The sequence below is a fragment of the Stenotrophomonas sp. Marseille-Q5258 genome, assembly GCF_946900935.1.
Lineage (GTDB): Bacteria > Pseudomonadota > Gammaproteobacteria > Xanthomonadales > Xanthomonadaceae > Stenotrophomonas > Stenotrophomonas nematodicola.
In genome coordinates, this window is sequence record NZ_CAMPPN010000010.1 from 110876 (window position 1) to 166651 (window position 55776).

At 68.1% G+C, this 55776-nt stretch carries 54 protein-coding genes and 4 tRNA genes (2 of these 58 only partly in view); 27 read left to right on the plus strand and 31 right to left on the minus strand.

Annotation, left to right across the window (positions count from 1 at the left end; translation table 11 throughout):
* The 6 genes from tuf to OC534_RS08320 all read right to left on the minus strand — a co-directional run.
* A protein-coding gene (gene tuf, locus OC534_RS08295) for an elongation factor Tu (RefSeq protein WP_136005519.1) crosses the window boundary here: on the minus strand, positions 1 to 939 show its 5' portion. It extends 252 nt beyond the left edge of the window; the window shows 939 of its 1191 coding nt (coding positions 1-939); the start codon lies at positions 937 to 939; its stop codon lies beyond the left edge, outside the window.
* Positions 940 to 979: 40 nt separating this feature from the next.
* Positions 980 to 1055: transfer RNA gene (locus tag OC534_RS08300), tRNA-Thr, on the minus strand.
* A gap of 47 nt (positions 1056 to 1102) precedes the next feature.
* Positions 1103 to 1176 (minus strand) — tRNA-Gly (locus OC534_RS08305).
* A 28-nt stretch (positions 1177 to 1204) separates the two neighbouring features.
* Positions 1205 to 1290, minus strand: a tRNA-Tyr gene (locus OC534_RS08310).
* A gap of 138 nt (positions 1291 to 1428) precedes the next feature.
* Positions 1429 to 2439 carry an isoaspartyl peptidase/L-asparaginase gene (locus OC534_RS08315; RefSeq protein WP_136007190.1) on the minus strand — a complete coding sequence of 337 codons (1011 nt, stop codon included), beginning with the start codon at positions 2437 to 2439 and terminating at the stop codon, positions 1429 to 1431.
* A 37-nt stretch (positions 2440 to 2476) separates the two neighbouring features.
* Positions 2477 to 3496 carry a cyanophycinase gene (locus OC534_RS08320; RefSeq protein WP_166472641.1) on the minus strand — a complete coding sequence of 340 codons (1020 nt, stop codon included), beginning with the start codon at positions 3494 to 3496 and terminating at the stop codon, positions 2477 to 2479.
* A gap of 168 nt (positions 3497 to 3664) precedes the next feature.
* Between OC534_RS08320 and OC534_RS08325 the strand changes: the two genes are divergently transcribed.
* The gene (locus OC534_RS08325; protein WP_262071657.1) at positions 3665 to 6412 is read left to right on the plus strand and encodes a TonB-dependent receptor; all 2748 of its coding nucleotides are present in this window, start codon (positions 3665 to 3667) and stop codon (positions 6410 to 6412) included.
* A gap of 611 nt (positions 6413 to 7023) precedes the next feature.
* On the opposite strand, the gene ychF is transcribed toward OC534_RS08325, so the two are convergent.
* From ychF to OC534_RS08365, 8 genes are all read right to left on the minus strand, one after another.
* Positions 7024 to 8115 (minus strand): redox-regulated ATPase YchF, encoded by a 1092-nt coding sequence (ychF, locus tag OC534_RS08330; RefSeq protein WP_017356357.1) that lies wholly within the window; start codon positions 8113 to 8115, stop codon positions 7024 to 7026.
* A gap of 123 nt (positions 8116 to 8238) precedes the next feature.
* Positions 8239 to 8817, minus strand: a complete 579-nt coding sequence (pth, locus tag OC534_RS08335; RefSeq protein ID WP_017356356.1) for an aminoacyl-tRNA hydrolase — start codon at positions 8815 to 8817, stop codon at positions 8239 to 8241.
* An 80-nt stretch (positions 8818 to 8897) separates the two neighbouring features.
* On the minus strand, positions 8898 to 9512 hold the full coding sequence (locus tag OC534_RS08340; protein ID WP_017356355.1) for a 50S ribosomal protein L25/general stress protein Ctc: 615 nt from the start codon (positions 9510 to 9512) through the stop codon (positions 8898 to 8900).
* A gap of 119 nt (positions 9513 to 9631) precedes the next feature.
* Positions 9632 to 10591, minus strand: coding sequence for a ribose-phosphate diphosphokinase (locus OC534_RS08345; RefSeq protein WP_026070818.1), 960 nt, complete (start codon positions 10589 to 10591; stop codon positions 9632 to 9634).
* Between the two features lie 142 nt (positions 10592 to 10733).
* Positions 10734 to 10810 (minus strand) — tRNA-Gln (locus OC534_RS08350).
* Positions 10811 to 10820: 10 nt separating this feature from the next.
* Entirely contained in the window at positions 10821 to 11690 is an 870-nt protein-coding gene (gene ispE / locus OC534_RS08355; protein WP_017356353.1) for a 4-(cytidine 5'-diphospho)-2-C-methyl-D-erythritol kinase, read from the minus strand.
* On the minus strand, positions 11687 to 12349 hold the full coding sequence (lolB, locus tag OC534_RS08360; RefSeq protein WP_136007184.1) for a lipoprotein insertase outer membrane protein LolB: 663 nt from the start codon (positions 12347 to 12349) through the stop codon (positions 11687 to 11689). The genes ispE and lolB overlap by 4 nt, the downstream gene beginning before the upstream one ends.
* Positions 12346 to 14034: a tetratricopeptide repeat protein gene (locus OC534_RS08365; RefSeq protein ID WP_206147340.1), complete on the minus strand. Its 1689-nt coding sequence runs from the start codon at positions 14032 to 14034 to the stop codon at positions 12346 to 12348. Before OC534_RS08365 ends, lolB begins: the two co-directional genes overlap by 4 nt.
* A gap of 65 nt (positions 14035 to 14099) precedes the next feature.
* Between OC534_RS08365 and hemA the strand changes: the two genes are divergently transcribed.
* The 4 genes from hemA to ppk2 are packed head-to-tail and all read left to right on the plus strand — an operon-like array spanning position 14100 to position 18990.
* Positions 14100 to 15383 carry a glutamyl-tRNA reductase gene (gene hemA / locus OC534_RS08370; protein WP_017356350.1) on the plus strand — a complete coding sequence of 428 codons (1284 nt, stop codon included), beginning with the start codon at positions 14100 to 14102 and terminating at the stop codon, positions 15381 to 15383.
* On the plus strand, positions 15361 to 16446 hold the full coding sequence (prfA, locus tag OC534_RS08375; protein WP_017356349.1) for a peptide chain release factor 1: 1086 nt from the start codon (positions 15361 to 15363) through the stop codon (positions 16444 to 16446). Before hemA ends, prfA begins: the two co-directional genes overlap by 23 nt.
* A 2-nt stretch (positions 16447 to 16448) precedes the next feature.
* A complete protein-coding gene (locus OC534_RS08380) occupies positions 16449 to 18161 on the plus strand; it encodes a tetratricopeptide repeat protein (protein ID WP_262071658.1) in 1713 nt (570 codons plus the stop codon).
* Between the two features lie 49 nt (positions 18162 to 18210).
* Positions 18211 to 18990, plus strand: coding sequence for a polyphosphate kinase 2 (gene ppk2 / locus OC534_RS08385; RefSeq protein ID WP_017356347.1), 780 nt, complete (start codon positions 18211 to 18213; stop codon positions 18988 to 18990).
* Positions 18991 to 19753: 763 nt separating this feature from the next.
* Here ppk2 and OC534_RS08390 read toward each other — a convergent pair.
* Both OC534_RS08390 and OC534_RS08395 read right to left on the minus strand, forming a co-directional pair.
* Entirely contained in the window at positions 19754 to 20311 is a 558-nt protein-coding gene (locus OC534_RS08390) for a TlpA disulfide reductase family protein (RefSeq protein WP_262071659.1), read from the minus strand.
* Entirely contained in the window at positions 20308 to 21582 is a 1275-nt protein-coding gene (locus tag OC534_RS08395; protein WP_026071033.1) for a YihY family inner membrane protein, read from the minus strand. The genes OC534_RS08390 and OC534_RS08395 overlap by 4 nt, the downstream gene beginning before the upstream one ends.
* A gap of 109 nt (positions 21583 to 21691) precedes the next feature.
* Between OC534_RS08395 and wrbA the strand changes: the two genes are divergently transcribed.
* From wrbA to OC534_RS08410, 3 genes are all read left to right on the plus strand, one after another.
* Positions 21692 to 22282 carry an NAD(P)H:quinone oxidoreductase gene (gene wrbA, locus OC534_RS08400; protein WP_262071660.1) on the plus strand — a complete coding sequence of 197 codons (591 nt, stop codon included), beginning with the start codon at positions 21692 to 21694 and terminating at the stop codon, positions 22280 to 22282.
* The gene (locus tag OC534_RS08405; protein WP_017357594.1) at positions 22279 to 22617 is read left to right on the plus strand and encodes a DUF2069 domain-containing protein; all 339 of its coding nucleotides are present in this window, start codon (positions 22279 to 22281) and stop codon (positions 22615 to 22617) included. Before wrbA ends, OC534_RS08405 begins: the two co-directional genes overlap by 4 nt.
* Positions 22618 to 22716: 99 nt before the next feature.
* Positions 22717 to 23202: an asparaginase domain-containing protein gene (locus tag OC534_RS08410; protein ID WP_017357593.1), complete on the plus strand. Its 486-nt coding sequence runs from the start codon at positions 22717 to 22719 to the stop codon at positions 23200 to 23202.
* Positions 23203 to 23268: 66 nt separating this feature from the next.
* On the opposite strand, the gene OC534_RS08415 is transcribed toward OC534_RS08410, so the two are convergent.
* The 3 genes from OC534_RS08415 to sufT all read right to left on the minus strand — a co-directional run bounded on the left by OC534_RS08415 (position 23269) and on the right by sufT (position 27137).
* A complete protein-coding gene (locus tag OC534_RS08415) occupies positions 23269 to 25014 on the minus strand; it encodes a S8 family peptidase (protein WP_136003756.1) in 1746 nt (581 codons plus the stop codon).
* Between the two features lie 413 nt (positions 25015 to 25427).
* Entirely contained in the window at positions 25428 to 26525 is a 1098-nt protein-coding gene (locus tag OC534_RS08420; protein WP_017357591.1) for a branched-chain amino acid aminotransferase, read from the minus strand.
* Between the two features lie 60 nt (positions 26526 to 26585).
* Positions 26586 to 27137, minus strand: coding sequence for a putative Fe-S cluster assembly protein SufT (gene sufT / locus OC534_RS08425; RefSeq protein ID WP_017357590.1), 552 nt, complete (start codon positions 27135 to 27137; stop codon positions 26586 to 26588).
* Positions 27138 to 27254: 117 nt separating this feature from the next.
* Between sufT and OC534_RS08430 the strand changes: the two genes are divergently transcribed.
* Positions 27255 to 27674 carry a hypothetical protein gene (locus OC534_RS08430; protein ID WP_017357589.1) on the plus strand — a complete coding sequence of 140 codons (420 nt, stop codon included), beginning with the start codon at positions 27255 to 27257 and terminating at the stop codon, positions 27672 to 27674.
* Between the two features lie 42 nt (positions 27675 to 27716).
* Here the strand turns inward: OC534_RS08430 and OC534_RS08435 are convergent, their stop codons facing one another.
* Both OC534_RS08435 and OC534_RS08440 read right to left on the minus strand, forming a co-directional pair.
* Positions 27717 to 29171 carry an NAD(P)(+) transhydrogenase (Re/Si-specific) subunit beta gene (locus OC534_RS08435; protein WP_136003752.1) on the minus strand — a complete coding sequence of 485 codons (1455 nt, stop codon included), beginning with the start codon at positions 29169 to 29171 and terminating at the stop codon, positions 27717 to 27719.
* On the minus strand, positions 29168 to 29476 hold the full coding sequence (locus OC534_RS08440; RefSeq protein ID WP_017357587.1) for an NAD(P) transhydrogenase subunit alpha: 309 nt from the start codon (positions 29474 to 29476) through the stop codon (positions 29168 to 29170). The genes OC534_RS08435 and OC534_RS08440 overlap by 4 nt, the downstream gene beginning before the upstream one ends.
* A 129-nt stretch (positions 29477 to 29605) precedes the next feature.
* Between OC534_RS08440 and OC534_RS08445 the strand changes: the two genes are divergently transcribed.
* From OC534_RS08445 to OC534_RS08455, 3 genes are read left to right on the plus strand one after another with little or no spacing between them, the layout of a single operon-like run.
* The gene (locus tag OC534_RS08445) at positions 29606 to 30169 is read left to right on the plus strand and encodes an RNA polymerase sigma factor (protein ID WP_136003789.1); all 564 of its coding nucleotides are present in this window, start codon (positions 29606 to 29608) and stop codon (positions 30167 to 30169) included.
* Complete coding sequence (locus OC534_RS08450; RefSeq protein WP_136003748.1) at positions 30166 to 30492, plus strand: hypothetical protein; 327 nt, start codon at positions 30166 to 30168, stop codon at positions 30490 to 30492. The genes OC534_RS08445 and OC534_RS08450 overlap by 4 nt, the downstream gene beginning before the upstream one ends.
* A gap of 19 nt (positions 30493 to 30511) precedes the next feature.
* On the plus strand, positions 30512 to 30928 hold the full coding sequence (locus OC534_RS08455) for a DUF3106 domain-containing protein (protein WP_229296520.1): 417 nt from the start codon (positions 30512 to 30514) through the stop codon (positions 30926 to 30928).
* A 22-nt stretch (positions 30929 to 30950) separates the two neighbouring features.
* On the opposite strand, the gene OC534_RS08460 is transcribed toward OC534_RS08455, so the two are convergent.
* Together OC534_RS08460 and OC534_RS08465 are read right to left on the minus strand one after the other, a co-directional pair.
* Complete coding sequence (locus OC534_RS08460) at positions 30951 to 32045, minus strand: NAD(P) transhydrogenase subunit alpha (RefSeq protein ID WP_017356620.1); 1095 nt, start codon at positions 32043 to 32045, stop codon at positions 30951 to 30953.
* Between the two features lie 65 nt (positions 32046 to 32110).
* The gene (locus OC534_RS08465; RefSeq protein ID WP_017356619.1) at positions 32111 to 34426 is read right to left on the minus strand and encodes a DUF1631 domain-containing protein; all 2316 of its coding nucleotides are present in this window, start codon (positions 34424 to 34426) and stop codon (positions 32111 to 32113) included.
* Between the two features lie 331 nt (positions 34427 to 34757).
* On the opposite strand from OC534_RS08465, the gene OC534_RS08470 reads away from it, so the two are divergent.
* From OC534_RS08470 to OC534_RS08485, 4 genes are read left to right on the plus strand one after another with little or no spacing between them, the layout of a single operon-like run.
* Positions 34758 to 35333, plus strand: a complete 576-nt coding sequence (locus OC534_RS08470) for a nitroreductase (RefSeq protein ID WP_017356618.1) — start codon at positions 34758 to 34760, stop codon at positions 35331 to 35333.
* A gap of 1 nt (position 35334) precedes the next feature.
* The gene (locus OC534_RS08475; protein ID WP_136003744.1) at positions 35335 to 36285 is read left to right on the plus strand and encodes a 5'-3' exonuclease H3TH domain-containing protein; all 951 of its coding nucleotides are present in this window, start codon (positions 35335 to 35337) and stop codon (positions 36283 to 36285) included.
* A complete protein-coding gene (locus tag OC534_RS08480) occupies positions 36282 to 36833 on the plus strand; it encodes an NUDIX hydrolase (RefSeq protein WP_136003742.1) in 552 nt (183 codons plus the stop codon). The genes OC534_RS08475 and OC534_RS08480 overlap by 4 nt, the downstream gene beginning before the upstream one ends.
* Positions 36826 to 37620 (plus strand): N-formylglutamate amidohydrolase, encoded by a 795-nt coding sequence (locus tag OC534_RS08485; RefSeq protein ID WP_136003740.1) that lies wholly within the window; start codon positions 36826 to 36828, stop codon positions 37618 to 37620. The genes OC534_RS08480 and OC534_RS08485 overlap by 8 nt, the downstream gene beginning before the upstream one ends.
* 206 nt (positions 37621 to 37826) lie before the next feature.
* On the opposite strand, the gene OC534_RS08490 is transcribed toward OC534_RS08485, so the two are convergent.
* Positions 37827 to 39245 carry an MFS transporter gene (locus tag OC534_RS08490; RefSeq protein WP_017356614.1) on the minus strand — a complete coding sequence of 473 codons (1419 nt, stop codon included), beginning with the start codon at positions 39243 to 39245 and terminating at the stop codon, positions 37827 to 37829.
* A gap of 107 nt (positions 39246 to 39352) precedes the next feature.
* Here OC534_RS08490 and OC534_RS08495 point away from each other — a divergent pair, with 107 nt between their 5' ends.
* Positions 39353 to 40237 (plus strand): LysR family transcriptional regulator, encoded by an 885-nt coding sequence (locus OC534_RS08495; RefSeq protein WP_017356613.1) that lies wholly within the window; start codon positions 39353 to 39355, stop codon positions 40235 to 40237.
* A 57-nt stretch (positions 40238 to 40294) separates the two neighbouring features.
* Here the strand turns inward: OC534_RS08495 and pip are convergent, their stop codons facing one another.
* From pip to prmC, 3 genes are read right to left on the minus strand one after another with little or no spacing between them, the layout of a single operon-like run.
* Complete coding sequence (pip, locus tag OC534_RS08500) at positions 40295 to 41239, minus strand: prolyl aminopeptidase (RefSeq protein ID WP_017356612.1); 945 nt, start codon at positions 41237 to 41239, stop codon at positions 40295 to 40297.
* Between the two features lie 41 nt (positions 41240 to 41280).
* Entirely contained in the window at positions 41281 to 41619 is a 339-nt protein-coding gene (locus tag OC534_RS08505; RefSeq protein ID WP_136003738.1) for a DUF5713 family protein, read from the minus strand.
* A 55-nt stretch (positions 41620 to 41674) separates the two neighbouring features.
* A complete protein-coding gene (gene prmC, locus OC534_RS08510; protein WP_017356610.1) occupies positions 41675 to 42529 on the minus strand; it encodes a peptide chain release factor N(5)-glutamine methyltransferase in 855 nt (284 codons plus the stop codon).
* Between the two features lie 352 nt (positions 42530 to 42881).
* Between prmC and ahpC the strand changes: the two genes are divergently transcribed.
* From ahpC to OC534_RS08535, 5 genes are all read left to right on the plus strand, one after another.
* Entirely contained in the window at positions 42882 to 43445 is a 564-nt protein-coding gene (ahpC, locus tag OC534_RS08515) for an alkyl hydroperoxide reductase subunit C (RefSeq protein WP_017356609.1), read from the plus strand.
* Positions 43446 to 43599: 154 nt separating this feature from the next.
* On the plus strand, positions 43600 to 45192 hold the full coding sequence (gene ahpF, locus OC534_RS08520) for an alkyl hydroperoxide reductase subunit F (RefSeq protein ID WP_017356608.1): 1593 nt from the start codon (positions 43600 to 43602) through the stop codon (positions 45190 to 45192).
* Positions 45193 to 45281: 89 nt separating this feature from the next.
* Positions 45282 to 46238 carry a LysR substrate-binding domain-containing protein gene (locus OC534_RS08525; protein ID WP_262071661.1) on the plus strand — a complete coding sequence of 319 codons (957 nt, stop codon included), beginning with the start codon at positions 45282 to 45284 and terminating at the stop codon, positions 46236 to 46238.
* 139 nt (positions 46239 to 46377) lie between these two features.
* Entirely contained in the window at positions 46378 to 46782 is a 405-nt protein-coding gene (gene rnk, locus OC534_RS08530) for a nucleoside diphosphate kinase regulator (RefSeq protein ID WP_017356606.1), read from the plus strand.
* Positions 46783 to 46830: 48 nt separating this feature from the next.
* Positions 46831 to 47793 (plus strand): transaldolase, encoded by a 963-nt coding sequence (locus OC534_RS08535; protein ID WP_136003735.1) that lies wholly within the window; start codon positions 46831 to 46833, stop codon positions 47791 to 47793.
* A 75-nt stretch (positions 47794 to 47868) separates the two neighbouring features.
* Here OC534_RS08535 and msrA read toward each other — a convergent pair whose 3' ends face one another.
* The gene (msrA, locus tag OC534_RS08540; protein WP_262071667.1) at positions 47869 to 48519 is read right to left on the minus strand and encodes a peptide-methionine (S)-S-oxide reductase MsrA; all 651 of its coding nucleotides are present in this window, start codon (positions 48517 to 48519) and stop codon (positions 47869 to 47871) included.
* Positions 48520 to 48549: 30 nt separating this feature from the next.
* Positions 48550 to 48816: a DUF2007 domain-containing protein gene (locus OC534_RS08545; protein WP_017356603.1), complete on the minus strand. Its 267-nt coding sequence runs from the start codon at positions 48814 to 48816 to the stop codon at positions 48550 to 48552.
* 144 nt (positions 48817 to 48960) lie between these two features.
* On the opposite strand from OC534_RS08545, the gene OC534_RS08550 reads away from it, so the two are divergent.
* From OC534_RS08550 to OC534_RS08565, 4 genes are all read left to right on the plus strand, one after another.
* Positions 48961 to 50709 carry a glutamine--tRNA ligase/YqeY domain fusion protein gene (locus tag OC534_RS08550; RefSeq protein WP_017356602.1) on the plus strand — a complete coding sequence of 583 codons (1749 nt, stop codon included), beginning with the start codon at positions 48961 to 48963 and terminating at the stop codon, positions 50707 to 50709.
* 196 nt (positions 50710 to 50905) lie between these two features.
* A complete protein-coding gene (locus OC534_RS08555; protein WP_017356601.1) occupies positions 50906 to 51466 on the plus strand; it encodes a nucleoside deaminase in 561 nt (186 codons plus the stop codon).
* Positions 51467 to 51490: 24 nt separating this feature from the next.
* Positions 51491 to 52537 carry a 23S rRNA (cytidine(2498)-2'-O)-methyltransferase RlmM gene (rlmM, locus tag OC534_RS08560; RefSeq protein ID WP_017356600.1) on the plus strand — a complete coding sequence of 349 codons (1047 nt, stop codon included), beginning with the start codon at positions 51491 to 51493 and terminating at the stop codon, positions 52535 to 52537.
* 34 nt (positions 52538 to 52571) lie between these two features.
* Positions 52572 to 52964 carry a hypothetical protein gene (locus tag OC534_RS08565; protein ID WP_026070852.1) on the plus strand — a complete coding sequence of 131 codons (393 nt, stop codon included), beginning with the start codon at positions 52572 to 52574 and terminating at the stop codon, positions 52962 to 52964.
* A 22-nt stretch (positions 52965 to 52986) separates the two neighbouring features.
* On the opposite strand, the gene OC534_RS08570 is transcribed toward OC534_RS08565, so the two are convergent.
* Both OC534_RS08570 and ubiH read right to left on the minus strand, forming a co-directional pair.
* Entirely contained in the window at positions 52987 to 54162 is a 1176-nt protein-coding gene (locus OC534_RS08570; RefSeq protein ID WP_262071662.1) for a UbiH/UbiF family hydroxylase, read from the minus strand.
* A complete protein-coding gene (ubiH, locus tag OC534_RS08575) occupies positions 54159 to 55364 on the minus strand; it encodes a 2-octaprenyl-6-methoxyphenyl hydroxylase (RefSeq protein WP_166472629.1) in 1206 nt (401 codons plus the stop codon). The genes OC534_RS08570 and ubiH overlap by 4 nt, the downstream gene beginning before the upstream one ends.
* A gap of 122 nt (positions 55365 to 55486) precedes the next feature.
* On the opposite strand from ubiH, the gene OC534_RS08580 reads away from it, so the two are divergent.
* Positions 55487 to 55776, plus strand: the 5' end (the start) of a protein-coding gene (locus tag OC534_RS08580) for a hypothetical protein (protein ID WP_262071663.1). Its footprint extends 295 nt past the window's final position; 290 of the gene's 585 nt are visible here — the first part of the coding sequence; it begins with the start codon at positions 55487 to 55489; the stop codon falls past the right edge of the window.

Consider the following 55776-nt stretch of genomic DNA (forward strand, 5'->3'; position numbering starts at 1 on the left):
GACGTAGACTTCGGCGTCGAACTTGGTGTGCGGCTTGATCGAACCCGGCTTGGCCAGGACCTGGCCACGCTCGACGTCGTCACGCTTGGTGCCGCGCAGCAGCAGACCGGCGTTGTCGCCTGCCTGACCCTGGTCGAGCAGCTTGCGGAACATTTCCACGCCGGTGACGGTGGTCTTCTGGACCGGACGGATACCGACGATTTCGATTTCTTCGCCGACCTTGATCACGCCGCGCTCGATACGACCGGTCACCACGGTGCCGCGGCCCGAGATCGAGAACACGTCTTCCACCGGCATCAGGAACGGCTTGTCGATGTCGCGTTCCGGGGTCGGAATCCAGCTGTCGAGCGCCTCGACCAGCTTGATCACGGCCGGCACGCCGATGTCGCTCTGGTCGCCTTCCAGCGCCAGACGGGCCGAACCGGCGATGATCGGGGTGTCGTCGCCCGGGAAGTCGTACTTGCTCAGCAGCTCGCGGACTTCCATTTCGACCAGTTCCAGCAGCTCGGCGTCGTCCACCATGTCGGCCTTGTTCAGGAACACGACGATGTACGGCACGCCGACCTGACGCGACAGCAGGATGTGCTCGCGGGTCTGCGGCATCGGGCCGTCAGCGGCCGAGCACACCAGGATCGCGCCGTCCATCTGGGCAGCACCGGTGATCATGTTCTTGACGTAGTCGGCGTGGCCCGGGCAATCCACGTGGGCGTAATGACGCTCGGTGGATTCATATTCGACGTGCGCGGTCGAGATCGTGATGCCACGTGCCTTTTCTTCCGGCGCGGCGTCGATCGCGGAGTAATCCTTGAACTCGCCACCGAAGCGCTCGGCGCCGATCTTGGTCAGTGCGGCGGTCAGCGTGGTCTTGCCGTGGTCGACGTGACCGATGGTGCCGACGTTGACGTGCGGCTTGGTGCGCTCGAACTTACCCTTGGCCATGGCTGCTTATCTCGAATCGTCTGAAGTGTGGTGCACTAGATGGTGCTCACGAAAGGAATCGAACCTTCGACCTCCTCCTTACCAAGGAGGTGCTCTACCGACTGAGCTACGTGAGCGAGTTTTGTATTATGGCACGAATTTGAATATATTCAAACTCATTCAATGGAGCGGGAGACGGGGATCGAACCCGCACCATCAGCTTGGAAGGCTGAGGTTCTACCATTGAACTACTCCCGCATCGGAAGCTCTTGCCACAACATGAAACTGGTGGAGGGAGGTGGATTCGAACCACCGAAGGCGTAAGCCAGCAGATTTACAGTCTGCCCCCGTTGGCCGCTTGGGTATCCCTCCTTACCACCCTGTCCCGTTGCGCCGAAGCGTTTTCGGTGTGGGGTGGAAGAGCCGTGAATTTTGGGGGTGAACGAGGGTTCTGTCAACAACCTTTTTGAATTTTTTCACACGAATTTCGAATTGCCCTGCGATTGCAGGCTATTGGCCTGGCAGCGGCAGTGGTTCGTCGGCAAAGATCGCCACGTGCGGCACGCCGTCGGCGCCGATCCAGCCCCGGTACATGCCCTGCGTATTGAACGGCGTCGCGGCACGACCGTCGGCCGAGAGCACGATCGCGCCACCATCGCCGCCGAGCGCGGGAATGCGCTCATTGATCACCGCGCGCCCTGCTTCGTCCGGACCCTGCTTTAGGTACTGCATGCGCGCACAGATGTCGTGGGCCGCCGCCGTACGGATGTAGAACTCGCCCCAGCCCGTACCCGACACCGCGCAGGTCGCGTTGGCGTATGTGCCGGCACCGATGATCGGCGAATCGCCGACCCGGCCATAGCGCTTGTTGGTCATGCCGCCGGTGGACGTGCCCGCCGCCAGCCTGCCCTGGGCGTCCAGCGCCACGGCGCCGACGGTACCGAAGTGACGTGCGGTCTCCAGATCGGCATGCGCCTGGCCGGCCGCGTCCTCGCGGAGTGCCTTCTGCAGCTGCTGCCAGCGTTTTTCAGTGCGGAAGTACGACGGATCGACCAGCGCGATGTGCTGGGTGGCGGCGAAGGTCTCGGCGCCCTCGCCCACCATCATCACGTGCGGGGAATGCTGCATCACCGCGTTGGCCAGCAGGATCGGATTGCGTACCCGGTGCACGCCCGCGACGGCGCCGGCCTTGAGGGTGGCGCCGTCCATCAGCGAGGCGTCCAGCTCGTTGCGCCCGTCATGGGTGAACACGGCGCCCTTGCCGGCATTGAAGGTGGGGTCATCCTCCAGCACCGTGATCGCGGCGGTGACCGCCTCCAGCGCCGGGCGACCCGCCGCGAGTGCCTGGTGTCCCTTCACAAGCGCCTGGCGCAGCGCCGTGCGCGCCGCCGCTTCCTCGGTGGGCGACAGATCCCCGCGCTCGACCCCTGCGCCACCGTGGATCACCAGGACAGGCTCGGCCGCCGATGCAAGCGGGCTCGACAGGCACAACGACAGCAGCAACGCGGTTCGGCGGGTCATGACAGGGTCTCCGGCAGGCAAGACCCCCATCATGGCGTCAGCGGGGCTGCAGTTCCAAGGCCCCGTCGCGGATATCGGCGGTGATCTGGAACGCCGGATCGTCGACCCGGAACCCGTCCAGGTGCAGACGGCTGGCACTGCCCACACCGGTGACGGGGATCGCGTGGAAGTCCAGCGGCTCGCCATCGCGCAGGCGGTCGGCGGTGTGGCGCGGCATGACCAGCCAGGCGTACCCGTCGTCGTTGCTGAACACACGGCCGCGACCATCGGCCTCGACGCACAGGGCGGTGTCTTCGTCCACGCCGATGCCGACCATGTCCGGCCGCCCGCTCTGCCGCGCGGCACGAGCGACGAAGACGATCAGGCGACCGAGCCGGTCACGCTTGCCGAAATGGGTGTCGGTGACCACGTTCGACAGGTACGGCATGGTCAGGAAATCGTTGTCCAGCGTCACCGCACTGCCCATCGGGTCCTGCAGCGCCCGGTCCGAAGTGATGCTGCCGCCATCCAGTGCGCCGTAGCTGTAGCCGCCGAGAATGGCCAGACCGGCACTGGTGCCGGCGATGGGACGGCCGGCGCGCACATGGGCGTTGAGGGCGTCATTGAGGGCGGTGCCCTTCCAGAAGCGGATGTAGCGCGACTGGTCGCCACCGGCGATGAAGATCGCATCGGCCGCGGCCACCACCTGCAGGACATTGGGGTCATCGGCGGCGCGGCGGCTGTCGAAGACCAGGGTCTGGACGGTGCTCACACCGCCGATGTCGCGGTAGAGGCGCTCCTGGAGCTCATCGCCGCCCGACGCGCGCAGGATCACCACCCGACCGTGGCCGGCGCGCTCCAGCCACCACGCGAAGGCGGCCGGCACCCACTCGCCGCCACCCATGAGCATCATCGCCGGCTCGGTCCGGGCGGCCCGCGGCGCGTCCAGGTCACCGATCTCGTAGTAGCGGTAGCCCGGCTCCTGCAGGCTGCGCGACGACTGGCCCTGGGCCGGCAGCGCCAGGACAGCCAGCAGCAGCCAGAGGAGCGGTCTGAAACGGCGGAAAGCCTTGTGCACGTTGATCTCCCTGAACAGATCGGGGGTGTAAGCGCTTTCACTCTTTGCCAGAGAACATGGCAGTGGTCAACCCCATGAAAAAGGCGTTAAATGCGCGCCGTCCATTCGCGAAATGTGAATGGGGGACAGGCCTCCCTCGAGGCCGACACTTTCTTCTCGAGAATTCTCATGCGTAAACAGGCGATGGCGTGGTCGATCCAGCTGGCGTTGATGGGTGTGGCCGCGACTGCGGCGGCCCAGTCGGCCGCCCCCGGAGTGCAGCAACTGGACACGGTGCAGGTCACCGGCTCGCGCATTCCGCGCGCGCAGGTGGAAGGACCCGCACCGGTCACGGTGATCACCGCCGAGCAGATCCAGGCCAGCGGCTTCACCAGCGTGCCGGACGTGCTCCGTTCCATGACCCAGAACGGCGGTGAGACCCAGAGCCAGCAGTCCTCCAGCGGCGCGGACTTCTCGCCGGGTGCGCAGCAGGTCGACCTGCGCGGCCTCGGCCCCAACCACACCCTGGTGCTGGTCAACGGCCGCCGCATCGCCGACTTCCCGATGCCCTTCCAGGGCCGCAGCAACTTCACCGACGTCTCCAACATTCCGATCGGGATGATCGAGCGGATCGAAGTACTGACCGGCAGCGCCTCGGCGATCTACGGGTCGGACGCGATCGCCGGCGTGGTCAACTTCATCCTCAAGAAGCGGGTGGATGGCACCACGGTGGACGTGCGCATGGGCACGACCAGCGAAGGCGGCGGCGAGTCGTTCGACATGAGCATTGCCAGCGGCTTCGACGCCGGTCGCTTCAGCGCGGTGTACAGCCTGGAACTGCAGTCGCAGACACCGCTGTGGGCCTATGAGCGCGAGCAGCAGGACTCCACCCTGGACGCGCCGACCGACAGCGCCCGCGCCGCGCGCCGTGCCTACCTGCGCACCGACTGGAACGACGACTACCTGGACCCGGGCCAGGCCACCTGCGATGCACTGGCCGGCCAGAACAACGGCAGCACCCACTACGCCGAACGCGCGCGCTACGGCTTCTACTGCGGCAGCGACCGCTCGATCGGCTACGGCACGATCCTGAGCAAGCGTCGCGGCGCCAATGGCTACGCGTCGCTGAACTACGCCTTCGACAATGGCGCCAGCTGGTTTGCCGACGTGCAGATGGGCTACCACGACATCGCGCTGATGCGCGATGTGACCCAGTGGGGCCGCATGGCCGCCGACGGCAATGAGGACGGCTACTTCTACAACCAGGCCACCGACCAGGTCGAGTTCTGGCAGCGCCAGTTCTCGCCCGAAGAAATGGGCGGGCTGCGCAACGGCATGATCCGCAGCACGCAGAAGACCTTCAGCGTCACCACCGGCTTCAAAGGCAGCCTGAACGGGGCGTGGGACTACGAGGCCTCGTTGAGCCATTCGCAGTACCAGTCGTCGATCCGCTGGCCGCAGATCGTTGCGGCCAAGGCCAACGCGCTGTTCCTTGGCGAGCAGCTCGGCGAGTACACCGACGATGACGACAACGTCTTTCCGATCTTCAACGCCGACCCGGCACGTCTTTACCGCCCGCTGAGCCGCGCCGAATACGATTCGATTGCCGCGCGCACGACCTATACGCCGAAGTCGCGCACCGACACCGTCGCCCTGACGCTGACCAACGGCGAACTGTTCGAGCTGCCGGGCGGCAAGGCCGGTTTTGCGGCCACCGCGGAGTTCGGCAACCAGTCCTACGCCCTCAACCCCGATCCGCTGGCCACGCAGTACTACTACTACAGCTGGAAGGACTCCGACGGCCACGGCAGCCGCAACCGCTGGGCCACCGCCGCCGAACTGCGCCTGCCGCTGCACGACACGCTCAATGTGAGCGTGGCCGGTCGCTACGACCAGTACCGCTACTCGGGCAACAGCATCGGCAAGGCGACCTGGAGTGGCGGCATCGAGTGGCGCCCGATCGATACGCTGCTGGTGCGCGGCTCCTACGGCACGGCGTTCCGCGCGCCGGACCTGCACTACGTGTACGCCGGGCCGGGCAACGACGAGACCAGCAACAACGACTACTACACATGCCAGCTGGACCAGGCCGACGACTGCTCGGACTACGAGGAAGACCTGATCCGCACGCGCGAGGGCAATCGCAGGCTCGACCCGGAAACCAGCACGTCGTGGAGTGCCGGCTTCGTGTGGTCGCCGGCCATCGGGCTGGATCTGTCGGTGGACTGGTTTGACATCGATATGCGCGACCAGGTGCAGGACATGGACGTGGGCACCATCCTGCGCGACGAGGCGGCCTGCCGTCTGGGCGGCGCGGACCCGACCTCGCCGACCTGCGTGGATGCGATCGCCCGGGTCACCCGCACCAGCGACGGCCGCCTGTACGGCGTGCACGTCAACCCGATCAACATCGCCCGCGAAACCACCCGCGGCATCGATGTGGGCCTGCGCTACCGCCTGCCGACGTCCATCGGCGACTTCACCCTCAGTGGCAACCACACCTGGGTGAAGACGCACGATTTCCAGCAGTTCGACGGCGACGTGGTCGAAGACCAGTTCGCGGTCAACAGCGGCTTCGACATCCCGCGCACCAAGACCAGCGCCAGCATCACCTGGGAAAAGGACGCCTGGTCGGCCACCGTGTACGGCTCGCGCCTGGGCAGGCTGCCCACCTACGACAGCTACGATCAGAGCTTCGATCCGGACAGCGGCGACAGCCCGTGGATCGGCGCGACCTACCGCTACAACGTGTCGGTGCAGTACCGCTTCGACGACCACGCACGCCTGTCGCTGTCGGTGGTCAACGTGGGCAACAAGATGCCGCCCAAGGACGCGACCTACACCCCGTACCCGTATTACGACGTGTCCTGGTTCGACACCGTCGGCCGCACGATCAACCTGCAGTACACCCACAAGTTCGGCGGTACGCCGCTGTAAGGCGCCTGCCAGGGGACGCAGCAGGAAGGACGGAGGCACTGCCTCCGTCCTTTTTTTTTGGGGGCGCTGGCCCCGAGTGGAGAACGTGCGCGGGTTTTCCACATGACACGTGGAGAGCCGTGGGGGTTTGCTGTGGACAAGCCGGTGCGAGCGTTGCGCCGCGGGCGTTTCCGCGGGTGGTCAATTATTGTCCAGCGCTGGCGCGACGTGATCGCCGTCCGGTCGAACACGTTTTCCACACGCGGCGTGGAAAGCCGTGGGAGTTTGTTGTGGACAACCCTGTGTGAGCGTTGCAGCGCAGCGGTTCTGGAGGGTGATCAATTATTGTCCAGGCCGGGCTCCGTGCCGACCAGCGGCCGGCGCCCGCCGGTTTGCCACGTCCAGCGCATCACCGAACGGGGTTCTCCACATGGCACGTGGAAAGCCGTGGGGGTTTGCTGTGGACAAGCTGGTGCGAGCGTTGCGCCGCAGGCGTTTCCACGGATGGTCAATTATTGTCCAGCACAGGAAGCGTGCCGGCCAATGGTCGGCACCTGCTGCTCCGGCACCACCTGCAAACGCAAACGCCCCGCACAAGGCGGGGCGTTTGCGGGCGTACAACGCAGATGCGATCAGACGTTGAAGCGGAAGTGCAGGATGTCGCCTTCCTGGACGCGGTATTCCTTGCCTTCCAGACGCAGGCGGCCGGCTTCCTTCGCACCGGCCTCGCCCTTGTACTTGATGAAGTCGTCATACGCGATGGTTTCGGCGCGGATGAAGCCCTTCTCGAAGTCGGTGTGGATGACGGCAGCCGCCTGCGGTGCGGTGGCGCCCTTGCGCACGGTCCACGCGCGGACTTCCTTCACGCCTGCGGTGAAATAGGTCTGCAGGCCGAGCAGGTTGTAGGCGGCGTTGATGACGCGGTTCAAGCCCGGCTCGGACAGGCCCAGGTCGGCCAGGAAGGTGTCGCGGTCGTCGTCGTCGAGCTGGGACAGCTCTTCTTCGATGGCGGCCGAGACCGGCACCACCTGTGCGCCTTCTTCGGCAGCGCGGGCGCGCACGGCGTCCAGGTGCGGGTTGTTCTCGAAGCCGTCTTCCAGCACGTTGGCGATGTACATCACCGGCTTGAGGGTGAGCAGGAACAGATCGCGGACCAGCGCCTTCTCTTCCTCGTCCAGGCCGGCAGTGCGGCCGGCCTTGCCGTCGGACAGCGCGGCCTGCAGCTTGGCCAGCACCGGCTTGCGGGCAGCCGCGTCCTTGTCGCCGCCCTTGGCCGCGCGCTCGGCACGGTTCAACGCCTTCTCGACGCTGTCCAGATCGGCCAGGGCCAGCTCGGTGTCGATGGTGTCGATGTCCGAGATCGGGTCGACCTTGTTGTTGACGTGGATGACGTCGGCGTTCTCGAAGCAGCGCACGACGTGGGTGATCGCATCCACTTCGCGGATGTGGGCCAGGAACTTGTTGCCCAGGCCTTCGCCACTGGCGGCACCGGCGACCAGGCCGGCGATGTCGACGAACTCCACGGCGGTCGGGATGACCTTCTGCGGGTTGATGATCGCCGCCAGTTCGTTCAGGCGCGGATCGGGCACCGGCACGATGCCGACGTTCGGTTCGATCGTGCAGAACGGGAAGTTGGCCGCCGCGATGCCCGCCTTGGTCAGCGCATTGAACAGGGTCGATTTGCCGACGTTGGGCAGACCGACGATGCCGCATTTGATACCCATCTTTGACAACCTCTGGGGTGAAAGTGATTGGTAAAAGGGCGCGCTGCCGGGCACCGTTTTACCGATCATTTTCCGTACCGACCAACGGTCGGTACCTACCGGATTGCTGTGCCTACCGGGCGATCATTTCGGGGTATGCAGGCGTTTCATGGCCTCGCTGTAGTCGCCCTTTACGGCCAGCGGCAGCACGTCGATGGCGTCGTTGATGGCATGGCCGATCAACACGTCGTCATCCTTGCCGGCGCGGCCGAGCACCCACGGAACCACGCGGTCCTTGTGACCGGGATGGCCGATGCCGATACGCAGGCGGTGGAATCTGCCATGCCCCAGCAGACGGATGGTGTCGCGCAGTCCGTTCTGGCCGCCGTGACCGCCATCGAACTTGAGCCGTGCCACGCCGGGCGGGAGGTCCAGCTCATCGTGCGCCAGCAGGGTTTCTTCGGGCTCGATCTTCCAGAAGCGCTGCGCGGCGGTAACCGACTTGCCGCTGAGGTTCATGAAGGTGGCGGGCTTGAGCAGCCACACCGGTTGCCCGGCGATGTCGACCTTGGCGGTCTCGCCGAACAGCTTGCTGTCCACGCTCCAGCGCGCGCCGGCCTGTTCGACCAGGGCGTCAATGAAACGAAACCCGGCGTTGTGCCGGGTCTGGGCGTGCTCGGGTCCGGGGTTGCCCAGACCAACGATCAATCGCAATCCTGTCATCACTCTTCTTCGTCGGTACCGACCCTGTGCCGGCACATACAGAAACGGCGCCTGCCCCGAAGGACAGGCGCCGCAACCACTTACTCTGCGGCCGGCGCTTCGTCGGCAACGTCTTCCTTGCCGTGCTTGGCGGTGACGATCGCGTCGTCGTGGTCCTTGCCCTGGGCCAGGGCCGGGATCTCGACGCCCTTCGGCAGCTTGATGTCCGACAGGTAGATCACGTCACCGGCCTTCAGGTCGGCCAGGTCGACGTCGATCGATTCCGGCAGGTCCTTCGGCAGGCAGGAGATGGTCACTTCCTTCAGTTCGTGGGTGACCACGACGTCGGCAGCCTTGCCAGCCGGCGAGGTGTCTTCGTTGATGAAGTGCAGCGGGACGTTGGCGGTCAGGGCCTCGTTCTCGTTCACGCGCAGGAAATCCAGGTGGATGATCAGCTGCTTGAACGGGTGGCGCTGCATGTCACGCAGCAGCACCTTGGTGACCTGGCCGTCCAGGTTCAGGTCCAGGATCGAGGAGTAGAACCACTCGTTCTGCTGGGCCAGCCAGATCTGGTTGTGGTCCAGGTTGATGTTGATCGGAGCGGCGCCGCCGCCGTACACAACGGCCGGGATCACGCCGGCGTGACGCAGGCGGCGGCTCGCACCCTTGCCCTGCACGTCACGAGCGGTGACCTTGATTTCATGAGTCTTCGACATGTTTGCACTACCAGTAGTTGCCTTGCCCGAAGGCGTGGCGGTTGAAGGTACGTCCGCGACCAGACGTACCCAGGACCCGACTGCCGTTGCCGGCAGCCGGAGATTTCATTGCGACAGCATCAATCCACGTACAGCGAGCTGACGGACTCGCCGAAGGCGATGCGGCGCATCGTTTCGGCCAGCATCTCCGCCACGCTGAGCTGACGGATCTTGCTGCACACCCGCGCCGCTTCATTGAGCGGAATGGTGTCGGTCACCACCAGCTCATCGAGCTGGGAGTTGTTGATGTTGTCCACCGCCGGGCCCGAAAGCACGGCGTGGGTGCAGTACGCGGCGACCTTGAGGGCGCCGCGCGCCTTCAGGGCAGCAGCGGCCGCACACAGGGTGCCGGCGGTATCGACGATGTCATCGACCATCACGCAGGTCTTGCCTTCGACGTCACCGATGATGTTCATCACGGTGGAGACGTTGGCGCGCGGACGGCGCTTGTCGATGATCGCCAGGTCGGCATCGTCCAGGCGCTTGGCGACGGCGCGCGCACGCACCACACCGCCCACGTCCGGGGACACCACGATCAGGTTTTCAGTGCCGTAGGCACGCCAGATATCGGCGAGCAGCAGCGGCGAGGCATACACGTTGTCGACCGGCATGTCGAAGAAACCCTGGATCTGGTCGGCATGCAGGTCCACCGTCAGGACCCGGTCGGCCCCCACGGCGCTGAACATCTTGGCGGCGACCTTGGCCGTGATCGGCACGCGCGAGGAGCGCATGCGGCGATCCTGGCGCGAGTAGCCGAAGTACGGCACCACCGCAGTGACGCTGTTGACCGAGGCGCGCTTGAGCGCATCGATCAGGACCAGCAGCTCCATCAGGTTCTCGGCGCTGGGGGCACAGGTCGGCTGGATCACGAAGACGTCCTGCTTGCGGACGTTCTCTTCGATTTCCACCTGCACTTCACCATCGGAGAAGCGCGAGACCAGTGCCTTGCCCGGTCGCACCCCCAGTTCCTTGCAGATGCTCTGCGCAAGGCGCTTGTTGGCGTTGCCGGAAAAGACCAGCAGGTTGGGGGATTCTTGCATCATGGGACGGTCTCGGGCGGGAGCGATTGGCGGAGAACTCTGCCGCAGGCACCCGGAGGCGTCGGCGGTGACGACACTGCGGAGGTTCGACCGCGCCCGCGCAGATCGCGTGCGCAAGGGTTCGCGGCAAAACATCCGCAAGTGGCAGGGGCGGGAGGATTCGAACCTCCGAATGCCAGGATCAAAACCTGGTGCCTTGGGCCTCTTGGCGACGCCCCTGCATCAAAAATCAATAACGCTCGAGTACATCAAGCAGTGGCGAGCGCTCCACGCCCGCAGCCACCCATGCCCGCAGTCCTTCCGGCAACTCCGCCAACGCCTGCTCGGCGGCAGCGCGCGTGGTGAACTCGACGAAACAACCGCTTCCCGACCCGGTGAGTCGTGCCCGGCCGATACTGCTCAACGCCACCAGCGCCGCCTCTACGGCAGGCTCGTGACGGCGCAGGACCGGCTCGAACGCATTCCCGAGCAAAGACCCGGAAGCGAAGTCCTCTATTTTCGCCACTGGGGCATCGCGCGTCAAATCTGGTGATGCAAAAAGCGCAGCCGTCGGGACGTGAACGCCCGGATCGGCAAGCACATACCAGGCCGGCGGCAGGTCCATCGGGGTCAACTGCTCCCCCACTCCCTCCGCCCAGGCATTGTGGCCGCGCACAAACACCGGCACATCCGCACCAAGCTGCAGGCCCAGCGCGGCCAGCGCATCCACGTCCAGACCCGCCCTCCACAAGCGGTTCAGGGCCACCAGCACGGTGGCCGCGTCGGACGAACCGCCGCCGAAGCCACCGCCTGCCGGAATGCGCTTTTCGATGCCGATATCCGCACCTTGAGAGCTGTTGGTCGCACGTTTGAGCAACAACGCCGCGCGCACGGCAAGGTCGTCGGTCTCGGCCACGCCCGCCACCGATGGCCCGTCACGACGCACCTGGCCATCCTCGCGTACCCGCAGGCGCAGCCGGTCGCCCCAGTCGAGCAGGCGGAACACGGTCTGCAGCTGGTGATAACCGTCAGCACGACGACCGGTGATGTGCAGGAACAGGTTCAGCTTGGCCGGGGCCGGCCAGTGCGACCAGCCTGCGTTCAGGTCCGGCGCGCTCATGGGGTGCCGACCACCCAGCTGTCGACCACCAGGCGCACTTTGGCGTCGCCGTTGACCGCTTCGATGCGCCGCGGCAGCACCGGGCGATCGCCCTCGGCCGGGTACCAGTCCAGGTACTGGATCTGCCAGCCCATCTGCTGCACGCGACGCGGGCGGCCGTCGCCATCGCGCTCGACCTGCTCGGCCGGGCCCGCCGCATCAGCCACCAGGCCACGCACCCAGTCGGGCAGCTGGTTGACCGGAATGTCCCAGCCCGTCGCCTCCAGCAGCACCTGCTGGGCGTCGTCACCCTGGCGCGGTCCGCCGTCCAGCCCTTCCAGCCGCCCGCCGGCGTGCCGGGTATCGCCGGTCAGTTTCCAGCTCTGGCGGGTCACCGGCGCGCTCAGCTCGACCACGTACTGGCGGGCCTGCTGCTGCCAGTCGATGCGGCCATTGCCGCCGTTGCGGCCCTTGTTGATGGCTACCCGGCCCTGGAACGCCCACTGCGGCTGTGCCCGGACAGCGGCGACGCGATCGCTTTCTGCCTGCTGCGCTTCGGCCGACACCGTGGTCACCACCGCCGGCGCCGACGGGGCCTTGCGCTCGTCCAGCGACACGCACGCCGACAGCGAGAGGGCCGCGACAAGGGCCGCGGCAGATTTCAGGAACTGCAGGTTCATACGCCGTATTTCTCGATCACGCGCTGCAGGGCGCGGTTGTCAGGGTCCAGCTTGCGGGCTTCGTCGAAGAACTGACGGGCCTCGTCCTTGCGGCCGAGCACCCACAGCACTTCGCCGACATGGGCGGCGATCTCGGCATCCTTGGCCAGGCTCCAGGCGCGGCGCAGCTGCACCAGCGCCTGCTCGTTGCGCCCCAGGCGGTAGAGTACCCAGCCGTAGCTGTCGACGATGGCGGCGTTGTCCGGCTCGGCCACGCGGGCGCGGTCGATCAGTTCCAAGGCCTCCTGGTAGCGCTGGGTGCGATCGGCCAGGGTGTAGCCCAGCGCATTGAGCGCGGCCACGTTTTCCGGATCGGTCACCAGCACCTTGCGCAGGTCGGCCTCGGCGCGCGCGATGTCGTCGCGGCGCTCCCACGCCAGCGCGCGGGCATACAGCAAGGCGTTCTCGTCGGGATAGGCGGCCAGGCCGCGGCCGAGTGCATCCAGTTCGCCGGCATCGTCGTTGCCGCGCTGGCGCAGCTCCGCTTCGAGCAGGTAGGCGTCGCGACGCGCTTCGTCATCGACGGTCGCGTCGGACTGGATCGCATGTACTTCAGCCAGCGCCTTGTCGGTGCGGCCCAGTTCGTACTGGGCGTTGGCGGCGCGCAGGCGGGCTTCGTCGCGTTCCGGACCACCAGGCACACCGTGGTACCACTCCACCGCTTCGGCGGGACGCTTGAGGTACTCGGCAATCTTGCCGAGCAGCAGGCGCTGGGCCGGATCGGGCTTGGTCGCCTTGCCGGACAGTTCGGTGTACAGCGCCAGCAGCGCTGCGGTGTCGTTCTGCTTGGCCAGCAGCGAGGCGCGCATGCCGTAGGTCTGCACGTCCTGCGGGCCCACTGACAGCACGCGCTCGGCGGCCCTGGATTCGCCCATCGCGTCGTAGGTGATCGCCACCGCGTTGCGCAGTTCCGGGTCCTGTGTGGTCCTGGGCTCCACGCCGCGCAACAGCGCCAGCGCCTCGTCGGTCTTGCCGGACTGGCTCAACTGGCTGGCATGCAGCAGGGCCACGCGCGGCTCATCGGGGAAGCGGCGGACCACTTCATCGACCATGCGTCGGGCCAATTCGGGCTTGTCCATGCGCAGGGCCAGGCGACCAAACTCCTGCCAGGCCTCCAGGGTGTCGGGGATCGCGTTGGCGTCCACCAGCCCGTCCAGCACCTGGGCCGGCACGGCCGGATCGCGGCCGCCCCCCACCAGGGCGGCGATGGCGAACTTCCAGCCCTGCGGATCCGGATCGCGCAGTATCGCCACCAGTTCGGCCTGGGCGGTCTTCACCTGGTTCTGGCGCATGGCCAGGGCCGCAGCACTGCTGCGCATGGCCAGCGAGCGCGGCGCGCGCGCCTCCCACAGCTTCAGCGCCCGGGCGGCACGGACATCATCGTTGGCCAGCATGGCGATGCGCGTGGCGCGCTCGGCCAGCCCGGCGTCGTCACGGCCGGCCTCGGCTGCATCCAGATACCAGCGCGCGGCGTCCTCCAGTTTGCCGGCCTGGAGGGCGAATTCGCCGGCCAGGACCGGGGTCAGCGAGGCAGGCTCGGCGGCGCGGTCCCTGCCCGCCGGAACCGTGGCAGGACGGGCTGCCAGGGCGTTGGCGGTGAACAAAGACAGCAGCAGAACGCTGGAGATGCGAATCAATGCGGGCATCGGGGGCATCTGAGCCTTAAAATGACGACTTGAATGGCCAGCAGCTTATCGCAAGCAACTGAACAATGACCCTGTGGGTGCTCGGACTGAACCACCAGACCGCGCCAGTGGAACTGCGCGAACGCGCGTCCTTTGGCGGCGATGCGCTGCCGCGGGCGCTCGCCTCGCTGCGTGACACCCCGCAGGTGGCCGAAGCGGTGCTGCTGTCCACCTGCAACCGCACCGAGCTGTATGCCATCGCCGAGTCCGGACAGGCCCTGGCCGACTGGCTGGAGGCGCACGCCGGCCAGCTCCAGGGTTACCTGTACCAGCATGCCGATGCGGACGCCGTACGCCACCTGTTCCGGGTCGCGACCGGGTTGGACTCCATGGTGCTGGGCGAACCGCAGATCCTGGGCCAGGTGAAGGACGCCTGGGCCACCTCGCGCGATCACGGGCTGCTCGGCCAGCGCCTGGACCGCCTGTTCCAGCAGACCTTCTCGGTGGCCAAGCGGGCCCGTACCGATACCCGCGTCGGCGCCAATCCGGTGTCGGTGGCCTCCACGGCGGTGCGCCTGGCGCAGAACTCGTTCGCCCGGCTGGAAGATTCCACCGTGCTGCTGGTTGGCGCCGGCGAGACCATCGAGCTGGCGGCGCGGCATCTCAGCGAGGGGCGCGTGCGCCGGCTGCTGATCGCCAACCGCACCCTCGCCCACGCCCAGGACCTGGCCAGCCGCCACGGCGGCGTCGCCCTGCCCCTGACCGAGCTGGAGCGCCACCTCGGCGAGGCCGACGTGGTGTTTTCGGCCACCGCCGCGCGCGAGCCGGTGATCGCCAAGGCACATGTCGCCGCCGCGCTGCGGGCGCGCCGGCACAAGCCGATGCTGCTGTTCGACCTGGCTGTGCCGCGCGATATCGAATCGGGCGTGGGCGACCTCAGTGATGCCTTCCTGTACACCGTGGACGATCTTGAGCGGGCGGTCGAGGACAATCGCCGCAGCCGCCGCGAAGCCGCCGCCGAGGCCGAGGCGATCATCGACCTGCAGGTTGCCCGGTTCGTGGAGACCCTCCACGCCGGCGCGCACCAGGCGCCGCTGCTGCAGCTGCGCGCCTACGGCGATGCGACGCGGACGGAGATGCTGGAAAAAGCCCGACAGCAGCTGGCCAACGGCAAGCCGGCCGAGGACGTACTGGAACTGCTCGCGCACGGCTTGACCAACCGCCTGCTGCACCCGCCGACGGCCGCGCTGCGCGCGGCGGCGTTGAGCGGCGATACTGAACTGACCCGCGCCGCCGAGCGCCTGTTCCCGGCCAAGCCCGGCTACCAGCACCCTGTTGTGAGGAATGATGACGCCGACCCTGCGCCGTAAGCTGGAAGCGCTGGCCGAGCGCCGCGAAGAACTTGAACGCCTGCTTGCCGATCCGGGTGTGGTCGGCGACAACGAACGCTTCCGCGCGTTCTCGCGCGAGTTCTCGCAGCTGCAGCCGATCGCCACCGCACTGGCCGACGAAGCCCGGGCCAAGGCCGACCTGGCCGCCGCAGAGGCGATGCGCGCCGAGCCGGACCTGCGCGAGCTGGCCGAAGAGGAAATCACTGCGGCCCAGCAACGCCTGGAACAGCTTGACCAGGACCTGGCGCTGCTGCTGGTGCCGCGCGACCCGCGCGACGACGGCAACCTGTTCCTGGAAGTACGCGCCGGCACCGGCGGCGACGAGGCGGCGATCTTCGCCGGCGACCTGTTCCGGATGTACGCGCGTTATGCCGAGCGCCAGGGCTGGAAGGTGGAGGTCGAATCGGACAGCCCCGGCGAACATGGCGGCTACAAGGAAATCGTGGCCCGGGTGGTCGGTCGCGGTGCCTACTCGAAGCTGAAGTTCGAATCGGGCACGCACCGCGTGCAGCGCGTGCCGGCGACCGAATCGCAGGGACGCATCCACACCTCGGCGGCCACCGTGGCGATCATCCCCGAAGCCGACGATGTGGACGAAGTGACGATCAACCCGGCCGACCTGCGGGTGGATACGTTCCGCTCGTCCGGCGCCGGCGGCCAGCACGTCAACAAGACCGAATCGGCGATCCGCATCACCCACCTGCCGACCGGCGTGGTGGTGGAGTGCCAGACCGAGCGCAGCCAGCATGCCAACCGCGACAAGGCCATGAAGCGCCTGAAGGCGCAGCTGCTCGACGCCGAACGCAGCCGGCAGGCCGCCGCCACCGCCGAGAGCCGCCGCCTGCAGGTGGGCAGCGGCGACCGCAGCCAGCGCATCCGTACCTACAGCTTCCCGCAGGGCCGGATCACCGACCACCGCGTGGAAGGACTGACGCTGTACGACCTGCCCAACATCATTGCCGGCGAGCTCGATCCGCTGGTCGAACGGCTGATACACGAACATCAGGCCGACGAACTGGCGCAGCTGGCTGCCGGACCCTGAGCGTGGGCGCACCGGACCAGGAACGCCGGCAGCTGCGCGAGGCCGTGCAGCGCCAGCCGAGCGACTTCATCGCGTGGGTCATGCTGGCAGACGCCGAACTGGAAGCCGGCGACGTCGCCCGTGGCGCGGCCGCCGCCACGCAGGCGCTGCAGTTGCGCGACGATCATCCCGAAGCCCTGGCCCGGCTCGGGCGTGCCCGCTGGATGCAGGGCCAGCCCGGCGACGCAGCCGTCCTGCTGCGCCGTGCGGCTGAGCAGGTACCGCAGCATCCCGGCATCGCCCTGTGGCTCGGCCATGCGCTGGAGGATGCCGGCCAGCCCGAGGCCGCCGCCGATGCCTATCGCCATGCGCACCGGCTGCTGCCGGGTGAGCCCTACATCACCGCGCAGTTGCTCAACTGGCAGCGCCGCCTGTGCGACTGGCGCGATCTGGACCGGCTGTCGGCGCTGGTCCGTCGGGCCGTGGCGCAAGGCCAGGCGGTGGTCGAGCCGTTCGCCTTCCTCAGTGAAGATGCCAGCGCCACCGAGCAGCTGACCTGTGCGCGGCAACGCGCGGCAGCGATCGGGACGGATCTGCCCGCCCTGCCCCCGACAACCGTGCGGGACCACGGAAGACTCCGCGTCGGCTTCCTCTCCAATGGCTTCGGCGCGCATCCGACCGGGCTGCTGACGGTGGCCCTGTTCGAGCAGCTGGCCCTCGCCGATCGGCTGGACCTGCATCTGTTCGCGCTCAACGGCGATGACGGCAGCGACATCCGCGTCCGCCTCCAGGCGGCGGCCAGCGTGCTGCACGAGGTGGGCGGACAGCCGCACGACCGTGTTGCCGCGCGCATCCGCGACGCCGGCATCGATGTGCTGTTCGACCTGCGCGGCTGGGGCGGCGGCGGCACGCCGCAGGTGCTGGCGATGCGTCCGGCACCGATACAGGTGAATTGGCTGGCGTATCCGGGCACGTCCGGGGCGCCGTGGATCGACCACGTGCTGGCCGATGCCTTCGTGCTGCCAGATGCGCTGGCATCGGCCTTCAGCGAGCGCATCTGGCGCCTGTCACGCGCGTTCCAGCCGTCGGACAACACGCGCGAGGTTGCGACGCCACCGTCGCGCGTCGCCTGCGGCCTGCCGGCGCAGGGGGTGGTGCTGTGCTGTTTCAACAACAGCTACAAGCTCACCCCGCGCAGCATGCAGCGCCTGTTCGCGGTCCTGCAGGGCGTACCGGGCAGCGTGCTGTGGCTGTTGTCCGGCCCGGGCAACGCCGATGCGCGGCTCCGTGCGGCGGCCCGCCAGGCAGGGCTGGAGCCGGCGCGCCTGGTGTTCATGCCGCGCCTGCCCCACGCCGAGTACCTGGCCCGGTACCAGCACGCTGATCTGTTCCTTGATACACACCCCTACAACGCCCACACCACCGCCTCCGACGCGCTGTGGGCCGGCTGCCCCGTACTGACCTGCCCGGGCACCACGTTTGCCGCGCGCGTGGCCGGCAGCCTCAATCACCATCTGGGACTCACCCGGATGAATGCTGCCGATGACCGTGCCTTCATCGCCACGGCAATCCGGCTCGGCAACGATGCCCCGGCGCTGCAGGCGCTGCGCGCCGAACTGGCCGTGCAACGGACGCGCAGCGGGCTGTTCGACATGGCGGCGTTCGCCGTCGATTTCACTGCTGCGGTCGAGGGCATGGCGCACGAGCGCGGCTGGCAGGGCGCACACACGCCCTGATCCGGCCATGCGCTAGGCTCGAGCCTCCACGACAGAACCGGGGCGGCGGATGGGCAAGCTCAAGCGCAAGGCATACCAGGAACAGCTGGAACCGATGCAGTTGGAACTCGCGGCAATGGCGCGCTGGGTGCAGCACACCGGCCAGCGCGTGCTCGTGCTGTTCGAAGGCCGCGACACCGCCGGGAAGGGCGGCGCGATCCAGGCGATCGCCGAACACCTCAATCCCCGCCAATGCAGGGTAGTGGCACTGCCCAAGCCCACCGACCGCGAAAGCACCCAATGGTATTTCCAGCGCTACGTGTCGCATCTGCCGGCCGCTGGCGAGATCGTGCTGATGGATCGCAGCTGGTACAACCGCGCCGGCGTCGAGCATGTGATGGGCTACTGCACCGAAGCGCAGTACCGCGCGTTTCTGGCGCAGACGCCGGTGTTCGAAACGCTGCTGGTGGACGACGGCATCCTGCTGTTCAAGTACTGGCTGACGGTGGACCAGGCGCAGCAGGAGAAGCGTTTCGCCGAGCGCCACCTCGATCCGCTCAAGGGCTGGAAACTGTCACCGGTGGACCTGAAGTCGCGCAGCAAGTACAGCGCCTACACCGAAGCGCGCGAAGCGATGCTGCGCGCCACCCACCGCGAAGCAGCGCCCTGGACGCTGGTTGATTTCAATGACCAGAAGCGCGGGCGGCTGGGATTGATCCGCAATCTGCTGGACCGCCTGCCCGACACCCGCGTGGACGAGCCCGTGCTGGCACTGCCACCGCTGAAAGGCAAGCTGCACACAGAGCATTTCGGCGTTCTGAAACCGATCGAAGACATCGACACCCCGTAGTGCCGGGCTCTGCCCGGCAACGGGCGCTTGCGCGGTACAGGCCGCGTGCGCGGGCGGGGGGTACGGGGGCGGATCGGAGAGCAGCCGGGCAGAGCCCGGCTCTACGAGGTGCGGTGCGATGATCAACGCATGTCCAACGCGATGCGGTGACCGGCACGTAGTGCCGGGCTCTGCCCGGCAACAGGCGCTTGCACGGCAAAGGCCACGCGCGCGGGCGGGGGGTACGGGGGCGGATCGGAGAGCAGCCGGGCAGAGCCCGGCTCTACGAGGTGCGGTGCGATGATCAACGCATGTCCAACGCGATGCGGTGACCGACACGTAGTGCCGGGCTCTGCCCGGCAACGGGCGCTTGCGCGGTACAGGCCGCGTGCGCGGGCGGGAGGTACGGGGGCGGATCGGCGAGCAGCCGGGCAGAGCCCGGCTCTACGGGACCTGCGTGACATGGTCATCAACGCCGGTCCAACGCGATGCGGTGTTGATCAACGCATGTCCAACGCGATGCGGTGACCGACACGTAGTGCCGGGCTCTGCCCGGCAACAGGCGCTTGCGCGGTACAGGCCGCGTGCGCGGGCGGGAGGTGCGGGGTCGGATCGGCGAGCAGCCGGGCAGAGCCCGGCTCTACGGGACCTGCGTGACATGGTCATCAACGCCGGTCCACCGCGATGCGGTGTTGATCGACGCATGTCCACCGCGATGCGGTGACCGACACGTAGTGCCGGGCTCTGCCCGGCAACAGGCGCTGGCGCGGTGCCGCGCGCGCGGCTATTTGGCGGCAATGCGCTGTTCGATGTCGGCGGCGGTGACCGGGCCGAGGTACTCCTTGGCGACCGTGCCATCGGGTGCGATCAGGTAGGTCAACGGCAGGCCACGCGGAATCGCGAAGTCTTCCGGCGGGTTGTACGTATCGACGATGACGATCGGATAGGTTACCGGTCGCTTCTCCAGGAACGCCTTCATCTCGGCCGGTTCGATGTCTTCATAGGCCAGGCCCACCACCTCGATTTCGTCGCGCATGGCATGCAGCGCGGACAGTTCCGGCATTTCCTTGCGGCACGGCGCACACCAGGTCGCCCAGAAGTTCACTACCACCCATTTGCCACGATGCGCGGCCAGATCGTAGTCGCTGCCGTCCAGCGCCTTGAGTTTGAGCGTGGGGCGCTCCACGGTACGCCGGTCCGTATCGGGCGCGGCCGCAGGCGCGGGGGCCGCAGGGGCTGGCGACGGCGTGGCGGCCGGCTCAGGCTGCGCGGTCGGGGCGGGCTTGTTGCACGCAGCCAGCGCCAGCAGGCCCAGCGCAAGCAGCAGGGGCTTGGCAGTCATGGTTTGTCTCCGAGGTTTGTATAGATGTCGCTGACGCGTCGCTTGAGCAGTTCGCGCAGCGGCAGGCGCAGCGCGTCCAGCGCGGCCACCGAGGCATCGCCCAGGCTGTCGTCGCGGTAAGGCAGGTACGCTTCCTTGACCGGGATGCGCATCTGGGTGGTTTCGTACAGATCCGACAGCGTCAGCTTGTCCAGGTCGCGCGCCAGCAGCCATTCGCCCTGTTCGTCGCGCCGCACCACGCGGATCGCTTCCAGGTCGCACAGCATGGTCTGCAGGAGCGAGTCGGTCAGCATCGGCTCCAGCCTGAGGATCTCGTCGTCATCCAGACTGCGTCCGCTCTGCCGCGCCTGCTGGAACCGCCCGATCAATCGCAGCAGGCCGTAGAGCTCGTAGCCGGTGGGCAGGCGCAGGTCCGCCGGCTGGTAGCGGAAGGCGGCGATCGAGGACGCCAGCGACGCGCCCAGCAGCACCGACACCCAGCACAGGTAGATCCACAGCAGCAGGATCGGCACGAAGGCCACGGTGCCGTACAGCTTCTGGTAGGACTGGAAGCTGCCCAGGTAGGCGCCCATGCCCCACTTCACCAGCTCCAGCATCACCGCGGCCAGGATCGCGCCGGGGATGGCATGCCGCCATTTGACGGTGTGGTGCGGAACCACGCGGTAGACCAGCATGATGCAGACGAATTCGATCAGTACCGGTGCCAGCCCCAGCGACAGATTGGCCAGCCATCGGCCTTCGCTGGTGCCGAACAGCGGCAACGCGAACACCCGCGCCGAGACCGCGAGCGAGGCGGCCGCCAGCATCGCGCCCAGGGTCAGCACCGTCCAGTAGACCAGGAAACGGGTCAGCTTGGGTCGCGCCGAGCTGACCCGCCAGATCTGGTTGAAGGTCTGCTCGACGCTGTTGAGCGTGATCAGCAGCGACACCACCAGCGCGATGAAGCCGGCGGCGGTGAGCTGGCCGGCACTGGCCGAGAACTGGCGCAGGTAGCCTTCGGCCGCGCGCGCCGCGTTGGGCACGAAGTTGGAGAACACGTAGTCGCTGAGCTGGTCGCTCCAGCGGTCGAACACCGGGAATGCCGAGAGCACCCCGAACACCACGATCGCCAGTGGCACCAGCGCGAACACGGTCGTGTAAGCCAGCGACGCGGCCGCCTGGAACAGACGGTCGTCGAGGAAGCGGTGCCACAGGAAGCGGCCGAAACTGGCGGCGCGCGCGCGATCCCGCACACGTTCCATCCACAGGTTGAGGGTGTCCAGAGGTTCCATCGGCGCAAGGGTACCCGATGCGGCGAAACGTGCACGCATCGGCCGCGCTCGCCCTGCGCCCGCCGCATCGCCATACTGGCCCCTGGCCCCAAGATGAGATGAAGGCGCGATGGCGGAGATTCTGGTGCTGTACTACAGCCGCGGCGGTTCGGTGGCCCGGCTTGCCCGCCAGATTGCGCGGGGCATCGGCGAAGTGCCCGGCATGGGCGCGCGTCTGCGCACGGTGCCGCCAGTGACGGCGATCACCCAGACCGCGCGGCCGCCGGTGCCCGAGGAAGGCGCGCCGTACGTGAGCGTGGAGGATCTGGCCGAGTGCGACGGCCTGATCCTGGGCAGCCCGACCCGCTTCGGCAACATGGCCGCCCCGGTGAAGCACTTCCTGGATGGGCTGGGCGCCGAGTGGGTCAACGGCACACTCGCGGGCAAGCCGGCGGCAGTGTTCACCTCGACCGCGTCGCTGCACGGCGGCCAGGAGTCGACGCTGCTGTCGATGCAGGTGCCGCTGCTCCACCACGGTTGCCTGATCGTCGGCATTCCCTTCACCGAACCGGCCTTGAGCCACACCACCACCGGCGGCACGCCTTATGGCGCCAGCCACGTGGCCGGCGCCAACGATGACCCGACGCCCAGCGAGGACGAAGCGATCCTGGCGCGTGCGCTGGGCCGGCGCGTGGCCGACATCGCACGGCGGCTGGCATGAGCACGCGCGCGACCGAGGTCGTTCTCGCGCTGCTGCTGGCGGCGCTGGCCGCGCTGTATGCGCTGTGGTTCGCGCATGACAGGCACTGGCTGGCCACGCAACTGGTGTTCACCGCACCGCCGCTGCTGCTGGCCGTGGGCGTGCTGGTGCGCCGGGGCAAGGCCGCGTTCTGGGCCGGCGTACTGGCGTTGTTCTGGTTCAGCCACGGGGTGATGAGCGCCTGGAGCCATCCGGAGATCGCGGTGTGGGCCTGGACCGAGCTGGTGCTGGCGCTGGCGGTGATTGCCGTGGCCAGCGCGCCGGGCCTGCGCCGGCGGTTCGGGAAGAAGCGCTGACGGCAGACGGGCGACGCACGGCTCTCCGGGATCGCGCGGTATCATGGCGCCAGGGCGCGGCGACGCCGCCCAGCTCACCGTCAACCCAGGATTGCTGCAATGGACGAACTACTGATCATCACCACCGGCGGGACGATCGACAAGATCTACTTCGACGACAAGTCGGACTACCAGATCGGCGATCCCCAGATCGGGATGATCCTGCGCGAACTGGGCGTGACCTTCCGTTTCAACGTGATTCCGATCCTGCGCAAGGATTCGTTGCACATCACCGATGACGACCGCGAACTGATCCGCGCGACCATCGCCGCCCAACCGACCCGCCACGTGCTGGTCACCCACGGTACGGACTCGATGGTGCAGACCGGCAAGGTGCTCAAGTCGATTGCCGACAAGACCATCGTCATGACCGGCGCGCTGAGCCCGGCGCGCTTCCGCGGCTCGGATGCGGAGTTCAACATCGGCTGTGCGATCGGTGCGGTGCAGTCGCTCGCCAGCGGCGTGTACATCGCCATGAACGGCCGCATCTGGAATCCCGAGCAGGTGCGCAAGAACGTGGCGGCCAACCGGTTCGAGGAAGCCTGACGCGCCACCGCCTGGCGGACATGAAGACGCCCCGGCATGCCGGGGCGTCTTTGTTGCAGCTCCCGATCAGTACTGCGCGGTCAGGCTCAGGCCGGAGAAGGTCGTGTAGGCCTTCACCCGCACGTGCCAGGTGCCCGCAGCCGGGGCATTGATGGTGCAGGTTTCATTGTTGCCGCTCAGGTACGGGCGGCAGTTGTACACGGTGTCGGTCGGAGCGCTGCCCGAGCGCACGTACAGGTCCGCATCGCCGCTGCCGCCGGCAATGGTGACCTTCAGCTGCGCGCTGCCCGAGGGCACGTTCACGGTGTAGGCCAGCGATGCGCCGCTGGCGGCGCCGAGGCCGGTGACCGGAACGTTGTTCTGCAGCACCGTGCCGGTGCCCGGGCCGGGGCCGGTCCCGTTGAGAGCTGCGGTGACCGCGGCATCGGCATCGACGATGCCCGCGCCGCACCCGCCGGTGCAGGCACCCGGCAGTGCACGCGCGGTGTTCTTGAGCAGGGTCTCGACCGCGGCCGGCGACAGCGCCGTCGGTGCCACCGACTGCACCAGCGCGACCACGCCCGCCACGTGCGGCGCCGCCATCGAGGTGCCGTTGTAGGACGCGTAGGAGGCTGCGCCCGGCACCGTGGTGCCGCTGTTGAGGGTGGACAGAATCGCCTGGCCCGGTGCCGAGATGTCGATGCCGGCGCCATAGTTGGAGAAGCTGGCGCGGGCACCGGCCGAGGTGGTGGCGGCCACCGCGATCACGTTGGCGCAGTTGGCCGGCACCGACGAGGACACGTTGGTGTTGCTGTTGCCCGCGGCCACCACGACGGTGGTGCCGCGCGACACCGCGCCATTGATCGCGTTCTGGTAGGTGGTCGAGCAGCTGCCACCGCCCCCCAGCGACATGTTGATCACTTCGGCCGGGTTGGCATTGGCCGGAACGCCGCTGACGGTGCCGCCCGAGGCCCACACGATCGCATCGGCGATGTCGGAGGTGTAACCGCCGCACTTGCCGAGCACGCGCACCGGCACGACCTTGGCATTGAAGGCGGTACCGGCCACGCCGGTGCTGTTGTTGGTCACTGCGGCGATGGTGCCGGCCACATGGGTGCCATGCCAGCTCGAGTTGGATGCCGGGATGCCGGAGCCGCACTCGTTGGCGCCGTACCAGTCGCCTTCATCGTTGGCGTTGTTGTCGCGCCCGCCGCCATCGCGCGCCATCGCGGCGTCGCTGATGAAGTCGTAGCCCGGCAGGATGTTCGCGTTGAGGTCGGGATGGCTGGTGATGCCGGTATCGATCACCGCCACGACCACGCCGGCGCCGGTGGCCTTGTCCCAGGCCGGGCGCACGTTGATGGACGCGTTGCTGGTGCCGAAGCCCCATTGCTCGGACAGACGCGTATCGTTGGGCACCAGGGTGGCCTGCATCAGCTGGTCGACCTCGACATATTCCACGTTCGGGTCGGCCGCAAGGCGGCGCATCAGCAGTTCGGATTCGGCCTGATCGAGCGGACGATCGGTCTTGACCACGGTCGGACCGATGGCGAGCTGACGCAGTTTCTGCAGGCCCAGCGCGCGCCCTTGGGCGGCGGGCACGGCGCTGGCGGCCGCCTTGAGCGAGCTGGCCAGTGCGGTGGGCGTGGCGATCGCGCTGCTGCCGTCCTTGTACTTCACGATGAAGCGCTGGTGGGTCGGCGCCGAGGACAGGCCGCTCAGCTGTACGTCACCTGCCAACGCCGGCGAGGCCAGCAGCAGCGAGGTGAGTACGGACGCGCCCAGTACAACCAATGCACGCTGACGCAAACGGTGTTGCGAATCATGAGACATCGGATTTCCCTTTCAGACTGAAGGATGCCGTCTATGCGGCGAAAATCCGGCGCGATCCGTGGCTACGGATCTATGGCAGTGATCGCGACCGGTTGTTGGATCGGTTTCCCCTAACAAAAACCGCCCGACGACGGACGCTATTGGTTTCGCCGCCACGCAACAACGTGTCAATGCCTTTTCAGTCTTGTGAACATTCCGATCTGAGACTTTTCGGGTCAACGGTTTGTGAATGTGAAGGAACTTTCACGACAGAAACCGCCACATGAACGGCTTTTTCAAGTCCATCCTCTGTCTTGCCCGACAAAAACCGGACATCCCGTTGCGCAACAACGACTTGCGTGGGGCCATCCACACAAAGGCCCGCCTGTTGCCAGGCGGGCCTTGGGAAACGCGCGATCAGGGCGCCAACCGGATCAGGCGTCCAGGCGCACCAGCCAGCCGTGGCGGTCCGGCAGGCGGCCGTACTGGATGTCGGTCAGTTCCTTGCGCAGGGACATCGTCACTTCACCGGCCGGCGCGTTGATGTCGCCCACCGCGAAGCCGTCGCCCTTGAGCTGGCCGATCGGGGTCACCACGGCGGCGGTACCGCAGGCGAACACTTCGGCGATGTCGCCGGAGGCCACGCCCTGCTTCCACTCGTCGATGCTCACCTTGCGCTCTTCAACCTTCATGCCGCGGTCGCGGGCCAGCTGCAGGATGCTCTCGCGGGTGATGCCCTCAAGGATGCTGCCGGACAGTTCCGGCGTCACCAGCGTGCCGTCCTTGTAGACCAGGAACACGTTCATGCCGCCCAGTTCTTCCAGGTACTTGCCTTCCACCGGATCCAGGAACAATACCTGCGAGCAGCCCTGGGCCTGCGCCTTCTGCTGCGGCAGCAGCGAGGCGGCGTAGTTGCCGCCGCACTTGGCCGCGCCGGTGCCGCCCTTGGCGGCGCGGGCGTATTCGGTGGACAGCCAGATGGACACCGGCGCCACGCCCTTGGCGAAGTACGGACCCGCCGGGCTGGCGATCACGTAGTAACCGGCCTTGTGTGCGCCGCGCACGCCGAGGAAGGCTTCATCGCCGATCATGAACGGACGGAAGTACAGGCTGGATTCGTCGGCCGACGGCACCCAGCTGGCGTCCACGGCGATCATCTGCCTGAGCGACTCGACGAAGATGTCCACCGGCAGTTCCGGCAGCGCCAGGCGCTGCGCCGAACGCTGCAGGCGCCGGCCGTTGGCATCCGGGCGGAAGGTCCAGATCGAGCCATCGGCGTGGCGGTAGGCCTTGATGCCTTCGAAGATCTCCTGGCCGTAGTGCAGCACCGCGGCGGCCGGGTCCAGCTGCAGCGGGCCATACGGGCGCACGCTGGCATCGTGCCAGCCGGTGTCCTTGTCCCAGCGCACTTCCACCATGTGGTCGGTGAAGTGCAGGCCGAAACCGGGCGCGGCCAGAATGCGATCGCGCTCCTCGCTGCTGCGCGGGTGGGCCGAACGGGTGGTGCTGAAGCTCACGGAAGACTGGGACACCGGATATTTCCTGTTCTGGTTACGGGGAACGCCACCACCACCAAACGCGCGGTGGAGCGGTTACAACATGCCGGTTTCAAGCCGGGCGGCCTCGGACATCATGTGGCGGCCCCACGGCGGATCGAACACCAGCTCGACGTCGGCCTCGGCCACCGTCGGGATCATTTCCAGCTTGCTGCGCACGTCGTCGACCAGGATCTCGCCCATGCCGCAGCCCGGCGCGGTGAGCGTCATCTTGATGTCCACCTCGCGCCGGCCATCGTCCAGGTGCTTGAGATCCACTTCATAGACCAGGCCCAGATCGACGATGTTGAACGGAATCTCGGGATCGAAACAGGTGCGCAGCTGCTGCCACACCAGTTTTTCCACTTCCTCGTCGGAGGCGTTTTCGGGGAGTTCCAGCGCGGGCGGCGGTTCCTTGCCGATAGCGTCGCCGTCCTTGCCGGCGATGCGGAACAGATTGCCTTCGACAAACACGGTATAGCTCCCACCCAGCGCCTGGGTGATATAGCCATAGCTGCCGGCCGGCAGCGTCACCGTTTCGCCCTGCGGGACCATGACGGCCTCGCAGTCGCGTTCGAAGTGGACAGGTTCACTGCTACGGGAATACATGTGGATGGATATGGGGTCGCGGCCAATTCCCGCAAGGCCGCCATTTTAGCCCAGCCGCCGGCCACGCGCCGGTCACCACGCAAGCCGGTATCCTGTGGGGACTTACAGGAAGATCGAATGTCGCCCACGTCCGTGTCTGCCCGGCCCCGTCACTGGCTCTGGCCCCCGCTGTTGCTGCTTGGTATCGCCACGGCCACGCTGGCCTGGTTGTTCATCGCCCTCCTCAGCGGCCAGCAGGCCGGCTGGATGGCCGTTCTGGGAGCCCTGGACGTGGTGCTGATGCTGCGGCTGGGCACCTTCCGCCCGGGGGCAACCCGGGTCGTGGTGACCGTGCTGGCCACGGCAGTGGTGGCACTGGCGGCCAACTGGTTCATCGCCTCGGCCTACCTGGGCGGCTCGATGGGGCTCAACCCGTGGGAATCTGCGTTGCGCATGGGCCCGTTCATGGCCAGCACGCTGATCCAGCTGGCCAACGGGCCGCTTGAAGCGATCTGGCTGGCCGTCGCGCTGGTGGTTGGCGGGTGGCTGGCGCGGTGATGCCGGCCGCTGGGCGGCACCACCGGTCGGGCCCGGTGGCGGTCAATGGCCGCCGTCGAGCGCCTTCAGTTCGCTGACCAGGGCACTGGCGGCACCGGCACCATCGCCGTACAGCATGCGCGCGTTGTCGGCATAGAAGAGCGCGTTCTCGATGCCGGCAAAGCCGGTGCCCTTGCCACGCTTGATCACCACCACGTTGCGCGCGTTGACCACATCCAGGATCGGCATGCCGTAGATCGGGCTCGCCGGGTCGGTGCGCGCGACCGGGTTGACCACGTCATTGGCACCGATCACCAGCACCACATCGGTGTTGGGGAATTCGGGATTGATGTCGTCCATGTCGGCGATCAGGTCGTAGGGCACGCCGGCTTCGGCCAGCAGGACATTCATGTGCCCGGGCATGCGCCCGGCGACGGGATGGATCGCGAACTTCACCTTGATGCCGCGTTCGATCAACCGCTGCGCCAGTTCCCACACCTTGTGCTGGGCCTGGGCCACGGCCATGCCGTAGCCCGGCACGATCACCACGCGTTCGGCGAAGGCGAGCATCGCCGCCACGTCGCTGGCCTCGATCGGTTTCTGCGCGCCACTGATCTCCTGCGCGGTACCGCCGCCGCCAAAGTTGGAAAACAGCACGCCGCTGATCGGCCGGTTCATCGCCTTGGCCATCAGGCGGGTCAGCAGGATGCCGGCCGCGCCGACCATCATGCCGGCGATGATCAGCGCCTCGTTGCCCAGCACATAGCCCTCGAACGCCACCGCCAGGCCGGTAAAGGCGTTGTAGAGCGAGATCACCACGGGCATGTCGGCGCCGCCGATCGGCAGGGTCATCAGAACGCCCAGGGCGAGCGCGACCACGAAGAAGGCGATGATCGCCACCGGGCTCAGGCTGACGCCGGCCCAGATGCCCAGCCCGACCATCGCCACTGCAACCGCCAGGTTGAAGGCCTGCTGCCCGGGGAAGGTCACGCGTCGGTCCAGCCGTCCGTCCAGCTTGGCCCAGGCGATGATCGAACCGGACAGTGACACCGCACCGATCGCCGAGCCGATGATCGCCAGCGCCAGCACCGTGGCCGAGGGCTGGCGCGCGGCCAGTTCAGCAATGGCCTGTTCGCTCCAGTGCGTGGTATCGCGATTGGCCAGGAAGGAGAAGCGCAGCAGCTCCACCGCACCGATCGCCGCGGCCGAGCCACCGCCCATGCCGTTGTAGAGGGCCACCATCTGCGGCATGTCGGTGATCGCCACGCGCTTGGCCGACCACCAGGCCACGCCGGTGCCGATCGCCACCGCCGCCAGGATCAACGGCACGTTGTGCAGCTCGGGCAGGAAGAAGGTTGCCACCGTGGCAATCAACATGCCCAGCCCGGCCCAGCGGATGCCGCTGCGCGCGGTCATGGGCGAGGCCATGCGCTGCAGGCCCAGCAGGAACAGCGTGGCGGCGACCAGGTAGCTGACCTGGACCAGCCACTGCAGCAGGTGTGCGGTGCTCACGTTCAAGGCGACTTCTCCCCCGCGTCGCGCTTGGCGCTGGGCTTGAACATGTCGAGCATCCGCTCGGTGACCACATAGCCACCGGCCGCATTGCCGGCGCCGAGCACCACCGCGACGAAGCCGATGATCTTCTCCAGCGGTGTCTGCGCGTGGCCCAGCACCACCATCGCACCGATCAGCACGATGCCGTGGATGAAGTTGGACCCGGACATCAGGGGGGTATGCAGGATCACCGGCACCCGTGAAATGATCACATGGCCGGCGATGGCGGCCAGCATGAAGATGTACAACGCCACGAACCCGTCGCTCATTGCAGTCTGTCTCCCAGGCGGTGATCCCGTCCCGCCCATCATAACCATGCGCTGAACCGTTCTGCAGGCCGGTCAACCGATGGCGCACTGGTGCGTTCTCACGTTGTCCCCCTGCGCGAGCGCTACCCTGTGCTGGTGAGCCCCTCCCTACCGACGCTGCCCACCGAGGCCGATGCGCCGCTGCCGGTATCGCTGGACGCGTTTCTGGCCGGTATCGGCCCGCGCGCGTTCCGCTTCGCCGAAGCCGGCCTGCGCCAGCGCGACGACGCCCTCGATGCCGTGCAGGACAGCATGCTGCGGATGCTGTCCTACCGTGACAAACCCGCCGCCGAGTGGGCGCCGCTGTTCTGGAGCATCCTGCGCCGCCGGGTGGTGGACCTGCAGCGCCGCCGCGGGTTCCGCCTGCGCTTCTGGCGCAGCAGCGATGCGCCTGCGGAGGATCACGACATCGACTGGGCCGACAGCGCGCCCGGTCCGGCCCAGGCGCACGAGCAGCGCGATCAGTACACGCGTCTGGTCGCCGCGCTGCGCCAGCTCCCGGCCCGCCAGCGCGAGGCCTTCACCCTGCGCGTGCTGCAGCAGCTCGACGGCGCCACCACCGCCCGGGCGATGGGCTGCAGCGAAGGCGCGGTCAAAACCCATCTTTCGCGCGCACGCGCAGCCCTGCAGCAGCACCTGGAGATCGAACTGTGAGCCGCCCGCCTCTTCCTTCCAGCACCGACGCGGCCCTGCAGCAGTTGCATGCGCAGGCGGTTGCGCGGCTTTCCCCGGCCACCCTGGCGCGGCTGCATGGCGCGCGCCACGCCGCGCCGCAGCGCACCCGCGCGCATGGCTGGTGGCTGGCCACGGCCTGCTCGGCGGTCGCCGCACTGGGACTGGGCTACAGTTTCACGGTCAGCCCGCCGCGTCCGGCCGCGCTGCCGGTCACCGCGACACTGGATGACGGCATCGACGTACTCGACGAGAATCCCGATCTGTACGTGTGGCTGGCCGGCACCGATCTGGCAATGGAGTGAATCGATGAAACCGCGACTGATGCTGGGACTGGCACTGCTGACGCTGACGGCGACCGGCTGGGCACAGACGTCCCCGTTACCGAACTGGGACCAACTGACCCCGCAGCAGCGCGAGGCGTTGATCGCGCCGGTGCGTGACCGGTGGAACGATGCGCCGCCGCCGCAACGCGAGCGGATGCTCCAGCATGGGCAGCGCTGGCAGGAGATGACCCCGGAACAACGCGATCTGGCGCGCCGTGGCCGACACCGCTTCGAGAACATGTCGCCCGAGCAGCGCGAGCAGGCCCGCGCGCTGTTTGCGCAGATGCGCACGATGAACCCGGCCCAGCGCGACGAACTGCGCGCCCGCTGGGCGCGCATGACCCCTGACCAGCGCCAGGACTGGCTCAAGGCCAACCCCATCGTCGAGCCGCCCGCCGCGCCCAGAAAGCCCTGAGCGCCGCGCCGCCGGGCCATGCTCAGCCGGCGGCGTCCGCGCCCTGCCAGCGGGTTCTGGCCTGCAGTTCGTCGGTCCAGTCGAAGGCGATTGCACCGTCCTTGAGGAACAGCGCGACGAAGTTGTACAGGTTGCGCGCGTACATCTCGCTGGCGTGCACGGCCCCCTGGCTGGCCAGGTTGAGCGGACCGTCGACGGTGATGCCGTCCAGGTCGATGGTCTGCCCCGGCACGGTCGCTTCGCAGTTGCCGCCGGTCTCGGCGGCCAGGTCCACCACCACGCTGCCCGGCTTCATGCCGCGCACCATCGCGGTGCTGAGGATCCGCGGTGCAGGGCGACCCGGCACGGCCGCCGTGCACACCACGACGTCCACCAGGCGCAGATGGTCGCCGAGCCGGCGCTGCTGTTCGGCCCGCTCGTCCTCGGTCAGCGCGCGGGCATAGCCGCCTTCACCGGCGGCGCTGACTCCCAGGTCAAGGAATTTGCCGCCCAGCGATTCGATCTGCTCGCGGGTTTCCGGGCGCACATCGAACCCTTCGACCTGCGCGCCGAGCCGGCGCGCGGTGGCGATCGCCTGCAGTCCGGCCACACCGGCGCCCACCACCAGCACCCGCGAGGGGCGGATGGTGCCGGCGGCCGTGGTCAGCATCGGGAAGAAGCGCGGCGCGCGCTGGGCCGCGATCAACATGGCCTTGTAGCCCGCCATGCCGGCCTGGGAACTGAGCACGTCCATCGACTGCGCGCGCGTGGTGCGCGGCAGACGCTCCAACGGAAAGGCATGCAGCGCGCGCGATTGGATGGTCGCCGCACGGCCTGCGTCAGCCTGCGGGTAAAGCATGCCCACCAGGGTGGCGCCGGTCTTGAGCTGGGCCCACTGGGCCGGGGATGGCGGCTGCACGCACAGCACGATATCAGCCGTGGACAGGCCGCCGGCGTCGGCCACCTGCGCGCCGGCGTCCAGATACGCCGCATCCGGGAAACCGGCCGCCTGTCCGGCACCGGCCTCGAAACGAACGGTCGCGCCGAGCGCGGCCAGCTTGCGCGCCGTCTCCGGCGTCATTGCCACGCGCCGTTCCCCCGGCGCGCCTTCCTTGACCACCAACACCTCGACAGCCATGCCTGTCCCCGTCGTTCAGCGGATAGTGCCGTGATCGTAACCTGATCGGTGGGCGCCGGGTCGGCCTAGTGGACGGTGGCGTTCTTGGTGTCCAGGCGGTCGATCACGCCCTGCATGGCGCTGTCGAAGGCGCCATCGTCGATATGCGCGCGCAGGCGGCCCAGCCGCACCATCACCGCCAGTTCTTCCGGCGAGGCCACGCAGAAGCGCACGCCGCGGCGGTTGACGAACAGCAGACGCGAGGAGATCGGGCTGACCCAGGACAGCTTGCCGGCCTGCACCTTGCCGTCCTTGTCGACGAAGTCCAGCCAACTGCCGATCTCCATGCCGCGGAAGCGGTCGGCATCGGCGTTGTCGAAGTCGCTGACATCCACCTTGCTGCCCAGCTCCACCGCCGGGGCTTCCTGCGCGGGCGGTGCCGGCAGCACCACCTGCGGCAGTTCCGGCAGCGCGCGCTCCAGTTCCGGGCGCGATTCAGCGATGCCCTGCAACGTGTCATGCAACGCGTCGATGGCGCTGGTGGCGGCATCGGCGTGCACGCCCACACTGGCAAACACCTTGCGCAGCGCCGGGTGCCAGGCCTGCAGCCAGGGCTTGCCGACGATCTTGCGGCGCGCTTCGGCCACCTCTTCCAGCAGCCCGTCGGCCAGGGCCAGCGCCTCACCCACCGACGCGCCGTCTTCGCCTTCGCGCAGCACACTCAAGGTGAGGTGGTGCTGCCACGGCTGGCGCAGGAACTCGCCGATGGCCTGCGGCAGGGTGGCATCGGCAATGCGACGGTCCAGTTCGGCGGCCGCCCGGGTGCGCGCCATTTCCAGCTTTTCCTGACCGCGCTGGGTCTCGGCCGCACGCCGCTCGGCGATTTCGATCCGGCGCCGATGCTGGGCCAGGAAATCGCGGAATTCTTCTTCCAGCGTAAGGAAGATGGCGAGGTTCTCGTTGAACTCGGCCACCAGCCGCTCGATGATCTCCTCGACCTTGCCCATCAGCACGCGCTCGGCCTGGCTTTCGCCGGTATTGCCTTCGCACGCTTCGGCCAGCGAGTTGAGCAGCTTGCGCGCCGGGTGCGTCTTCTGCACGAACATGCGGCGGTCGAGCATGGCGACCTTCACGAACGGCACCACCAGCCGACCGATCAGCTCACGCGAGCGACCTTCCAGATCGCGCTCGTCCAGCATCACATCAAACAGCATGCCGACCAGGTCGATCGCGTCCTCGTCCTGCGGGTCCAGCCGGGCCTGGCCCGGGTCGACACCGAGGCGCGTGGCACCGGACAGCACTTCGCTCTTCAGGCGCTGGGCCAGCGATTCGCCGTCCTCGCCGATCGCCGCGCGCAGGGTGGCGCTGGGCGTGGCCTGGAGCAGCGACAGCACCGACATCATTTCGCGTTGGCTGAGCGGACGCTGCTGGCCCACCGCCACACTCGCGGCGGAGGTGGCGTCTTCGCGCACATGGCGGGTCTGCTGCAGCAGTTCATGCAGCGCTTCCAGCAACATGCCCTGGTTGCCGCTCAGACCCTCGGCGCCGTCCGCACCGCCGGCATGGCTGCTGGCGCCGTGCGAGGACTGCATGCGGCCACGGCTTTCGGCCCAGCGGTCGGCAAACCGCCTGGCCCAGGCCGGCGCGGTCGCGTCGTCATTGCCGTGCTGTGCCGTGTCCAGCGCGTCGACCAGTTCGTCCAGCTCGTCGCGCGGCGTCGGCGGGCGCGGGGCCGGGCGACGCGGCGCGGCCATCTGCGGCATCACGCCGGCAGCGGCCAGTTGTTCGTCCACTTTTTCGTAGCGCTTGCCGATCGGGGCGTGCAGGTCGCGCTCGCACAGTTTGATCAGCACCAGCCGCACTTCCGGGGCCAGCTCACAGCCGGCGAAGGCCTCGTGGATGGCCACACCGATGTGTTCCGGGCTGATCGGGTTGGTGTCCGCGTTCAGCTCCAGGCCCCCGGCAATCATGCCCAGGCGGCGGTCCAGACGGGCCAGCACCGGCTTCCAGTCGCGCAGCAGCACGGTGGCGAAATTGCGCACGGCCAGCCGCGATTCCAGCACGTGCTCGGGCACCAGGCTCAGGCCGTCCTCGATCTGACCGGCCAGCGTGGCCTCGGCCGACAGGGGCTCGCCCTGCTCCAGCGCCGACCAGGCGCGGGCCAGATGGGTGCGGAAGCCGACCACGATGTCGTCGCGGCGGCGGCGCAGTTCGCGCATGCCGTCCAGGAACAGCAGCTGCGACGCGCCTGCGGTGCCGGCACGGTCGAACAGCACATCGTCAAAGCGCGCCAGTACGGTCGCGAACGACTCGGCCAGCGCGGGCAGCGCCGCGTCGCGCGCAAGCGTCAGCAGCGCGGCGTTGCGACCCGGATGGCCCGTAGCAGTGGGCGTGGCGATCATGCGAAAAGGCTCCCCACCCTCGCAGGCACTCTAAGCAGCGTGAATACAGCCGACGCAGGTACACCCCATGCACCCGCATACGGATCGTAGGCCGGCCGGCCGGTAGCGGACAGTGAAGCAGTCCTCACTTCATACCTCATGACCGGGGCGCCGGCAGGCCTTGTATCGTACGGGGAGCGGTCGCGGGAAGCGAGTACAGCCACGTGAACGACTTCCGTTAATTAGGTGATGTTCATCACGTTTTGTCGCAAATTGCACCGAGAACGCCCAAAGCCGTGTCACAAACTGCCGCGACTATACTGAGAGGCCCGTGAAAGCCGATCGAGATCCCATGCTGCTTCCCGCTGCGCTGCAGGCGCTGGACATGCGCCGTTCCGTCCCCGCCCGACACCTGGGCGAGCCCGGGCCGGACCCGCAGACGCTGGCGCGGATGCTCGCCTCGGCGGTGCGGGTGCCCGATCACGGCAAGCTGGTGCCGTTCCGCTTCCTGCGGATCACTGGCGATGCACGTCACACTCTGGGCACCTTCCTGGCCGAACGCAGCCGCGAGCGCGACCCCAACGTGGCCCAGGCCCAGTTGGAGAAGGACCGTCAGCGGTTCTCGCACGCCCCGCTGGTCATTGTGGTGGTCACCCGCCACACGCCCAGCCCCAAGGTGCCCGCGCAGGAACAGCTGATGACCGCCGGCTGCGTCTGCTTTGCCCTGCTGCAGGCCGCGCAGGCGTTCGGCTTCGGCGCCCAGTGGCTGACGGCCTGGATGGCCTTCGACCCGGCCGTCCATGCCCACCTGGGGCTGGCCGACAACGAGGGCATCGCCGGTTTCATCCATATCGGCACGCCGAAGACCGAGGTGCCCGAGCGCGACCGTCCAGACCCGGCCGCCCTGCTGCAGGACTGGAATGGCTGAGATGAGCGTTCCGTCCCCCGTGGTGGCACCGCGCCCGCCGCTGTATCTGGTGGATGCCAGTCTGTATGTGTTCCGCGCCTGGCACTCGATGCCCGACGAATTCCAGGACCAGCAGGGCTGGCCGACCAATGCCGTGCACGGTTTTGCCCGCTTCCTGCTCGACCTGCTTGAACGCGAACGCCCGCGGCATATCGCCATTGCCTTCGACGAGGCGCTGGACAGCTGTTTCCGGCACCGCCTGTATGCCGCCTACAAGGCCAACCGCGACCCGGCACCGGATGCGCTGCGCCGCCAGTTCGCGCACTGCAAGGCGCTGTGCGTGGCGCTTGGGCTGGCGGTACTGGCCCACCATGAGTACGAAGCCGACGACCTGATCGGCAGCGCCCTGCACGCGCGCCGCGAGGCGGGCATGCGCGGGGTGATCGTCTCCGCCGACAAGGACCTGTCGCAGCTGCTGTTCGAGCACGACGAACAGTGGGACTACGCACGCAACCAGCGTTGGGGCATGGCCGGGGTCAAGGCCCGCCACGGCGTCCATGCCCACCAGATCGCCGATTACCTGGCGTTGTGCGGCGACGCGGTCGACAACATCCCCGGCGTGACCGGCGTGGGCGCCAAGTCCGCGGCGGTGCTGCTGGCCCACTTCGGCAGCCTGGACACGTTGTACGAACGCATCGACGAAGTGCCGTTCCTGCGCCTGCGTGGCGCCGCGCAGATGGCGGTGCGCCTGCGCGAGCAGCGTGAGCACGCCTTGTTGTGGCGGCAGTTGACCACCATCGCGCTGGATGCGCCGCTGGACGGCGGCCCCGCCGACTTCAGCCGGGTCAGCGCCGATGCGCAGATGCTGCAGGGCCTGTGCGATGCGCTGCGGTTCGGGCCACTGACCCGTCGCCGCCTGTTCGCCGCCGCCGGCCTGTCCGATTCCCCTTCCGTAGCCAGCGAGATCGCATGAGCCCCAACACGCAAGCCCCCAAGGTCGTCTACGAAGGCAAGTACCAGCGCATGGTCGTGCGCGGTACGTGGGAATACAGCGAGCGCACCCACGCCGGCGGCCTGGCCGCGATCATCATCGCCGTCACGCCCGAGGACAACGTGCTGTTCGTCGAACAGTTCCGGGTGCCGCTGCAGGCCAACACCATCGAGATGCCGGCCGGCCTGGTCGGCGACATCGACGCCGGCGAGTCGATCGAAGTCTCGGCGGTGCGCGAGCTGGAAGAAGAAACCGGCTGGACCGCCGCACATGCCGAGGTGCTGATGATCGGCCCGACCTCGTCGGGCGCGAGCAGCGAGCAGATCGCGTTTGTGCGCGCCACCGGCCTGCGTCGGGTCGGTGCCGGTGGTGGCGATGACAGCGAGGACATCACCGTGCACGAAGTCCCGCGCGCCCGCGCGGCGGCGTGGCTGGTCGAGAAAATGGGCCAGGGCTACGCATTGGACGCCAAGCTGTGGGCCGGGCTGTGGATGATCGAGCACCACCTGGACGGTACCCCGCGTGGCTGATGCGTTTGTCCCGCCGCTGCACGCCGCCACGCTGCTGGGACCGTCGGATCCCGCGCCGTTCACGGTGCACCCGGCCCGGGGCCGCTCGCCGTTCGTGTTGATTGCCGACCATGCCGGCCAGCAGGTGCCCGCGGCGCTGGCCGATCTGGGGCTGCCGCAGGCCGAGCTGGACCGGCACATCGGCTGGGACATCGGCATCGCCGGGGTCACCCGTGCCCTGGCGGGCCTGCTGGGTGCCTGGGCCATCGAACAGACGTATTCGCGGCTGGTGATCGACTGCAACCGCCCGCCCGGCGCGCCGGGCCGGTTCGCGCCGGTCAGCGACCACACCGTGGTGCCCGGCAACCAGCGCCTGGACGCCGCCGCGCAGGAGGCTCGGGTACGCGAGATTTTCGACCCCTATCACCAGCGCATCAGCGCCGAGCTGGATGCGCGCTCTGTCGCCGGCACCCGGACGATTCTGATTGCCATGCACAGCTTCACTCCGGCAATGCAGGGCGTGGCGCGGCCGTGGCACGCCGGCGTGCTGTACCAGCGCGATGCGCGCTTCGCGCATGCACTGCTGCACGCGCTGCAGGCCGAGGGGGATCTGGTGGTGGGTGACAACCAGCCCTATGCGGTCAGCGACGCCACCGACTATGCGATCCCGGTGCATGCCGAAGCGCGTGGTCTGGCGCACGTGGAACTGGAAATCCGCCAGGACCTGATTGCCGACAGCGCCGGGCAGCTCGCCTGGGCGCAACGTCTGGCACGCGTCTTCAACCAGCTCGAACCCGCCTTCCGCTGACACCCGGCGCTGCTCCGCTCCGACAGCACCCCGCATTGCGCCCGTAGAGCCGGGCTCTGCCCGGCTGCTCTCCGTTCCGGCACCGAAAAACCCCCGCATTGCGCCCGTAGAGCCGGGCTCTGCCCGGCTGCTCTCCGTTCCGGCGTCGGCAACCCCGCGCTTCGCGCGCCAGCCGACCAACGGTCGGCGCTACCCGGAAGCTGCGGCTACGCGGTAGCGCGTTGATCGGCCGGGTCTTCCTGCGGCCGCAGCCACAGCGCCACCGCGACGCCCAGCAGCGCAAAGGCGGCCGCGCCGTATTGCGCGTTCACCAGCCCCTGCAGTGCGTCCGGGCCGGTGCCCGCCGCCGATGCGCTGCGTCCGGCATTGGCCAGCATCACCAGCAGCGCCAGGCCCAGCGCGCCACCGATCTGCTGGGCAGTGGCCGCCATGCCGGAGGCCACGCCCTGCTGCGCAGCCGGCACGCCCTGCCCGGCCACAATCCACATCGCCGTCCAGGTCATGCCCTGCCCGAGGCTCAACACCACGATGCCCGGCAGCAGCGGCCAGTATGTCGCCCCATAGGGCAGCGCGACCGCCACGGCCGCGATACCGATCGCGCCGGCCGCCATGCCCCGTGCCAGCACCTGGCGGGGCGAGCGACGGGCGAGCATGCGTTCGGTGATGCGGATGCCGACGGTGCACACCAGCGTCGGCGGCAGGAATGCCAGCCCCGCCTGCAGCGCGCTCCAGCCATAGCCATCCTGGTAGTACAGCGCCAGGAAGTAGTACTGCACGCCGAAGCTGCTCATGAACACGAACGTCAGCAGCATCGCGGCCCGCAGGCTGCGCAGACGCAGCAGGGCGAACTGCATCAACGGATCGCGGCTGCGCTGCTCGATCTGCACGAAGGCGACCAGCAGCACCACCGACAGCGCCAGGCAGCCCAGCGTGCGCGGCGCCAGCCAGCCCCACTCCGGCCCCTGCACCAGGGTGGTCACCAGCAGGCTGCCGCCCAGGGTGACGGTGAGGCAGCCGGCCAGGTCGAACGAGCGCCCGGCCTGCGGCGCGGAGTCGCGCGGCAGCCACCACCCGCCCAGCAGCGCACAGGCGCTGGCGAACGGCACGATCACCAGCAGCACCGAGGCCCAGCCGAAGCTCTGGGTGAGCACTCCGCCGAGCAGCGTGCCCAACGCCAGGCCACCGGCGCTGGCCATCGACCAGATCGCCAGCGCACGGTTGCGTGGCGCACCCTCGGCGTACAGCGTGTTGATCAGCGACAACGTGGCCGGGAACAGCAACGCCGCGCCGATGCCCTGCACCGCCCGGGCCGCGATCAGCAGCCACGCACTGGTGCTGAAACCACCGACCAGCGAGGCCAGCGCGAACAGCGCCATGCCGAGCCGATAGACCCGGCGGCGCCCGAGCAGATCGGCCGCGCGGCCGCCGAGCAGCAGGCAGCCGCCGAAGGCCACGGTGTAACCGCTCACGATCCATTGCAGCTGCTGCGCATTGATCCGCAGCTGCACCCCCATCTCGTGCAGGGCCACAAAGATGATGGTCGCGTCGAGCGCGATGATCAGCTGGGCCATTGCCAGCAGGGTCAGCGCCAGGCGCGGCGGGAAGGAACGGGGAGCGTCGGTCATGCCAGTCGGTACGGGGGAAAGGCGGGCAGTCTCATTGATGACGCAAGACAAATAAACCCGGATACTTCGATTTCTGTCATGCATTTTCGCATCAATCGAGGGCGGACATGGATCTCAATGCGGTGCGCATGCTGGTACAGGTCGCCGAGGCGCGCAGTTTCACCCTCGCCGCCGGCCAGCTCGGGGTCAGCCAATCGGGGCTGTCGCGCGCGATCAGTCGGCTGGAAGGCACGCTCGGTGTGCGCCTGCTCCACCGCAACACACGCAACGTCAGCCTGACCCCCGACGGGCAGCAGTTCGTGGCGCACTGCGCGCCCCTGCTGAGTGGCCTGGAGGATGCCGAGCGGCGCCTCGGCGACCGCCCGTGCACGCCGTCGGGCGTACTCAAAGTCACCGCCCCCTCGATGTTCGGTCGCAAAGTGCTGGTGCCGCTGGCCGGCCAGTTGATGGGTGCGCATCCGCACCTGCAGTTCGACCTGGTGCTCAACGACCGCCTGGTCGACCTGGTCGAGGAAGGCTTCGATGCCGCCCTGCGCACCGGCCCGATCAGCGACGTGCGCATGGTGGCGCGGCCGTTGCGGCCGTTGCACTGGGTGACGGTGGCCTCGCCGGCTTACCTGGCCCGGTGCGGTGCGCCGGCCACGGTGGACGATCTGCACGGGCATGCCTGCCTGGCGGTGCGCAACCTGCGCAGCGGGCGGCTGGTGGACTGGCAGTTCCGCGACGGCGACGGGCTGCGTGACGTCACCCCACCGGCGCGGATGGTGTTCGACAGTGGTGATCCGCTGGTCGAAGGCGCACTGGCCGGCGTCGGGATCGTGCAGGTGATGGACTTCGCGGTGGCCGATGCCCTGGCTGACGGCCGCCTGCAGCGCGTGCTGCAGCCTTTCGAGGGCCGCAGCCGCGCGTTGTCACTGGTGTACCCGCCGTCGCGGCAGGCCTCACCGAAGCTGAAGGTGCTGGCCGAGGCGCTGCTGGCCGGCCACTGGTAGCAGCAGCGCGTGCCGCCCCACCGATGAGGCGCATGCCCCACCGGTGGGACCGGCCGATCAGCCGGCGAAACGGTCGGTGGCGCGCACCAGCGCGTCCACATTCTCCGCTTCGAACGCCGAGTGGCCCGAGGCCGGGCTGATTTCCAGCGTCGATGCCGGCCACGCCTTGTGCAGCTCCCAGGCATTCTGCAGCGGGCACACCACGTCATAGCGCCCGTGCACGATCACGCCGGGAATATCGGCGATGCGGTGCGCGTCGCGCAGCAGTTGCTCTTCCACCTCGAAGAAGCCGCCGTTGACGAAGTAATGGTTCTCGATGCGGGCGAACGCCAGCGCGAACTGCGGGTCTTCATGGCTGTTCACGAAGTCGTCGTCCACGTGCAGGAAACTGGTTGCCCCTTCCCACACGCTCCACGCCTTGGCGGCGGCCAGGCGGGTGGCTTCGTCGTCACTGGTCAGGCGGCGGTGGAAGGCCGAGATCAGGTCGTGGCGCTCCACGGCCGGAATCGGCTTGAGGTAGTGCTCCCACGCGTCCGGGAACAGGCGGTTGGCACCTTCCTGGTAGAACCACTCCAGCTCCCAGCGGCGCAGCATGAAGATGCCGCGCAGCACCAGTTCGGTCACGCGCTGCGGGTGGGTCTGGGCGTAGGCCAATGCCAGGGTGGAGCCCCAACTGCCGCCGAACACCTGCCAGCGATCCACCTTGAGGTGCTCGCGCAACGTCTCGATATCGGCCACCAGGTCCCAGGTGGTGTTGTCCACCAGGTCGGCGTGCGGCGTGGAACGGCCGGCACCGCGCTGGTCGAACAGGATGATGCGGTACTTGGCCGGGTCGTGGAACTGGCGCATTTTCTCGCTGCAGCCACCGCCCGGGCCACCATGCAGCATCACCACCGGCTTGCCGTCGGGGTTGCCGCACTGCTCGAAGTACAGCGTGTGGCGATCATCGACCTTCAGGCTGCCGACGTCGTAGGGGGTAATGGCGGGGTACAGCGTACGCATGACGGAACTCCGTTGTTGGGGACAGGCACGCACGGGCGGGTTCACCACTCGCGCGGGCTGATCAGGTCTTCGACATCCACATCGAACCCGTAGCTGCGCGCGATGAAATCGACATCGCTGCCGATGTTGTCGCGTGCCACGGATTCCAGTTCGCTGCCCTGCGCCTCGAATGCTTCGCCGAGCACGTTGAATTCAAGCGTGGCGGCGTGGGTCAGCGCGCACAGCGCCGCCGCATCGGCGGGCGGCTCGCGCTCGATGCGCTCGCACAGGCGCAGCAGGATCTGCCGGCCCTGTTCAACCAGGGGCGCGGGAAAATAGCTGTCCTGGCGCATGTCGTGCAGGAACGGGTGGGCCATAACCTTGGCATTGCGAAGCAGCATGGCGCGTCCTTTCGGGTGGAACGCCATTCTACCCACGGCATTGTTGCCGCCGGGTTCAAACCCCGCCGGGCAGACAGCCGCAGGTCACGCGCTCGCGCTGTTCGAGATCGCGGACGGTGGACACGTGATCGAAGCCAGCCTGTTCGAACAGCGCGCGGATCGCGTCGCCCTGATCCCAGCCATGTTCGATGAGCAGCCAGCCGCCGGGCAGCAGGTGCGCGCCGGCGCCGGCGACGATCACGCGGATGTCGTCCAGACCATCGGCCCCGGATGCCAGCGCGCTGGCCGGTTCATGGCGCAGATCGCCCTGCAGCAGGTGCGGGTCGCCGCTGGCGATGTACGGCGGGTTGCTGGCGATCAGCGCAAAGCGCTGACCGGCCAACGGTGCATACCAGGACCCTGCGACGAACACCACGTTGTGCACGCCGTTCGCTGCGGCGTTGCGGCGCGCCATCTGAAGGGCCTCGGCGCTGGCGTCGGTGGCGGTGATGCGGGCGTGCGGCCGTTCGCTGGCCAGCGCCAGGGCGATCGCGCCGCTGCCGGTACCGAGGTCGGCCACCTCCAGGGCGGTCTCCCGCGGCAGCCGATCCAACGCCAGCTCGACCAGCAGCTCGGTTTCCGGGCGCGGAATCAGCGTGGCCGGGCTGACCGCCAGATCCAGCGTCCAGAAACCGCGTCGGCCAAGCAGGTAGGCAACCGGCTCGCCGGCCTGGCGGCGGGCCAGCAGAGCCTGGAAGGTCGCTACGGCGTCGGCGTCGAGCAGATCGGTGGCATGCGCGAACAGCCAACCGCGCTCCCGCCCGAGCACATGCAGCAGCAGCAGTTCGGCCTCATGCCGCCCCTCAACGCCGGGCAGGGTGGCGGCGGCTTCGGCCAGCAGCTGTCGAACGTCGCGCGGGGCGGCAGTCATGGCGGGGATCGTGCAGGAACGGGCGCGCAGTGTAGTGCACCGTCACCGCGCGCCTGCAGCCGGTGGCGACGCCGCCTCCCCGTGCGCCACAGGCGGGCTGACCGAGCGGTTCATTCAGGTTTCACCTTGGGCGGATACACGCGGGCTATGGCACCGATCAGCCGCGGCGGCGGCGATGTCATTGCGCTGCAATGCATTCGGGCGATATCGACCCGAGGGTTCATCTCTGGATCAGCTCATTTCGATAGACTATGTCTATCGTATAGATGCAATCAATGGATTGTCCTTATGGGAACGGAGCCGCTAACCTGTGTTGGTCGCTTCACCCACCCCTTCACCAAGAGGAACAACGATGTCGCTCATCAACACCCAGATCCAGCCGTTCGAAGCCAACGCCTACCAGAACGGCGAGTTCATCAAGGTCTCCGACAGCACCCTGAAGGGCCAGTGGTCCGTGCTGATCTTCATGCCGGCCGCGTTCACCTTCAACTGCCCGACCGAAATCGAAGACGCCGCCGACCATTACGCCGAGTTCCAGAAGGCCGGTGCCGAGGTGTACATCGTCACCACCGACACCCATTTCTCGCACAAGGTGTGGCACGAAACCTCGCCGGCCGTCGGCAAGGCCCAGTTCCCGCTGGTGGGTGACCCGACCCACGCCCTGACCAACGCCTTCGGCGTGCACATCCCGGAAGAAGGCCTGGCCCTGCGCGGCACCTTCATCATCAACCCGGAAGGCGTGATCAAGACCCTGGAGATCCACTCCAACGAGATCGCCCGTGACGTCTCCGAAACGCTGCGCAAGCTCAAGGCTGCCCAGTTCACCGCCGCCAACCCGAACCAGGTGTGCCCGGCCAAGTGGAAGGAAGGCGAGAAGACCCTGACCCCGTCGCTGGATCTGGTCGGCAAGATCTAAGCAACGCCTCATCCCCATTCCCGCTTCGACGGGAGTGGGGGTGAACCCAAGCCGGTGCCGCCACGCGCCCGCTTCGGTTCACCCCCCTGCTGCGCAGATGCACCTTCGGGGTTCGTCGACGCTGTCCCCTTGCCTGAATCAAGGAGTTTTTTCGATGTTGGATGCCAACCTCCAGTCCCAGCTCAAGACCTACCTGGAACGCGTCACCCGTCCGATCCAGATCACGGCCCACGTGGACGATGGCGCCAAGTCGCAGGAGATGCTGGAGCTGCTCAACACCCTGACCACCCTGTCGGCGCAGATCCAGCTGGACGTGCGCCGCGATGGCAGCGAGCGCACCCCCTCCTTCGCGCTGACCACCCCAGGCCAGGACATCCACCTGGCCTTCGCCGGGCTGCCGATGGGGCACGAGTTCACCTCGCTGGTGCTGGCCCTGCTGCAGGTGGGCGGACACCCGTCCAAGGCCACTGCCGAGCTGATCGAACAGGTGCGCAACCTGGACGGCGACTACCGCTTTGAAACCTATTTCTCGTTGTCCTGCCAGAACTGCCCGGACGTGGTGCAGGCGCTGAACCTGGCGGCGGTGCTCAATCCGCGCATCCAGCATGTGGCGATCGACGGCGCGCTGTTCCCGGCCGAGGTCGAGGCGCGTCAGATCATGTCCGTGCCCACCGTGTATCTCAATGGTGACGTGTTCGACCAGGGCCGCATGAGCCTGGAACAGATCGTGGCCAAGCTGGACACCGGCTCGGGCAAACGCGACGCCGAGAAGATCGCCGCCAAGGCGCCGTTCGACGTGCTGGTCGTCGGCGGTGGCCCGGCCGGTGCCGCAGCGGCGATCTACGCCGCGCGCAAGGGCATCCGGACCGGCGTGGCCGCCGAGCGTTTCGGTGGCCAGGTGCTGGATACGATGGCCATCGAGAACTTCATCTCGGTCAAGGAAACCGAAGGCCCCAAGCTCGCCGCCGCCCTGGAACAGCATGTGCGCGAGTACGAGGTGGACATCATGAACCTGCAGCGCGCCACCGCACTGGTGCCGGCCGGTGATGACGGCCTGGTCGAGGTCCAGCTGGAGAACGGCGCGTCGCTGAAGTCGCGCTCGGTGATCCTGTCCACCGGCGCACGGTGGCGCCAGATGAACGTGCCGGGCGAGGAGCAGTACCGCAACAAGGGCGTGGCGTATTGCCCGCACTGCGACGGTCCGCTGTTCAAGGGCAAGCGCGTGGCGGTGATCGGCGGCGGCAACTCCGGCGTCGAGGCGGCCATCGACCTGGCCGGCATCGTGTCGCATGTGACCCTTCTGGAATTTGATGACAAACTGCGCGCCGATGAGGTCCTGCAGCGGAAGCTGCGCAGCCTGGGCAACGTCACCATCATCACCAGCGCCCTGACCCAGGAAGTCCTGGGCGATGGGCAGAAGGTGAGTGGTCTGGTATATCAGGATCGTATCGGCGGCGATGCGCATCGGATCGAACTGGAAGGTATTTTCGTGCAGATCGGCCTGCTTCCCAACACCGAGTGGCTGAAGGACACCGTGGCGCTCTCTCCGCGCGGCGAAATCCTCATCGACGACCGTGGCCAGACCAGCGTTCCGGGCGTATTCGCAGCAGGAGATTGCACCACCGTTCCGTACAAGCAGATCGTCATCGCGATGGGGGCCGGCTCGACCGCCGCACTGAGCGCCTTCGATCACCTGATCCGCACCTCCGTTCCCAAGAGCAGCGGCGCTGTCGCCGAAGCTGCCTGATTTGCGTCGCTCCCGGCTGCATCGGGAGCGTCTTCTGCCCGCTGGGTAAACCACGCCATCACCCGGTCCATACCCCTAGAGGTCTAAGGATGAACCTACGTGATCTGAAGTATCTTGTGGCCCTGGCCGACCATCGCCACTTCGGCCGCGCCGCTGCCGCCTGTTTCGTCAGCCAACCCACGCTTTCCACCCAGATCCGCAAGCTGGAGGACGAGCTGGGGTTGCCACTGGTCGAGCGTGCGCCGCGAAAGGTCATGCTGACCCCGGCCGGCGTGGAAGCGGCAGCGCGTGCACGCACGATCGTTGCCGAAGTAGAGCAGATGAAAGAGGCTGCACGACGCAGCCGCGACCCTGAAGCGGGCACCGTTCGTCTGGGCATCTTCCCGACCCTTGGCCCGTACCTGTTGCCGCACGTCATCCCCAACATCCGCGAGCGCTTCCCGCACCTGGAACTGCTCCTGGTGGAAGAGAAAAGCGACGAGCTGCTGACCCGCCTGCGCGAAGGCAAGCTGGATGCGGCCCTGCTGGCGCTGCCGCTGGACGATGACCAGCTGCACGCCGAGTTCCTGTTCGAGGAACCGTTCCTGCTGGCGGTATCGGGCAAGCATCCGCTGGCACGGCGCCACCACCTGGATGTGCAGGAGCTGTCGGCGCAGAAGCTGCTGCTGCTCGAAGACGGCCACTGCCTGCGCGACCAGGCGCTGGCGGTGTGCCGCCTGTTCGGTGCCAACGAAAAATCCGAGTTCCGTGCCACCAGCCTGGAGACCCTGCGCCAGATGGTGGCCGCCGATGTGGGCATCACTCTGATGCCGACGCTGTCGGTCAAGCCGCCGGTACCGCGGTCGGAGAACATCCGCCTGCTGGATTTCAACGGCGACGACCGCCCCAGCCGTCGCATCGCGATGGCCTGGCGCCGCAGCTCGGCCATGAGCGGCTTCCTGGATCAGCTCGCCCAGCTGTTCAAGCGGTTGCCGCAGGAGCTGTTCACGCTGCAGGCCGGCGACAGCGGCGTGCTGCCGGCCGTCGTCCCGCAGCGGCCGGCCTGAGGCTGGCTGAACCACCCGACGGGCAGGTGGATCGGCACGGGTCGCATCCGCCTGCGATTGTCAGCACAATAGAACCAGGCGGCGCCAGCAGGCGCCGCCTTTTGCATGGGCCATTCACAAATACGCAAGGAGCTTCACCATGTCCACATCCAGCGGACTGCCGCCGTCGATCATTGTTTCCAGCCACGATATGGATCGCCTGGAAGCCATGCTTGACTCCCCCGCCGTCGGCCAGACGCCGGCCGCGCTCGCGCTTGCCCAGGAGCTCAACCGTGCCACGGTGGTGGCAGCGGACGCGATGCCCGCAGGCACCGTCATGATGCATTCGCGCGTGGAGTGCGAAGATGAACTGCAGAACGAAAAGCACGTCCTGACGCTGGTCTACCCCCGCGAAGCCGACGTGGAACAGGGCAAGGTCTCGATCCTTGCGCCGGTGGGCACCGCCCTGCTGGGCCTGTCGGTCGGCCAGAGCATGGACTGGGATGCCCCGGGCGGCCGCAAGCTGCGCCTGCGCGTCACCGCCGTCCACAACCCGAATTCCTGAACCGCGCTGCGTTGCGCGCCGGTTCTTCCGTCCCCTCCAGGAGTGGCAATGAACACCGTTTCTCCGTCCAAACTCACCCAGCTGCGTGATCTCTCCGTCGTCGTGGCCGATACCGGCGACTACGAGGCGATCAAGCGCTTGAAGCCGGTCGACTGCACGACCAACCCGACGCTGGTGAAGAAGGCGCTGGACCTGCCGGTGTACGCGGACCTGATCGAACGCGAGCTGGCCTGGGGCCGTGAGCAGACCGGCGAGCGCGAGACCATCGTGCATGCCGTCGCCGACCGTCTCACCGTGGGCGTGGGCACGCTCCTGAGCACGCTGGTGCCGGGCCGGGTGTCGACCGAAGTCGATGCCGACCAGGCCCACGACACGGCGGCCACGGTGACCAAGGCACGCCAGTTCATCGCGATGTACGAGGCCGCCGGCGTGCCGCGCAGCAAGGTGCTGATCAAGATCGCCGCGACCTGGGCCGGCGTGGAAGCCGCGCGCCAGCTGCAGAGCGAAGGCATCGACTGCAACCTGACGCTGATCTTCAATCCGACCCAGGCGCTGGCCTGCAGCGAGGCCGGCGCGTTCCTGATTTCGCCGTTCGTCGGCCGCATCCTGGATTGGTACGTCGCCAACGGGCAGACCCCGGCCACGATCGACGACGATCCGGGCGTGGTGTTCGTGCGCGGCGTCTACGCCGAGTTCAAGCGCCGCGGCTCGCCGACGGTGGTGATGGGCGCGTCGTTCCGTTCGACGGCGCAGATCGAGGCACTGGCCGGGTGCGACCGCCTGACCATCTCGCCGGACCTGCTGGAGAAGCTGGACGCCGACCACGGCGACCTGCCGCGCAGGCTCGTCGCCGGCGCGGTCGAAGCGGTCACCGCGCCGCCGATCGACGCCACCCGGTTCGCGACCGACCTGGCCGCCGACCCGATGGCCACCGAGAAGCTGGCCGCCGGCATCGATGCGTTCGCCAAGGACCTGGAGGCACTGCGCCAGACGATCCGCGACCGGCTGTAAGCGGCATCGCGTCTCTGGGCGCCAGGGCGGGACGGATGCAGCACGTGCATCCGTCCCGTTTTCGTTTGCGGAGGCTTACGCCCCCACCCCGATCGGGCAGCTGACGCCGGTGCCGCCGATGCCGCAGTAGCCGTTCGGGTTCTTGGCCAGATACTGCTGGTGGTAGTCCTCGGCGTAGTAATACGCAGGGGCGGGAAAGACGATGTCGGTGGTGATCGCGCCAAACCCGGCCTCGGTCAGCCGCTGCTGGTAGGCGGCGCGGCTGGCCAGCGCCGCCTCGTGCTGGGCCTGGCTGGTGGCGTGGATCGCCGAACGGTACTGGGTGCCGGTGTCGTTGCCCTGGCGCATGCCCTGGGTCGGGTCGTGGTTCTCCCAGAACACCTGCAGCAGCTCATGCAGGCTGATGATGGCGGGATCGAACACCACCTCCACGATCTCCGTGTGCCCGGTCAGGCCGGAACAGACCTCTTCGTAGGTCGGGTTCGGGGTCACTCCGCCGGCATAGCCCACCGAGGTGGAGTACACGCCCGGCAAGGTCCAGAACGTGCGCTCGGCCCCCCAGAAGCAGCCCATTGCCACGCGGATGCGCTGCAGGCCGGCAAAGCCGTCCTTGAGCGGGTGGCTGTTGACGTAGTGCTGGTTGTGCAGCGGCAGGGGATGCTCCCGGCCCGGCAGGGCCTCGTCCGGGCGCGGCAGGCGCTGTTTGAACGCGCCGATGCCCAACAGGCCCTTGGCAATTCCCAACATGGCGGTCTCCTAGGCCGGCAAGAGACCGGCGCTTTCGTCATCGTCGAATATGGGGTCGTGCTGCGGTCCGCCCAAGTCCAGGCCGGCCACGATCGCCTCGGCCTCCGGGCGGGCCAGGTCCGGCACGCAGACCCGCAGCACACCGAACAGCGGCAGCTCGCCCATGCCGCCCAGCAGCGATTCGCCGAACACGAAGGCCGGAATGCCGGCGTCCTCCAGGGCATGCTTGACCAGGTGGGCATCGAACAGGTTGTCGGCCTGGTAGATCACGTGCATGGGCGGGCTCCGGCGGGGTCGGCCCAGCATACCCCCGAGGGCTGAAGCTGTGCCGACCAACCGTCGGCACCTGCCGTTTAGCCTGTCGCCGTGCGACAGGCTAAACTGTTGGTCTTTCTGCCTTTCAGACTGCGACCGCGCATCATGTCCGAGCCTACCGCCGCCCCCACCGACGCCCTTCCGGAAACCCACGAAAAGCGGGATTTCATCCGTCAGATCGTCCGCGAGGACCTGGCCGCCGGCAAGCATGCCGCGATCAAGACGCGCTTCCCGCCCGAGCCCAACGGCTACCTGCACATCGGCCATGCCAAGTCGATCTGCCTGAACTTCGGCATTGCCGGTGAGTTCGGCGGCGTGTGCAACCTGCGTTTCGACGATACCAACCCGGCCAAGGAAGACCCCGAGTACGTGGCGGCGATCCAGGACGACGTGCGCTGGCTGGGCTTCGAGTGGAACGAGCTGCGCCACGCCTCGGACTACTTCGATGCGTACTACCTGGCCGCACAGAAGCTGATCCGCGACGGCAAGGCCTATGTGTGCGACCTGTCGGCCGAGGAAGTGCGCGCCTACCGCGGCACTCTGACAGAGCCGGGCCGCCCGTCGCCGTTCCGCGAGCGCAGCGTGGAAGAGAACCTGGACCTGTTCGCGCGCATGCGCGCCGGCGAGTTCCCGGACGGTGCGCGCACCGTGCGGGCCAAGATCGACATGGCCAGCGGCAACATCAACCTGCGCGACCCGGCGCTGTACCGGATCAAGCACGTCGAGCACCAGAACACCGGCAACGCCTGGCCGATCTACCCGATGTACGACTTCGCGCATGCGCTGGGCGACTCGCTCGAAGGCATCACCCACTCGCTGTGCACGCTGGAGTTCGAAGACCACCGCCCGCTGTACGACTGGTGCGTGGACAACGTGGACTTCGCGCACGACGACGCGCTGACCGCGCCGCTGGTGGAGCGCGGGCTGCCGCGCGAAGCGGCCAAGCCGCGCCAGATCGAATTCTCGCGCCTGAACATCAACTACACGGTGATGAGCAAGCGCAAGCTGATGGCGCTGGTCACCGAGCAGCTGGTCGATGGCTGGGAAGACCCGCGCATGCCGACCCTGCAGGGCCTGCGTCGCCGCGGTTACACCCCGGCCGCGATGCGCCTGTTCGCCGAACGGGTGGGCATCAGCAAGCAGAACTCGCTGATCGATTTCAGCGTGCTCGAAGGCGCTCTGCGTGAAGACCTCGACGGCGCCGCCGCGCGTCGCATGGCAGTGGTCGATCCGGTCAAGCTGGTACTGACCAACCTGCCGGAGGGCCACACCGAAACGCTGACCTTCTCCAACCACCCCAAGGACGAGGCCTTCGGTACCCGCGAGGTGCCGTTCGCGCGCGAGCTGTGGATCGAGCGCGAGGACTTCGCCGAGATTCCGCCGAAGGGCTGGAAGCGCCTGGTGCCGGGCGGCGAAGTGCGCCTGCGCGGTGCGGGCATCATCCGCTGCGATGAGGTGATCAAGGATGCCGACGGCGCCATCATCGAGCTGCGCGGCTGGCTGGACCCGGAATCGCGTCCGGGCATGGAAGGCGCCAACCGCAAGGTCAAGGGCACCATCCACTGGGTCAGCGCGGTGCACGCGGTGCCGGCGGAAATCCGCCTGTACGACCGCCTGTTCTCGGTCCCCAACCCGGACGACGAATCCGACGGCAAGACCTACCGCGATCACCTCAATCCGGCATCGCGCCGCACCGTTGCCGGCTATGTCGAACCGGCCGCGGCCAGCGCCGCTCCGGAGCAGTCCTTCCAGTTCGAGCGCACCGGCTACTTCGTTGCCGATCGCCGCGACCACACCGCGGCCACCCCGGTGTTCAACCGCAGCGTGACCCTGCGCGACACCTGGTCGGCGTAAGCCATCCGCGCCGGTGCCTGGCACCGGCCTCCGTCCAGCGGCGCCCTGCACCGGCAGGGCATCCGCCCCGGCATCCCCGCAACCGGCGCACCCTCGGCGCCGGCAGGCCCGTGGCCGCGTTCAGCGCGGACACGGCATCCCTACGCACGGCCCGATACACTGCCGCTGCTCCATCCCAGAAGAGGCCCACGCCCCGATGCTGTACGCGCAAGTCCACCTCACCCTGCCCGCCTGGATCCACGACCGGATCGATCTCAGCCGCGCCTATCCCGGCGATGCCGACAAGGTCGCGCTGGCGATCGAGCTGTCGCGCCTGAATGTCGAGGCGCAGACCGGCGGTCCGTTCGGCGCGGTGGTGTTCGGCCCGGACGACCGCGTCATCGCCGCCGGCGTCAACCGCGTGGTGCCGCACAACACCTCGCTGGCGCATGCCGAAAACATGGCCTACATGCTGGCCCAGCAGCGCCTGCAGACCCCGCGGTTGAACGACGTACTGAGCCCGGTCACGCTCGCCACGTCGTCCCAGCCCTGTTGCCAGTGCTATGGCGCGACCGTATGGGCCGGCATTGACCGCCTGCTGATCGGTGCCAGCGCACAGGATGTGGAAGAACTCACCGCGTTCGACGAAGGTCCACTGCCGGCAGACTGGGTGGGCGAGCTCAACCAGCGCGGCATCGAGGTTGTGCGCGACATCGAGCGCGACGCGGCACGTGCCGTGCTGCGCCAGTACGGGGAGACCAACGGTGCGCATTACTGACCGCCGCGCTTCGGGCGCGATTCGATGACCGGCCTGCTGTGTCTGTGCCGCCAGGGCTTCGAGCCTGAACTGGCCGCTGAACTGTCCGAGCGCGCCGCCCATGCGGGCATTGCCGGGTATGCGCGTACCCAGCGCAACGATGGCTACGTGCTGTTCGCCACCGGGGAAGGCGCCGCCCTGTCCAAGGCGTTGCCGTGGCGTTCGCTCATCTTCGCGCGGCAGAAGCTGGTGGTGCTGGCCGAGCTGCCGCAGCTGGACGCGGCCGACCGCATCACCCCGATCATGGCCGCGCTGCAGGGCCAGCAGCGGTTCGGTGACATGTGGGTGGAGCACCCGGATTCCGATGAAGGCAAGCCCTTGGCCGGCCTGGCCCGCGCGTTCGGCAATGCGCTGCGCCCCGCACTGCGCAAGGCCGGCCTGTTGACCGACAAGGCCAACACCGCACTGCCGCGCCTGCACATCGTGTTCGTGGACGGGCGCCATGCCTTTGTCTGCGTCGCCGACACCCGCGACAGCGCGCCGTGGGCGCTGGGCATCCCGCGCCTGAAACTGCTGCCCGATGCGCCCTCGCGCTCGGCACTGAAGCTGGATGAGGCGCTGCTCACCCTGATGACGCCGGAAGAGCGCGAGAAGCTGGTGGTGCCGGGCATGCGCGCGGCCGACCTTGGCGCCGCACCCGGCGGCTGGACCTGGGTGTTGACCCGCCAGCACGTCCACGTGATCAGCGTCGACAACGGCCCGCTGCGCGACCATGTGCTGGAGACCGGCCTGGTCGAGCACCTGCGCGCCGACGGCTTCCACTGGCAGCCGGAGACGCCGCTGGACTGGATGGTCTGCGACATGGTCGAACAACCGCGCCGGGTCGCCGAACGCATGGCCACCTGGTTCCGCGAGGGCTGGTGCCGGCATGCGATCTTCAACCTCAAGCTGCCGATGAAGAAGCGCTGGGACGAGACCCGCATGTGTCTGGAACTGTTCCAGGCGCAGGCAGACAAGCCGCTGGTGGTGCGTGCCAAGCAGCTGTACCACGACCGCGAGGAAATCACGGTGCTGGCGTCGCCGCTGCGCTGACCCGCGCGGCGGCCCCCTTTTCTTGGAGATCGCGATGCGACGTCTTTCCAGCCTGGTCCTGTTTCTGTGGGTGCCAGGCGTAGTGTTTGCCCAGACCCCTGCTCCGCCGCCGGCCATCAGCGAACCGCTGCGCGACGTGCCGGTCAGCGTGCGCACCCAACCGCTGGCACAGGGCAAGGTCACCCATCAGGTGACGCTGCCTGCGCCGGCCGGCGAGGCCGAGATCACCGTGCGGTCGGTGCAGCCGGTGGCCGTGATTGGCCAGTACCGGTTTGCTTTTCAGGCACTGGACAGCGATGGCGACGGTTTCATCAGCCGCGAGGAGGCACAGGCCAATCCCGCGCTGGCCGATGAATTCAGCGCCCTGGATGTAAAGCGTCGCGGCAAGCTCGACCGCGCCGACCTCGCCGGCTGGCTGGCCGACTAGGCCCCCGCTCACGCGGCCGGCGTCACACCCCGGCCGCGCGCTTCCAGAACATCGATACCAGTGGCGGCAGCTTGCCGGCACACCCCAGCGCGCGGCCGCGCGCCAGGGTGAGATGCATCTCATCGTTGGAGAACACCGTGTTGATGGCATCGAAGCCATAGGCGGCGACGGTGTTCTCGCTGCGTCGTTCGCGTGCCCACCGCTGCAGCCGGTGCGGCGACATCCCGTCCTGGCGGCGCTGCCGCGCATCGCGGAACAGGGCGCGCAGCGCGGCCACATCGCGCAGGCCCAGATTCACCCCCTGCCCGGCCAGCGGATGCACCACGTGTGCCGCATCGCCCAGTGCGAGGATGCGGCCGGTCATGTAGGCGGTCGCCAACTGGCGGCGCAACGGGAAGGCCACACGCCGCGAGGCCGGCTTCATCCACCCGAGTCGACCGGCGAAGGCCGCAGTCAGTTCCTGCCCGAACGCCGCGTCGCCCAGGGCCAGCACACGCTCGGCCTCTGCGTCGGGCAAGGTCCAGACGATCGAACTGCGGTGGGTACCGATCGGCAGTACGGCCAGCGGACCGGTCACCAGGAAACGCTGCCAGGCCGTGGCCTCGTTGTCGTGTTCGGTGTCCACATAGGCCACCACGCCGCGCTGGCCGTAGTCCTGGCGGGCGACCTCCAGCCCCGCCAGCCGGCGCAACGTGGACTCGGCGCCATCGGCGGCGATGGCCAGCGAAGACTCCAGGCGACGGCCGTCCTCCAGCCGCAGCCGCACGCCCTGTGCGTCCTGCTCCAGTGCTTCCACGCGCGCGGGACAGCACACCTCCACGCCAGCCGCCGGCAGCGCCGCCCACAGGCGGTCGACCAGCAGATCGTTCTCGACGATCCAGCCCAGTTGCGGCCGGCCGAGGCGATCGGCATCGAACCGCAACTCGTCGCCACCGGCCGCGTCCCAGACCCGCATGCGCCGATAGGCACACGCCCGCGCACGGCTGACCGCTGGCCACACGCCCAGCGACTGGAGCAGCTGCGCGTTGTCGGGCGCAAACGCGTACACGCGCAGGTCCGCCTGCTGCGGCTGCCACTGTGCCGGCTCGCGTCCTTCGACCAGGGTCACCTCCAGCCCGGCATCGGCCAGCGCCAGCGCGCAGGTCGCCCCGACCACGCCGCCGCCCACCACGATCACATCGCGCGCGCGCCGGCTCATGCGGCGCCCTCCCGGCACAGCGCCGGCACCTCGCCGCGGAACCCCATCGCGCCGCCGACCAGCATCGACTGCATCGGCGTGGCCTGCGCGGCCAGCAGGCCGAGGCTGCGCAACGGCCGCATCAACGGCGCCGGGTTGCTGGTCAGCCGGGCCAGCCCACCGGAGAAGGCGATGGTCTGCGCGCGGTCTTCCGCGCGGCGGGCCACGTGCGCGGCCAAGAGGGCATCGCTGCCCGGATCACCGGCAGCGCCCACCAGTTCGGCCAGGGTCAGCGCATCGCGCAGGCCCAGATTGAAGCCCTGCGCGCCGAGCGGGTGGATGGTCTGCGCGGCATTGCCCAGCAGCACCGCCCGCTCACCCACCAGCGACTGCGCCAGTACCTGGATCAGCGGGTAGGCGCTGCGCGGGCCGCTCTCCAGCAGCCGTCCGGCCCGCCAGCCGATCGCGTCCTGCAGGCGCTGCAGCCAGGCGGCATCGTCCAGCGCCAGTACCGCCTCGGCCTGCGCGCGGGCCACCCCGTGCACCGCACCGTAGTGGCGGTCGCCGCGCGGCAGCAGCGCCGTGGGGCCGGTGTCGGTGAAACGCTCGTAGGCCGTGCCGTCCGGCGCGCGCGCCGCGCGTACCCGTGCGACGAACAGGGTCTGCTCGAAATCATGATCGTCCACGCCGATGCCCAGCGCGTCGCGGACGCCGCTGCGGGTGCCATCGGCGCCGACCACCAGCCGCGCCAGCAGGCAGCGCTCGCCGCCGTCATCGGCGATGAAGACCTGGCGGTGGCCGTCGACCGTTTCGCCAAGGCGGATGAAGCGGGCCGGCCGGTAGCGGGTCAGGCGGGTCAGTTCGTCCAGGCGGATTTCCAGCGCCTGGCCGAAATCACGCGCCACCACCACCTGACCGAACCACGGGCGCTGGTACTGCGCCGCCTCCATCTGTACGCGGCCGAAATCGCCCGCGCGGCTGACGTGGATGCGGGTGATCGCGCCGGTGCCGGTGGCCAGCCGCTGCATCACGCCCAATGCGGTCAACGCGTTGACCGTGGCGGCGGCAAAACTCAGGTTGCGCTGGTCGAACACGGCCGGCAGCGTCCCCGCAGGCGTAGCTTCCACCAGGCCGACGTCGCGTCCGGCGCGGTCCAGCGCGATGGCCAGACTGGCACCGACCAGCCCACCGCCTACGATCACCACATCATGTCGTTCACTCATGCCGCCATGATAAGCGGCCACTGCGGTCCGCGCCGCCCCGCCGTAGCGGCCATCGTGTCCGGTGCGCCCGGCCGGGCCGGGCGGGGGCTAGAATGGATGCTGAATCCCCTCCCGTCGCCGCCATGACCTCCACCGCTCAACGCGCCTTCGTCCTGTCCGTGCTCGTGCTGCTGATGGCGGCCACACGGGTCAATCATTTCGCCGCGACCCCGGATGCCTCATGGGCGGTGTTCTTCCTCGGCGGGTTCTACCTGCGCGCCTGGACGCGCTGGGCGTTCCCGCTGCTGATGGCGCTGGCCCTGCTGGTAGACGTACTGGTGATCCGCAGCGCCGGCATGGCCTACCTGCAGCACTACTGCGTCTCGCCGGGCACCTGGATGCTGCTGCCGGCCTACTTCGCACTGTGGGCCGG

Coding starts and splice junctions, on each gene's coding strand:
- OC534_RS08465 (WP_017356619.1), bottom strand. CDS start 34,426: ATGATCGCCACGCCCACTGCTACGGGCCATCCGGGTCGCAACGCCGCG.
- sufT (WP_017357590.1), bottom strand. CDS start 27,137: ATGTATTCCCGTAGCAGTGAACCTGTCCACTTCGAACGCGACTGCGAG.
- OC534_RS08440 (WP_017357587.1), bottom strand. CDS start 29,476: ATGAGCGACGGGTTCGTGGCGTTGTACATCTTCATGCTGGCCGCCATC.
- OC534_RS08410 (WP_017357593.1), top strand. CDS start 22,717: ATGGACGAACTACTGATCATCACCACCGGCGGGACGATCGACAAGATC.
- OC534_RS08480 (WP_136003742.1), top strand. CDS start 36,282: ATGAGCCCCAACACGCAAGCCCCCAAGGTCGTCTACGAAGGCAAGTAC.
- OC534_RS08475 (WP_136003744.1), top strand. CDS start 35,335: ATGAGCGTTCCGTCCCCCGTGGTGGCACCGCGCCCGCCGCTGTATCTG.
- OC534_RS08455 (WP_229296520.1), top strand. CDS start 30,512: ATGCTGGGACTGGCACTGCTGACGCTGACGGCGACCGGCTGGGCACAG.
- OC534_RS08565 (WP_026070852.1), top strand. CDS start 52,572: ATGCGACGTCTTTCCAGCCTGGTCCTGTTTCTGTGGGTGCCAGGCGTA.
- OC534_RS08405 (WP_017357594.1), top strand. CDS start 22,279: ATGAGCACGCGCGCGACCGAGGTCGTTCTCGCGCTGCTGCTGGCGGCG.
- prmC (WP_017356610.1), bottom strand. CDS start 42,529: ATGACTGCCGCCCCGCGCGACGTTCGACAGCTGCTGGCCGAAGCCGCC.
- OC534_RS08550 (WP_017356602.1), top strand. CDS start 48,961: ATGTCCGAGCCTACCGCCGCCCCCACCGACGCCCTTCCGGAAACCCAC.
- OC534_RS08365 (WP_206147340.1), bottom strand. CDS start 14,034: ATGCCCGCATTGATTCGCATCTCCAGCGTTCTGCTGCTGTCTTTGTTC.
- OC534_RS08570 (WP_262071662.1), bottom strand. CDS start 54,162: ATGAGCCGGCGCGCGCGCGATGTGATCGTGGTGGGCGGCGGCGTGGTC.
- wrbA (WP_262071660.1), top strand. CDS start 21,692: ATGGCGGAGATTCTGGTGCTGTACTACAGCCGCGGCGGTTCGGTGGCC.
- OC534_RS08345 (WP_026070818.1), bottom strand. CDS start 10,591: ATGCAAGAATCCCCCAACCTGCTGGTCTTTTCCGGCAACGCCAACAAG.
- OC534_RS08315 (WP_136007190.1), bottom strand. CDS start 2,439: ATGACCCGCCGAACCGCGTTGCTGCTGTCGTTGTGCCTGTCGAGCCCG.
- OC534_RS08325 (WP_262071657.1), top strand. CDS start 3,665: ATGCGTAAACAGGCGATGGCGTGGTCGATCCAGCTGGCGTTGATGGGT.
- OC534_RS08415 (WP_136003756.1), bottom strand. CDS start 25,014: ATGTCTCATGATTCGCAACACCGTTTGCGTCAGCGTGCATTGGTTGTA.
- rnk (WP_017356606.1), top strand. CDS start 46,378: ATGTCCACATCCAGCGGACTGCCGCCGTCGATCATTGTTTCCAGCCAC.
- pth (WP_017356356.1), bottom strand. CDS start 8,817: ATGACAGGATTGCGATTGATCGTTGGTCTGGGCAACCCCGGACCCGAG.
- OC534_RS08490 (WP_017356614.1), bottom strand. CDS start 39,245: ATGACCGACGCTCCCCGTTCCTTCCCGCCGCGCCTGGCGCTGACCCTG.
- hemA (WP_017356350.1), top strand. CDS start 14,100: ATGACCCTGTGGGTGCTCGGACTGAACCACCAGACCGCGCCAGTGGAA.
- rlmM (WP_017356600.1), top strand. CDS start 51,491: ATGACCGGCCTGCTGTGTCTGTGCCGCCAGGGCTTCGAGCCTGAACTG.
- OC534_RS08555 (WP_017356601.1), top strand. CDS start 50,906: ATGCTGTACGCGCAAGTCCACCTCACCCTGCCCGCCTGGATCCACGAC.
- OC534_RS08395 (WP_026071033.1), bottom strand. CDS start 21,582: ATGGAACCTCTGGACACCCTCAACCTGTGGATGGAACGTGTGCGGGAT.
- OC534_RS08545 (WP_017356603.1), bottom strand. CDS start 48,816: ATGCACGTGATCTACCAGGCCGACAACCTGTTCGATGCCCACCTGGTC.
- OC534_RS08535 (WP_136003735.1), top strand. CDS start 46,831: ATGAACACCGTTTCTCCGTCCAAACTCACCCAGCTGCGTGATCTCTCC.
- ychF (WP_017356357.1), bottom strand. CDS start 8,115: ATGGGTATCAAATGCGGCATCGTCGGTCTGCCCAACGTCGGCAAATCG.
- OC534_RS08340 (WP_017356355.1), bottom strand. CDS start 9,512: ATGTCGAAGACTCATGAAATCAAGGTCACCGCTCGTGACGTGCAGGGC.
- ahpC (WP_017356609.1), top strand. CDS start 42,882: ATGTCGCTCATCAACACCCAGATCCAGCCGTTCGAAGCCAACGCCTAC.
- OC534_RS08390 (WP_262071659.1), bottom strand. CDS start 20,311: ATGACTGCCAAGCCCCTGCTGCTTGCGCTGGGCCTGCTGGCGCTGGCT.
- OC534_RS08460 (WP_017356620.1), bottom strand. CDS start 32,045: ATGGCTGTCGAGGTGTTGGTGGTCAAGGAAGGCGCGCCGGGGGAACGG.
- ppk2 (WP_017356347.1), top strand. CDS start 18,211: ATGGGCAAGCTCAAGCGCAAGGCATACCAGGAACAGCTGGAACCGATG.
- ispE (WP_017356353.1), bottom strand. CDS start 11,690: ATGAGCGCGCCGGACCTGAACGCAGGCTGGTCGCACTGGCCGGCCCCG.
- lolB (WP_136007184.1), bottom strand. CDS start 12,349: ATGAACCTGCAGTTCCTGAAATCTGCCGCGGCCCTTGTCGCGGCCCTC.
- OC534_RS08495 (WP_017356613.1), top strand. CDS start 39,353: ATGGATCTCAATGCGGTGCGCATGCTGGTACAGGTCGCCGAGGCGCGC.
- ahpF (WP_017356608.1), top strand. CDS start 43,600: ATGTTGGATGCCAACCTCCAGTCCCAGCTCAAGACCTACCTGGAACGC.
- OC534_RS08525 (WP_262071661.1), top strand. CDS start 45,282: ATGAACCTACGTGATCTGAAGTATCTTGTGGCCCTGGCCGACCATCGC.
- ubiH (WP_166472629.1), bottom strand. CDS start 55,364: ATGAGTGAACGACATGATGTGGTGATCGTAGGCGGTGGGCTGGTCGGT.
- prfA (WP_017356349.1), top strand. CDS start 15,361: ATGACGCCGACCCTGCGCCGTAAGCTGGAAGCGCTGGCCGAGCGCCGC.
- OC534_RS08470 (WP_017356618.1), top strand. CDS start 34,758: ATGCTGCTTCCCGCTGCGCTGCAGGCGCTGGACATGCGCCGTTCCGTC.
- OC534_RS08505 (WP_136003738.1), bottom strand. CDS start 41,619: ATGCTGCTTCGCAATGCCAAGGTTATGGCCCACCCGTTCCTGCACGAC.
- pip (WP_017356612.1), bottom strand. CDS start 41,239: ATGCGTACGCTGTACCCCGCCATTACCCCCTACGACGTCGGCAGCCTG.
- OC534_RS08430 (WP_017357589.1), top strand. CDS start 27,255: ATGTCGCCCACGTCCGTGTCTGCCCGGCCCCGTCACTGGCTCTGGCCC.